Here is a 55,953-nt window from a genome sequence, read left to right as displayed (position 1 = left end):
ACGACGAGCTGGTCGATGGTCTTGCCGTGCACGGTGTTGCCGTGCCCGAGGACCACCAGCTTCTGGGTGGCCGGCAGGTTGACGACCGTGTCGTCGGCCTCCACGCGGACCGTCCCGCAGGTGCCCTGGAGGTCGTAGGTGACGTCGTCGAGGCGCAGCGTCACGTTGTCGTCACACGGAGTGGGGATCCCGCCGACGGCCTGCGCAGGCGAGGAGACGACGGCCACGACGGCGAGCAGGCCGCCCACAGCGGCGCCCGCGAGGGCGCCGGTCAGCCAGACCCGGCCGGGTCGGTCGGTCGTGCAGGGCATGGGGTTTCCTCCCGGTCGCCAGCAACTACATACCCACAGTACGTACTGCGGGTACGGAACCTCAACGCGAGGTGCATCACGCCGGTGGGGCCACGGCGAGACCGTGCGGAGAATGGTCCCGGCCGCTGGTAGGGTCGGGCCCGATCGAACATCCTTTAACGATCCGTCCCGTGAGGCGGAGAAGGAGGTTGGACGCAGGTGACACCTGCCCCCGCACTTCTAGTCCTGGAGGACGGCCGCACCTTCCGCGGCGACTCCTACGGCGCCGAGGGCGAGACCTTCGGCGAAGCGGTCTTCTCCACCGGCATGACCGGCTACCAGGAGACGCTGACCGACCCGAGCTACCACCGCCAGGTCGTCGTCATGACCGCCCCCCACGTCGGCAACACCGGCATGAACGACGAGGACCCCGAGTCCTCGCGGATCTGGGTCAGCGGCTACGTCGTGCGCGATCCCGCCCGGATCCCCTCGAGCTGGCGCTCCCGCCGCAGCCTCGACGACGCGCTGCGTGAGCAGGGGGTCGTCGGCATCAGCGGCGTCGACACCCGCGCCCTCACCCGCCACCTGCGCGAGCGCGGCGCGATGCGCGTCGGCATCTCCACGACCGAGACCGACCCCGAGGCGCTGCTGCTCCGCGTGCGCGAGCAGGACGGGATGGCCGGCGCCAACCTGTCCGAGGCGGTCTCCACCGCCGGGGCCTACGTCGTGCCGGCGGTGGGGGAGAAGCGGTTCACCGTCGCCGCCCTCGACCTCGGCCTCAAGGCCAACACCCCGCGGATGATGGCCGAGCGCGGCATCGAGGTGCACGTGCTCCCGGCCACCGCCTCACTCGAGGACGTGCAGGCCGTCGGTCCCGACGGGCTCTTCTTCTCCAACGGGCCGGGCGACCCGGCGGCCACGACCGGTCAGGTCGAGCTGCTCCGGGGGGCCCTCGAGGCCGGCATCCCCTACTTCGGGATCTGCTTCGGCAACCAGCTCTTCGGTCGCGCGCTCGGCCTCGGCACCTACAAGCTGACCTACGGCCACCGCGGCATCAACCAGCCGGTCATCGACCGCACCACCGGCAAGGTCGAGGTCACCGCCCACAACCACGGCTTCGCCGTCGAGTGGCCGGGCGACACGGCCCTCGACGCGCCGGTCGCCACGCCCTACGGCGAGGCGCGAGTCTCCCACGTCTGCCTCAACGACAACGTCGTGGAGGGCCTGGAGCTGCGTGAGGGCGAGCGGCTGCTGGCCTTCAGCGTCCAGTACCACCCGGAGGCGGCGGCCGGCCCGCACGACGCCGCCTACCTCTTCGACCGCTTCTGCGAGCTCATGGAAGGTGGTCGCTGATGCCGAAGCGCACCGACATCCAGTCCGTCCTCGTCATCGGTTCCGGCCCGATCGTCATCGGCCAGGCCTGCGAGTTCGACTACTCCGGCACCCAGGCCTGCCGGGTGCTGCGCCAGGAGGGCCTGCGGGTCATCCTGGTCAACTCCAACCCGGCGACGATCATGACCGACCCGGAGTTCGCCGACGCGACCTACGTCGAGCCGATCACCCCCGAGTTCGTCGAGCGGGTGATCGCGAAGGAGCGCCCCGACGCGCTGCTCGCCACGCTCGGCGGACAGACCGCCCTCAACACCGCGATGAAGCTCGACGAGCGCGGGGTGCTCGAGAAGTACGGTGTCGAGCTGATCGGTGCGAGCATCGACGCGATCAACCGCGGCGAGAACCGTGAGTCCTTCAAGAAGATCGTCGAGGAGCTCGGCGGCGAGGTCGCCCGCTCCTACATCTGCCACACCATGGACGATCTCATCGCCGGTGCGGAGCACCTCGGCTACCCGACGGTCGTGCGGCCCTCCTTCACGATGGGCGGCTCCGGTTCCGGCATGGCCTACGACGAGGCCGACCTGCGCCGCATCGGCGGCGGCGGTCTCGCGGCGTCCCCGACCAGCGAGGTCCTCCTCGAGGAGTCGATCATCGGCTGGAAGGAGTACGAGCTGGAGGTGATGCGCGACCAGGCCGACAACGTCGTCATCGTCTGCTCCATCGAGAACCTCGACCCGATGGGCGTCCACACCGGTGACTCGATCACCGTCGCGCCGGCCATGACCCTCACCGATCGCGAGTACCAGCACCTCCGCGACCTCTCGATCGGCATCATCCGCTCGGTCGGCGTCGACACCGGCGGCTGCAACATCCAGTTCGCGGTCAACCCCGACGACGGCCGCGTCGTCGTCATCGAGATGAACCCCCGGGTCTCGCGCTCCAGCGCCCTCGCGTCGAAGGCGACCGGCTTCCCGATCGCCAAGATCGCGGCCAAGGTGGCGATCGGCTACACGCTCGACGAGATCCCCAACGACATCACCACGCGACCCGGCGGGCTGACCACCCCGGCCAGCTTCGAGCCGACGCTCGACTACGTCGTGGTCAAGGTGCCGCGGTTCGCCTTCGAGAAGTTCCCCGGCGCCGACCCGGTCCTCACGACCCACATGAAGTCGGTGGGAGAGGCGATGGCGATCGGGCGCAGCTTCACCGAGGCGCTCCAGAAGGCGCTGCGGTCGCTGGAGAGCCCCGACGCGCCGTTCGACTGGAGCCACCGCCACGTCGACCTCGACAAGCCGACGCTGCTGGCCGAGGCCGGCACGCCCCACGACGGTCGGCTGCGCGTCGTCATGGACGCGATCCGCGCCGGGGCGACGCCGCAGGAGGTCCACGACGCCACCGGCATCGACCCGTGGTTCGTCGACCAGCTCTGCCTGGTCAACGAGATCGCCCAGGACGTCATCGAGGCTCCGGAGCTGACCCCCGACCTGCTGCGTCGCGCCAAGCGCCACGGCTTCTCCGACGCCCAGCTCGGTCGGATGCGCAACCTGGCCGAGCCGGTCGTGCGCGGGGTGCGCCACGCGCTCGGCATCCGCCCGGTCTACAAGACGGTCGACACCTGCGCGGCCGAGTTCGCCGCCGCGACGCCCTACCACTACTCCTCCTACGACGAGGAGACGGAGGTCCAGCCGCGCGAGACGCCGGCCGTGGTGATCCTCGGGTCGGGGCCCAACCGGATAGGCCAGGGGATCGAGTTCGACTACTCCTGCGTCCACGCCTCGCTCGCGCTCGGCCAGGCCGACGGCGGCGCCGGCTTCGAGACGATCATGGTCAACTGCAACCCCGAGACGGTCTCGACCGACTACGACACCTCCGACCGGCTCTACTTCGAGCCGCTGACGCTGGAGGACGTGCTCGAGATCGTGCACGCCGAGCAGGCGGCCGGCCCGATCGCCGGCGTCATCTGCCAGCTCGGCGGACAGACGCCGCTCGGCCTGGCGCAGGGCCTGGCCGACGCGGGGGTCCCGATCGTCGGCACGACGCCCGAGGCGATCCACCTCGCCGAGGAGCGAGGCGCCTTCGGCCGGGTCCTGACCGAGGCCGGGCTGCCCGCGCCCAAGCACGGCATGGCCTCCTCCTTCGACGAGGCCCAGGCGATCGCGGCCGAGATCGGCTACCCGGTCCTCGTCCGGCCGTCCTACGTCCTCGGCGGCCGCGGCATGGAGATCGTCTACGACGACGAGGCGCTCGAGGGCTACATCGACCGCGCCACCGCGATCAGCCCCGAGCACCCGGTGCTGGTCGACCGGTTCATCGACGACGCCGTCGAGATCGACGTCGACGCGCTCTACGACGGCCGCGAGCTCTACCTCGGCGGCGTGATGGAGCACATCGAGGAGGCCGGCATCCACTCCGGCGACTCGTCGTGCGCCCTGCCGCCGATCACCCTCGGCGACGCCGAGATCGGCCGGATCCGCGAGGCCACCGAGGCGATCGCCCGCGGCGTCGGCGTACGCGGCCTGATCAACATCCAGTTCGCACTCGGCTCCGACGTGCTCTACGTGCTCGAGGCCAACCCGCGCGCCTCCCGCACCGTGCCGTTCGTCTCGAAGGCCACGGCCGTGCCGCTGGCGAAGGCGGCCGCCCGCGTGATGATGGGCGAGTCGATCGCGTCGCTGCGCGCCGAGGGCGTGCTGGCGGCCGAGGGCGACGGGGGAGACCTGCCGCCCGACTCGCCGATCGCGGTCAAGGAGGCGGTGATGCCCTTCAACCGCTTCAAGACGCCCGACGGCCAGACCGTCGACACCGTGCTGGGGCCGGAGATGCGCTCGACCGGCGAGGTGATGGGCTTCGACGCCGACTTCGGTCGCGCGTTCGCCAAGTCGCAGGCCGCGGCCTACGGCGCGCTACCGACCAGCGGCCGGGTGTTCGCCTCGATGGCCAACCGCGACAAGCGGACGATGATCTTCCCGATCAAGCGGCTGGCCGACCTCGGCTTCGAGATCCTCGCGACCCAGGGCACCGCGGAGGTGCTGCGCCGCAACGGCGTCGACGCCCGGGTGGTGCGCAAGCACTTCGAGGGCACCGGACCCGGCGGGGAGCCGACGACGGTGCAGCTGATCGCCGACGGCGAGATCGACATGGTCGTCAACACCCCGGCCGGCTCCAGCGGCGCCTCGGCCCGTACCGACGGCTACGAGATCCGCACCTCCGCGGTGCTCGCCAACATCCCGTGCATCACGACGGTGCAGGGGCTCGGTGCTGCGGTGCAGGGGATCGAGGCGATGCGGGCCGACGACCTCGAGGTCTGCTCCCTGCAGGAGTGGGCGCAGCACACGGGGCAGCGGTGACGGCCTACGACGCACTGTTCCGCCACGCCTTCACGCGGGTCGAACCCGAGAAGGCGCACCACCTCGGGTTCCGCGCCGTCCGGGCGGCGGCGCCGGTCTCGAGCCGGCTCGCCCTGCCCGGCGGACCGGTCCGCGCGATGGGGCTGGCGTTCCCGAACGTGCTCGGCCTGGCGGCGGGGTTCGACAAGAACGCGGTCGGCGTCGACGGCCTCGCGGGGCTCGGCTTCGGCCACGTCGAGGTCGGCACCGTGACGGGCCGCCCCCAGCCCGGCAACCCGCAGCCACGGCTCTTCCGGCTCCCCGCCGACGGCGCGGTGGTCAACCGCATGGGCTTCAACAACGACGGCGCCGCCGTGGTGTCGCAGAGGCTCGCTGCGTGGCGATCCCGGCGCCACCGCCACACGCCGGTCCTCGGGGTCAACATCGGCAAGACCAAGGTCGTCCCCGAGGACGACCAGGCGGCCGTCGAGGACGACTACCGGCTCAGCACCCGGCTGCTCGCCCCCTACGCCGACTACCTGGTCGTCAACGTCTCCTCGCCGAACACCCCGGGGTTGCGCAGCCTCCAGTCGGTCGAGCGACTCGGCCCGCTGCTCGACGCCGTGCGTGCCGAGGCCGACGCGACGACCGCGCGGCGGGTGCCGCTGCTGGTCAAGATCGCCCCGGACCTCGCCGACGAGGACGTGCTGGCCGTCGCCGACCTCGCGAAGCAGCTCGGGCTCGACGGGATCACCGCGACCAACACCACGATCTCCCGCGAGGGCCTGACCAGCAGTCCGGCGGAGGTCGAGGCGATCGGGGCCGGCGGACTGTCGGGCCGTCCGCTGACCGCTCGGGCGGAGCAGGTCATGCGGCTGCTGCGCGACCGGGTCGGCCCCGACCTGACCCTGGTCGGGGTCGGCGGCATCACGACCGTCGACGACGCCCGCGCCCGGCTCGCGGCCGGCGCCACCCTGCTCCAGGGCTACAGCGCCTTCGTCTACGAGGGACCGCTGTGGCCACGACGGATCCTGCGCGGGGTCGCTTCCGGATGACCGAGGAGCGGGGGCCCCTCCACGTCACCGGCGAGCTGCTGGCGACGAAGCGGATCGGTGCCCACCACCACCTCACCGTCGTCGCCCGCGGCGTCCCCGAGCGGTTCCGCCCGGGCACCTTCGTCGCCGTGTCGACCGGCGCCGAGCGGCTGGCACGCCGCCCGCTGTGGATCCACCGCGTCCGCCCGACCGGCGGCTACGGCGCGACGCTCGAGCTGGTCGTCGAGGAGCGCGGGCCCGGCACCCGCTGGCTGGTCTCGCAGCCGGCCGGCACCCGGCTCGACGTGATCGGCCCGCTGGGTCGGCCGTTCTCGCTGCCGAAGGAGCCGGTGGCCTGCGTCCTCGTCGGCGAGGGCTACGCCGCCGGTCCGCTCTTCCCGCTCGCCGAACGGCTCCGCGAGCGGGGCTGCGCGATCACGATGGTGCTCGTCGCCCCCGACGAGGCCCACCTGCTGTCGGCGCTCGAGGCGCGCCGCTCGGCCCGGGCCGTCACGGTCGTGACCGCCGACGGCTCGGTCGGCCAGCGGGGGAGCGTCGCCGACGTGCTCGACGAGACGCTCGAGCGGGCAGGGGCCGCGGTCGTCTACGCCGCTGGACCCGACGAGGTCCTCCACGCTGCCGCGGCGGCCGCCGAGCGAGCAGGCGCCTGGAGCCAGGTCGCGCTCGAACGCCCCATGGCCTGCGCCACCGGTCTCTGCCACGGCTGCACGGTGCCGGTCGCCGGCGAGGGCGGCCACACCCGGCTCGTGCGATCGTGCACGGAAGGCCCGGTCCTCCGCGGCGACCGCGTCGTGTGGGACGGCGGTGAGGCATGAGCCTGGCACTGGCCAACCCCGTCATGGTGGCGTCCGGGTGCGGCGGCACCGGACGCGAGCTGGCGGCGTACGGCGACCCGGCGGAGCTGGGCGGCTTCGTCACCCGCTCGATCACGCTCGCCCCGCGCGCCGGCGGTCATCAGCCGCGGATCGTCGAGACGCCGTCCGGCCTGGCCCACGCCGTCGACCTCCACAACCCGGGCGTCGACCAGTTCCTCGCCCTCGAGCTGCCGTGGCTGCTCCAGCAGGGCGTGACCACCTTCGTGTCCGTGGTCGGCCGCACGTTGGGGGAGTACGCCGAGATCGCGCGACGGCTGGGCCGCACCCCGGGCATCGCCGGGGTCGAGGTCAACCTGTCGCCGCCCGACGCCGCCGCGAGCAGCGTGTTCGACGCCCGCGAGCCCTTCCACGCCGCGTCGGTCGTCGCCGCGGTCCATCGCGACCTCCCGCGCGGCGTCCCGGTGCTCGCCAAGGTGCGACCCGACCCGGTTCGCGTCGCGGAGACGGCCCGCGCCGTGCTCGAGGCCGGGGCGGACGCGGTCGTCGTCGGGAACGCCCTGCCGGCGGCGATGCCCGACGGCCGCGACGCCGGGCTGAGCGGACCCGCCGTGAGGCCGCTGGCCGTGCGCTGCCTCACCGAGGTGCGGGCCGCGCTCCCCGACGCGACCGTCGTGGCGTGCGGCGGACTCGCGACCGTCGACGACGTCACCACGGTGCTCGAGCTCGGCGCCACCGCCGTCCAGATCGGCACCGCACTGCTGCACGACCCCACGACCGCCCACCGGCTCGTCGGCGCCCTGGCCGCCCCGGTGGCAGGAGAGGATGAGGCATGACCGCCACGAGTCCCGTCAGCTTCGGCGCGCGCGTCCAGGCGGCGATGGCCGACCGCGGCCAGTTCTGCGTCGGCATCGACCCCCACGGCGCGCTGCTCCGCGACTGGGGCCTCACCGATGACGCGGCCGGGCTCGAGACCTTCGCGATGACCGTCGTGGAGGCCGTCGCCCCCCACTGCTCGGTGGTCAAGCCGCAGTCGGCGTTCTACGAGCGCCACGGCAGCCGCGGGGTCGCCGTGCTCGAGCGGGTGATCGCCGAGTCGCGTGCGGCCGGGGCCCAGGTGCTGCTCGACGTCAAGCGTGGCGACATCGGCTCCACCTCCCAGGCCTACGCCGACGCCTACCTCGACCCGGCCTCGCCGCTCGCGGCGGACGCGATCACCGCCAGCCCCTTCCTCGGGTTCGGCTCGCTCGACCCGATGGTCGACACCGCCCGGCGCCACGGCGCCGGCGTGTTCGTGCTGGCCCTCACCTCCAACAAGGAGGGGCCAGAGGTCCAGCACGCCACCACCGACGACGGCGCCAGCGTCGCCGGCCTCGTCCTCGACCGGCTGCGCGGCCTCAACGCGGGCGCCGACCCGCTCGGCTCCTTCGGTGCCGTCGTCGGTGCGACGATCGCCGACCCCGCCGAGGACCTCGCCATCCACGGCCCGCTCCTCGCGCCCGGCTACGGCGAGCAGGGCGGCGGCCCGGCCGACATCGCCCGGATCTTCGGCGGATCGGCGCGCCACGTGCTGGCCAGCTCGAGCCGTGCCGTGCTGCGTCTGGGCCCCGACCGGGCCGCCATGACCGACGCTGTCCGGCGTGCCAACGACGAGCTCGCCGAGGCCCTCGCGTGAGGCGTCCTGCGGGTAGCGCTCTCGTGCTCCTGCTCGCGCTCGCCGGGTGCAGCAACAGCCCCGAGGACGTGCGCGCCGACTACTGCTCGAGCGTCCGGGACCAGCAGGAGCGGCTCAGCGGCATCCTCGCCGAGGAGCGGCCCGATGCCCTGTTGCGGGCGCTGCCCGTCTTCCGTGAGCTCTCCGGCCAGGCGCCGCGCGACGTGGCCGACGACTGGACGCTGCTCATCGAGGCGCTCGAGGGCCTCGACGAGGCGCTGGTCGAGGCCGACGTCGACCCCGGTGACTACGACGCGGGCGACCCGCCGGCCTCCGTCACCGGGGCCCAGCAGCGGTCGATCGCCGAGGCGGCCGACGCGCTCACGCGACCGGAGGTCGTGGCGGCGTACGACGGGGTGAAGCAGCAGGCGGTCGACGTCTGCAACACACCGTTGTTCCGGTGAGGGGACGGCTGGGCGGGCGCCTGCATTGCAGCAGGTCAGCGCGGGTGACTAGATTGCGTCCCTGAACGTCCCGCACCCCCAGCGCCGGCCGAGAAGGAACGACAAGACCCGTGGCACTGCCTCCACTCACTCCCGAACAGCGTGCAGCCGCACTCGAGAAGGCGGCCGCCTCCCGGCGGGAGCGGGCCGAGGTGAAGAACCGGCTGAAGCACGCGGGCGCCTCGATCGCCGACGTGCTCCACGAGGGGGAGACCAACGAGGTCATCGGCAAGATGCGGGTGCTCGACCTGCTCCAGGCGATGCCCGGTCTCGGCAAGGTGCGCGCGCGCCAGGTCATGGAGCGGCTCGGCATCGCCGAGAGCCGCCGCGTCCGCGGACTCGGCGCCAAGCAGGTCGCCGCGCTCGAGCGCGAGTTCGGCACCGCCTCGGATGCCTGACGCGGCTGCCCGCCGGTCGCGCCTCGTCGTCCTCGCCGGACCCACCGCGGTCGGCAAGGGCACGGTGGCGGCCGACATCCGCGAACGACACCCCGAGGTCTGGATCTCCGTCTCGGCCACCACCCGGCCGCCGCGTCCCGGGGAGGTCGACGGCGTCCACTACTGGTTCGTCTCCGATGCGGACTTCGACCGGATGATCGGCGCGGGCGAGCTGCTCGAGTGGGCCGTGGTCCACAAGGCGGCGCGCTACGGCACGCCGCGCCGCGCGGTCGACACCATGCTCGACGACGGTCGCCCTGCGCTCCTCGAGATCGACCTCCAGGGGGCGCGGCAGGTCCGCGAGACGATGCCCGAGGCGCTGTTCGTCTTCCTCAAGCCGCCCTCGTGGGAGGAGCTCGTCCGCCGCCTCACCGGCCGCGGCACCGAGTCGGCCGAGGAGCAGGCCCGTCGCCTCGAGACGGCGCTCGACGAGCTCGCCGCCGAGGAGGAGTTCGACGTGACCATCGTCAACCACGAAGTTCACGCCGCCGCGGAGGAGTTGGTAGCCTTGATGACTGACCAGGTCAGCGGCCCCGAGGAGTCCACCGACTCCTGACCGGCTCGGCCGCGACCACCCACCACCACCCAGCGAGGCCTCCCGCGTGTCTGCACCGAACATCGCCGCCGAGGGCGTGACCAACCCGCCCATCGACGAGCTGCTCACCAAGACCGACAGCAAGTACCAGCTGGTCCTCTACAGCGCCAAGCGCGCGCGGCAGATCAACGCCTACTACTCCCAGCTCGGCGAGGGTCTGCTCGAGTACGTCGGCCCGCTCGTCGACACCCACGTGCAGGAGAAGCCGCTCTCCATCGCGCTGCGCGAGATCAACGAGGACCTGCTCACCTGCGAGGACGTCGACCCGGCCGAGCTGGCCGCGGAGGAGGAGGCCCGCAAGGCCGCCCTCGAGGTCGACACCCCCGGCGAGTGACCTGCTAGGACCACGAGCACCCCGATGAGCAGCCCGCGCGTCGTCCTCGGCGTCGCCGGCGGCATCGCGGCCTACAAGGCCTGCGAGCTGCTGCGGGCGCTCACGGAGTCCGGGCACGACGTCACGGTCGTGCCCACCGAGGCGGCGCTGAACTTCGTCGGCGCCGCCACCTGGTCGGCCCTCTCGGGCAAGCCGGTGCACACCGGGGTCTGGGACGACGTCCACGAGGTGCCCCACGTCCGCCTGGGCCAGTCGGCCGACCTGGTCGTCGTCGCCCCGGCGACCGCCGACCTGCTGGCCCGCGCCGCCCACGGCCGCGCCGACGACCTGCTGACCAGCACCCTCCTCACCGCGCGTTGCCCGGTCGTGATGGCCCCGGCCATGCACACCGAGATGTGGGAGCACCCGGCGACGGTCGCCAACGTCGCCACGCTCCGCGAGCGGGGCGTCCTCGTCCTCGAGCCCGCCGAGGGACGCCTCACCGGCGTCGACACCGGGAAGGGTCGCCTGCCCGAGCCGGTCGAGATCTTCGAGGCCTGCCGCCAGGTGCTCGCCCGCGGCAGCGACGTCGACGACCTCCGGGGCCGTCATGTCGTCGTGTCGGCGGGCGGCACCCGCGAGCCGCTCGACCCGGTGCGCTTCCTCGGCAACCGTTCCTCGGGCCTGCAGGGCTACGCCCTGGCGCGGGCCGCGGTCGCCCGGGGTGCCGAGGTCACGCTCGTGAGCGCCAACGTCACGCTGCCCGACCCGGCCGGCGTCAAGGTCGTGCGGGTCGGCACGACCTCCGAGCTGCGCGACGCCGTCGTCTCCGCCGCCGCGGCCGCCGACGCGGTCGTGATGGCCGCCGCGCCCGCCGACTTCCGGCCGGTCGACGTCAGCGACTCCAAGATCAAGAAGGCCGACGACGGCACGGCCCCCACGATCGACCTGGTCCAGAACCCCGACGTCCTCGCCGAGATCTCCCGCGAACGCGGCCGCGCCGACTCGGTGGTGGTGGGGTTCGCCGCCGAGACGGGTGACGACGCCGGCTCGGTGCTCGACCACGCGCGCGCCAAGCTCGCGCGCAAGGGCTGCGACCTGCTCGTGGTCAACGACGTGAGCGGGGGTGCCGTGTTCGGCAGCCCCGACAACCAGGCCGTCGTCCTCGGGTCCGACGGGAGCGCCACCGAGGTCCCGCGCGGCACCAAGGCCGACCTCGCCCACGTGATCTGGGACCACGTGGCGGCACGTCTGAACCGCTGAACGGCCGGGGGCTAGGGTTGGCGCGAATCCTCCCGGGACAGAGAGTGAGCTGCACGTGCCTGGACGCCTCTTCACGTCGGAGTCGGTGACCGAGGGTCACCCCGACAAGATCGCCGACCGGATCAGCGACACGGTCCTCGACTACCTCATGGAGCACGACCCCGACCGGGCCAACCTCCGCACGGCGGTCGAGACCCTGTTGACGACCGGCCTGGTGGTCGTCGCGGGCGAGGTCCGCACCAACGCCTACGCCCCGGTCGCCGAGCTCGTGCGCCAGGCGATCCTCGAGATCGGCTACGACTCCTCCGAGAAGGGCTTCGACGGCGCGAGCTGCGGCGTCCAGGTCGCGATCGGCGGCCAGAGCGTGGACATCGCCGCGGGTGTCGACGACGGCCACGAGGCGCGGATCGGCTCCTCCGAGGACGAGCTCGACAAGCGGGGCGCGGGCGACCAGGGACTGATGTTCGGCTACGCCTCCGACGACACCCCCGAGCTGATGCCGCTGCCGATCATGATCGCCCAGCGCCTCTCCCAGCGGCTGACGGAGGTCCGCAAGGACGGCACGCTCGCCTACCTGCGGCCCGACGGCAAGACCCAGGTCACGATCGAGTACGACGCCGAGGACCGTCCCGTCCGGATCGACACCGTGGTGCTCTCGACCCAGCACGCGGAGGAGATCGACCACGCGACGCTCGAGGGTGACATCAAGAAGCACGTGATCGACGCCGTCCTCGACGGCTTCGACCTCCCGAACGAGGGCTACCGGCTGCTGGTCAACCCGACCGGCAAGTTCGTGGTCGGCGGGCCGATGGGCGACGCAGGCGTGACCGGCCGCAAGATCATCGTCGACACCTACGGCGGCATGGCCCGCCACGGCGGCGGCGCCTTCTCGGGCAAGGACCCGTCGAAGGTCGATCGTTCCGCGGCCTACGCGATGCGCTGGGTGGCCAAGAACGTGGTGGCGTCCGGTCTCGCGCGCCGCTGCGAGGCCCAGGTCGCCTACGCCATCGGCAAGGCCGCGCCCGTCGGCGTGTTCATCCAGACCTTCGGCACCGGCGTGATCCCCGACGAGGACATCCAGCAGGCCGTCCTGAAGTGCTTCGACCTGCGTCCCGCCGCGATCATCCGCGACCTCGACCTGCTCCGGCCGATCTACGCCGCGACCTCGGCCTACGGCCACTTCGGCCGCGAGCTCCCGGAGTTCACCTGGGAGCGCACCGACCGCGCCGCCGACCTGAAGGCCGCCGCCGGGCTCTGACGCGCCGGCCGGCACCGTCGGCGACCGCTGGTAGACACACCCCATGCCTGCTGCCGACCCCGAGCCCGAGATGCTGCCCGGCCTGCGGGCCTCGGTGGCCGACTCGCGGGCGAAGGCCGCGGCGACGCGGGCCCGCAAGCGGGCCGAGGTGCAACCGGCGGCCACCGACCCGGTGGCCCGCGTGCTGGTCGACCTCCCGCTGGCCCACCTCGACCGGCCCTTCGACTACCTCGTCCCCGAGCCCCATGCCGACACGGCGGTGCCCGGCGCTCGCGTGAAGGTCCGGTTCGCGGGCCAGGACGTCGACGGCTTCGTGGTCGAGCGTGCGGGGGCCTCCGACCACGAGGGCCGGCTCGCCCCGTTGCGACGGGTCGTCAGTCCCGAGCCCGTGCTCAGCGTCGAGGTCGCGCGCGTGGCCGCCGCGGTCGCTGAGCGCTACGCCGGGAGCCGCGCCGACGTGCTGCGGCTGGCCGTGCCGCCGCGCCACGCGACGACCGAGGCGAAGCCGAGCCCGGAGCCCGACGAGCCGCCCGGGCCCGACGCCGGCGCGGCGGCCGAGGCCTGGGCCGGTCACGACCACGCCGACGCGTTCCTGTCCCACCTGGCGGCCGGGGGCTCGCCGCGAGCCGTCTGGACGGTGGCCCCCGCCACCGACTGGCCGCGCGCCCTCGCCCACGCCGCGGCCCACACCCGGGCGAGCGGGCGCGGCGCGTTGCTCGTCGTCCCCGACCGGCGCGACCTCAGGCGGGTCGACGCTGCGCTCACCGCGGTGATGGGGGAAGGCCACCACGTCACGTTGGCGGCCGACGCCGGGCCGGCGGCCCGCTACCGCGACTTCCTCGCGGTGTCCCGCGGCAGTCGGCGGGTGGTCCTCGGCACCCGCGCCGCTGCCTTCGCCCCCGTCCACGACCTCGGGCTGGTCGCGCTCTGGGACGACGGCGACGACCTGCTCGCCGAGCCCCGCGCTCCCTACCCCCACGCCCGCGAGGTGCTGCTCCTCCGGGCCGAGCAGGCAGGCGCCGCGGCGCTGCTGGGCGCCCACGGCCGCTCGGTGGAGGCGCTCGGGCTGGTCCGCACGGGGTGGGCCCGCGAGATCGCGCCGCCCCGCGAGGTGCTCCGCGACCGGGTGGCGGTCCAGGTGGTCGACCCTGCCGTCCGTGACCACGGGGCGCGCGTGCCACGAGCGGCCCACGACGCCGTGCGAGCCGCCCTCGCCGGCGACCCGCCCGGCCCCGTGCTCGTCCAGACGCCCCGCAGCGGCTACGCCCCGGGCCTCGCCTGCGAGCGATGCCGGACACCCGCCCGCTGCGAGCGGTGCTCGGGCCCGCTCCAGCTCTCCGGCCCGACCGAGCCCCCCGCGTGCCGCTGGTGCGGGGACGCGGCGCCCGGGTGGGCGTGCGGCGAGTGCGGTCACCGTGGTCTGCGCGCCCCGGTGGTGGGGGAGTCGCGCACCGCCGAGGAGCTCGGCCGGTCCTTCCCCGGCGTGCCGGTGCTGGCCTCGGCCGGCGACCACGTGCGCGACGGCGTGGGACCGGCGCCGGCGATCGTGGTGGCCACCCCCGGCGCCGAACCGGTGGCCGACGGCGGCTACGCCGCCGTGCTCCTCCTCGACACCTGGCAGCCGCTCGCCCGGTCCGACCTGCGCGCGGGGGAGGAGGCCCTGCGTCGTTGGTTGGGCGCCGCCGCCCTGGTCCGGCCCGGTGGCCGGGTCGTGGCGGTGGGCCAGCCGGAGCAGCCCGCGCTCCAGGCCCTGGTGCGCTGGGACCCCGCCGGCTTCGCCGAGCGGGAGGCCCACGAGCGTGCAGCGGCCCACCTGCCCCCGGCGTCGCGGATCGCCACCGTCTCCGGCCCTGCCGGAGCCGTCGACGACGTGCTCACGCTGCTCGACCTCCCGGAGGGGGCCGAGGTGCTCGGCCCGGTGCCCCACGAGGAGGGTGTGCGCGTCGTCCTCCGGGTGCCTCGCGCCGCCGGTGCGCGGCTCAGCCGCGCCCTCGGCGAGCTCCAGCGAGTGCGTTCGGCCCGCAAGCTCGACCCGGTCCGGGTCCAGGTCGACCCGCCGACTCTCTAGACTCGCCTGCCGTGGCGATCCAACCCATCCGTCTCTTCGGCGACCCGGTCCTGAGGCAGCGCGCGTCCGAGGTGACCGATTTCGACCGTGAGCTGCGCAGGCTCGTGGCCGACCTCACCGACACCATGGTCGCGGCGCCCGGCGCGGGCCTCGCCGCACCCCAGATCGGGGTCGGTCTCCGGGTCTTCACCTGGCACGTCGACGGCGAGCTCGGCCACCTGGTCAACCCGACGCTCGAGCTCTCCGAGGAGCAGCAGGACGGCGCCGAGGGCTGCCTGTCGATCCCGGAGCTGACCTTCGAGTGCCTGCGCGCCCTCTCGGTGGTCGCCAACGGCTTCGACATGTACGGCGAGCCGGTGACCATCCACGGCAGCGACCTGCTGGCCCGTGCGATCCAGCACGAGACCGACCACCTCGACGGCGTGCTGTTCGTCGACCGGCTCGACACCGACACCCGCAAGCAGGCGATGAAGGCGATCCGCGACTCGGAGTGGTTCGGGCTGGAGCGGCCGACGGTCAAGGTCAGCCCCCACCCGATGAACGGGTTCCAGATCTGATGCGGGTCGTCTTCGCCGGGACCCCCGAGGTCGCGCTGCCCGCCCTCGACGCGATCGCCACCAGCGACCACGAGCTCGTCGGTGTCGTCACGCGTCCTGACGCACCGGCCGGCCGGGGCCGGCGCCTGGTGGCGAGCCCGGTCGCGCTGCGCGGCGAGGAGCTCGGTGTCCCGGTGCTCAAGCCCGACCACCCGCGCGACCCGGACTTCCAGGCGGCGTTGCGCGACCTCGCACCCGACTGCTGCCCCGTGGTCGCCTACGGCGCGCTGCTGCCCCCGTCTGCCCTCGACATCCCGGGCCACGGGTGGGTCAACCTCCACTTCTCCGTCCTCCCGGCCTGGCGCGGTGCCGCGCCCGTCCAGCACGCCCTCTGGGCCGGTGACGAGGTGACGGGGGCGACGACCTTCCGGATCGTCCGCGAGCTCGACGCGGGTCCCGTGTTCGGCGTGATGACCGAGCGCATCCGTGACACCGACACGGCCGGCGACCTGCTGGGCCGGCTCGCCGAGGGCGGCGCCGGGCTGCTGGTCGCCACCCTCGACGGTCTCGCCGACGGCAGCCTCGAGGCGCGCGCGCAGCAGGCCGAGGGAGTCTCACTGGCGCCGAAGATCACGGTCGAGGACGCCGAGATCGACTGGCGGGAGCCCGCCGCGGCCGTCGACCGGCGGGTGCGTGCCTGCACCCCGGGACCCGGCGCGTGGTCGACCCTCGACGGTCAGCGGCTCAAGGTCGGGCCGGTCGTCCCCGACCCGGGCCACGAGCGGCTCGAGCCGGGCGTGCTGGCCGTCTCGAAGAACGCCGTCCACGTCGGCACCGCCACCGCACCCGTCCGCCTCGGCCGGGTCAAGGCGTTCGGCAAGAAGGAGATGCCGGCGGCCGACTGGGCGCGCGGCGTACGCCTCGCGGAGGGGACCCGGCTGGGCTGAGGCCCCTGACCGGGTGAGGTGACCCGGCTCACAGGTCGGCTAGGGTGACCGAGGTTTCGTTGAACCTTGGTCTACTCGGGAGGACCCACCCATGGCCATGCTGAGCGTGCTCGACCGCGAGCACACCGTCGCCCCCACCAGCTACAACCGGTGGCTGATCCCACCGGCGGCGCTCGCGATCCACCTGTGCATCGGGCAGGTCTACGCGACGAGCGTCTACAAGAACTCGATGGTCGAGCACTTCGACACCTCGCTGACGGCGATCGGCATCGTGTTCTCGGTCGCGATCGTGATGCTCGGTCTCGCGGCGGCGGTGCTCGGCACCTGGGTCGACCGGGTCGGACCACGACGGGCGATGTTCACCGCGGCGTGCTTCTGGGCCGCCGGGTTCATGGTGGGCGCGCTCGGCATCGCCACCTCCCAGCTGTGGCTGCTCTACCTCGGCTACGGCGTGCTGGGTGGCATCGGGCTCGGCATCGGTTACATCTCCCCGGTCTCGACCCTCATCAAGTGGTTCCCCGACCGGCCGGGCCTGGCCACCGGCATGGCCATCATGGGCTTCGGTGGCGGCGCGATGGTCGCCTCGCCGGCCTCCCGCCAGCTGATGAGCTTTTTCGACTCCGGCTACGACCCGTCCGACCCGGCCTCGCTGGCCGACGGCACCGCGCTGACGGGGCTCTTCGTCTGCCTCGGCGTCCTCTACTTCCTGATCATGATGATCGGCGTCGCCAACATCCGGGTCCCCGCGCCGGGCTGGAAGCCCGAGGGCTTCGACCCCAGCACGGCCGACAGGAAGCCGATGACGACCGACAAGGACGTCGCGGCCGACCAGGCGATCCGTACGCCGCAGTTCTGGCTGCTGTGGGTCGTGCTGTTCTGCAACGTCACCGCCGGCATCGGCATCCTCGAGCAGGCCGCCGGGATGATCCAGGACTTCTTCCGCGACAGCAGCGGCACGTCGACGGTGACCGTGGCGGCCGCGGGCGGCTTCGTGGGCCTGCTGTCGCTGTTCAACATGGCCGGTCGGTTCGTCTGGTCGAGCACGTCGGACTACATCGGGCGCAAGCCGACCTACATGATCTACCTCGGCGTCGGGATCGTGCTCTACGTCCTGCTCGCCCTCACCGGCTCGACCGCCACGGCGGTCTTCGTGCTGCTGGCCGCGATCATCATCTCCTTCTACGGCGGTGGCTTCGCCACGGTGCCGGCCTACCTCCGCGACCTGTTCGGGGTCTTCCAGGTCGGGGCGATCCACGGTCGGCTGCTGACCGCCTGGTCGGCCGCGGGTGTCGCGGGTCCGCTCATCATCAACGGCTTCCTCGACCGCGCGGGCGGTGTGGGTGAGCTGACCGCCGAGGCCTACCGGCCCGCCCTGTTCACGATGGCCGGCGTGCTGGCGGTCGGGTTCGTCGCCAACCTGCTCATCCGCCCGGTCGACCCGCGCCACCACGCCGACACCAGCGAGGTGGAGGCACGCACCAAGGCCGACGCCGCCGGCGCCCGCACCGCCGAGGACCACGCGCCGTCGACGACCGGGGTCCGGCTCGTGCTCTCGTGGGGAGTCGTCTCGGTGCTGCTGGTCTACGGCGTCTTCGAGACCCTCACCACCGCGCTGAAGCTCTTCTGAAGGGATCGATAGCCTCCTCCGCATGCCGGACCCCGCCCGACTCGCGGCCTACGACGTGCTGCGCGCGGTGCGCACGGAGGACGCCTACGCCAACCTCGTGCTGCCGCAGCAGCTGCGCGCCCACGCTCTGTCCGGCCGCGACGCCGCGTTCGCGACCGAGCTCGCGTCCGGCACGCTGCGGCGCCGGGCGACGTGGGACGCCGTCATCGACGCCTGCCTGACCGGCAAGGTCCAGCCCCGGGTGCGCGACGTGGTGCGGCTCGGCGTCCACCAGCTGCTGGCCATGCGGGTCGGCGACCACGCCGCCGTGTCGACGAGCGTCGACCTCGCCCGGGCCCGGACCGGCCCGCGGTCGGGCGGACTGGTCAACGCCGTCCTGAGGAAGGTCTCCACCCGCGACCTCGACGGCTGGCTCGACGAGGTCGCCCCGGACCCCGCGACCGATCCCGTGGGGCACCTGGCCGTGGTGCACAGCCACCCCCGGTGGGTCGTCGAGGAGCTCGCCCGCGCGCTCGGAGACGAGCGGGCCGAGGAGCTGCCGGTGCTGCTGGCGGCCGACAACGACGCACCCGCGGTCGTCCTGGTGGCGCGGCCGGGCCTGGCGACCCGCGACGAGCTCCCCGGCGAGCCGACCTCGTTCTCGCCCTACGGCGTCCGGCTGGCCGGCGGCGACCCGGGTGCGGTGCCCGCGGTGGCCGAGGGCCGCGCGGGCGTGCAGGACGAGGGATCCCAGCTGGTCGCGCTCGCCGTGGCGGGGGCCTCCGTCGAGGGCCGGGACGAGCGGTGGCTCGACCTCTGCGCGGGCCCCGGCGGGAAGGCCGCGCTGCTCGGGGCGCTCGCCCACGAGCGAGGCGCCACCCTGACCGCCAACGAGCCGCAGCCCCACCGCGCCGACCTGGTGCGGCGCTCGCTCCGCGTGGTCCCGGGCGCCCCCGAGGTGACCTCCTACGACGGGCGGGAGGGGCCGTGGGCTCCGGCGACCTTCGACCGGGTGCTGGTCGACGCGCCCTGCTCCGGGCTGGGGGCGCTGCGCCGCCGGCCCGAGGCACGCTGGCGCAAGCAGCCCACGGACCTCGACGAGCTCGTGCCGCTCCAGCGGGCACTCCTCACCCGGGCGCTCGAGCTGGTGCGGCCCGGCGGCGTCGTCGTCTACGCCACCTGCTCGCCGGTGCTCGCGGAGACCGTCGAGGTGGTCGAGGGCGTGCTCGAGGGGCGCGACGACGTCCGGCGGGGCGAGACGCGGCAGCTCTGGCCGCACGAGCACGGCACCGACGCCATGAGCTGGTCCGTGCTGACCCGGTGGTGACCAGAAGTGGTGACGATTCCGTCATGCCTCTGGATTTCCCCAAGGTCGCCGACGTTGAATGGGCCTGCGGCACCGGATCGGGCCGCAGGGGGAGGAGGACCGTGAACCGGCTCATGGGCAACCGCATCCTGGGGCGCGCCGCGCCCGCGCTCGCGCTGGCCCTCGGGCTCGTGCTGCCGGGGTGGGGATCGACCGCCCAGGCCGATGCGATCGTCGTCGTCCCCGGCACCGCCTTCCCGGGCTCCTCCACCTATCTCGCCCACTTCGGCTGCGAGAGCCTCTTCCACGTCGGACCGTCCCGGCCCTCCGTCGAGGTGGTGCTCGACGACGGCGCGCCGCTCGGACGGCGGGCCCTGGCGCTCCAGGACTCCGACGTCGGCGGGGCGACCGGCCCCGTGAGTCGTGTCGAGTCGATCGCGACCTCCCGCCAGGGGCTCTCGGTCCGGACCCCCGACGGCTCTGCCGGGGTCGCCTGGGTCTGGTACGCGACGGCCACCCTCGAGCAGGGCGAGGTGTGGGTCGGCCGTGCCGACCTCACGGCCGCCCCCGGCGGCTGGCGCACGGTCGAGCCCGGCGACTCGACCTACGCCTGGAGCCGTGTCGACTCCGAGAGCGGCGTCGTGCTCGAGGACGCGGGGGAGGCCACGGCCCCCGACTTCGCAGCGCTCCACGGTGACGGGCCGGGCTACCTCCTCGCGGGCCTCGGGTGCGACGGCAGTCGACAGTTCCTCGACGACGTCCGCGTCGGCGCGCCGGGCTCGGTCACCACCTACGACCTCGAGGGCTCCGACGTGACCACGACGATCACGGTGTCGGACACGGAGGTCCGGCGTGGGGGCGAGGTCACGATCTCCGGCACGACCCTGGACGCCCGGGGTGTCGTCGACGCCCCCCTCGTGCTGCAGGCCCGACGCGCGGGGGAGTCCGGGTTCCACGACGTCAGCGACCCGGTGTCCCCGGGGAGCGACGGCACCGTGAGCGCCCGGGTCACCCCGACGGTGGACACCGACTACCGGTGGTGGTTCGCCGAGCGACCCTGGGCCGACGCGCACGCCTCACCGGAGGTCACCATCGCGGTCCTCACCCCGGCGCCGAGCGGCGGACCCACCTCGTCCCCGGACCCGGCGCAGCCCCCGTCCGCACCCGTCCCGCCGAGCGCGCCGACGGCGACGTCCGCCCCGGCCCCCGACAGCTCGGCCGCCGCGACACCGCCGCCGGCGGAGGTCACCAGTCCCACGGACGAACCGAGCTCCCCGCCGACGGCGGAGTCCACGCCGACGGAGCCCACGACGACGGAGCCCACGACGACGGAGCCGACCTCGACGCCCTGACGTCGACTAGGTTGGCGTCATGGCGTCGCCGTTCACCGAGGTCGAGGTGGACGACCGCGTCATCAAGGTCACCAACCCCGACCGGGTCTACTTCCCCGAGTCCGGTGCGACCAAGCTCGACCTGGTCTACTACTACCTCGCGGTGGGCGACGGGATCGTGAACGCCCTCTTCGAGCGTCCGTGCATGCTCCACCGGTTCCCGAAGGGCCTCGCCGGCGACAAGGTCCACCAGAAGCGGCTCCCGGCCGGTGCCCCGCCCTGGGTGGAGACCGTGCGCCTGCACTTCCCGCGCTGGAACCGCACCGCCGACGAGCTCTGCGTGACCGAGCTGGGAGCGGTCGTGTGGGCGGTGCAGATGTCGACGGTCGAGTTCCACCCCTGGAACAGCCGTCGCGAGGACCCGGAGTCCCCCGACGAGTGGCGCATCGACCTCGACCCGGGGCCGCTGTCGGACTTCGCCCAGGTCAAGCGGGTCGCGGGGGTCGTCCACGAGGTGCTCGACGAGCTGGGTGCCGTGGGCTATCCCAAGACCAGCGGCGGCAAGGGCCTCCACGTCTACGTCAGGATCCGTCCCGATCACGGCCACAAGGTCGTACGCCGCGCCGCGCTGGCCTTCGCGCGCGAGGTCGAGCGGCGTGCTCCCGACGACGTGACGACGACCTGGTGGCGCAAGGACCGCGACCCCCACCACCTCTTCGTCGACTACAACCAGAACGCCCGCGACCACACGATCGCGGCGGCCTACTCCGTGCGCGGCGTCCCCGACGCCCGGGTCAGCACCCCGGTCCGCTGGGACGAGGTCGACGACTGCGACCCCCGCGACTTCACGATCTCCACCGTGCCCCGTCGCTTCGCCGAGCTGGGAGACCTCCACGCAGGCATCGACCGCGACGTCTTCGACATCGCCCCGCTGATCGAGTGGGCCGACCGTGACGAGGCGGCCGGGGCCGAGCCTCCCGCCGACCCCGAGGAGCAGCCGTGAACCGACCCGTCGACATCGGCGAGAAGCTCTCGTTGTTCTCCGAGCACTGGTCGCCGAAGGTCGTGGCCCGCCTCAACGACTACGAGGTCAAGCTCGTGAAGGTCAAGGGCGAGTTCGTCTGGCACCGCCACGAGGACACCGACGAGCTGTTCCTCGTCGTCGAGGGACGGTTGACGATCCAGCTCCGTGACGGCGACGTGACCCTCGGACCCGGACAGTTGTTCGTCGTACCGCGCGGGGTCGAGCACTGCCCCGTGGCCGACGGCGAGGTATGCGCGATGCTCATCGAGCCGACCGGCGTGGTCAACACCGGTGACACGGGCGGCGACCTGACCGCCGACCACGACACCTCGCTGCTCGACGATCCGGACGACTCCTAGGATCGTCGCCGTGGCCGTCCAGATCACCCCCAGCATCCTCAACGCCGACTTCGCAGCCCTCGGGGCGGAGGTGGGCAGGATCCCCGGTGCCGACTGGGTCCACGTCGACGTCATGGACAACCACTTCGTGCCCAACCTGACCTTCGGCCCCACGATGGTCGAGGCCCTCGCCCGTTCGACCGACGTCCCTCTGGACGCCCACCTGATGATCGAGGACCCCGACCGGGAGGCCCTCACCTACGTCGAGGCCGGGTGCGGATCGGTCACCTTCCACGTGGAGGCCTGCCGCGCGCCGGTCCGGCTCGCGCGCGAGATCCGCGGGCAGGGCGCCCGTGCCTCGATGGCGCTCAAGCCGGCCACGCCGATCGAGCCCTACGAGGACCTGCTCGCCGAGCTCGACATGGTGCTGCTGATGACCGTCGAGCCCGGCTTCGGCGGCCAGAAGTTCCTCGACCTGGTGCTGCCGAAGATCCGGCGCACCCGCGAGCTGATGGACCGGCACGGGGTCGAGACCTGGCTCCAGGTCGACGGAGGCGTCTCGCTCGAGACGATCGGGCGCTGCGCCGAGGCCGGCGCCGACGTGTTCGTCGCGGGCTCGGCGGTCTTCGGCGCGGACGACCCCGACGCGATGGTCGCCTCCCTCCGCGAGGCCGCCATCTCCTGACCTGCGGCTGTGGGCGACCTCACGGCCACCGCGGGCACCGACCGGAGTAGGCTCGACCTCGCAACAGCACCGACACGTCGGTGCTCGCGTGCTCTGGGGGCGGTGAAATTCCGCACCGGCGGTGACCGGACGAGAGTCCGGAAGTCCGCGACCCGGCCGCAGCCAGCGTCCGGTTGACCAGGTGGAACTCCTGGACCGACGGTCAAAGTCCGGATGGAAAGCGCACGCGGCCACGTCCGCACCCGTACGACGGTGTCGACGCCGGCCAGCAGGTCCCCGGACGTCCGTGAGCACCCCGGACCCGGAGGACCCGATGACCGCCACCCTCGCCGAGCAGGCCGCCATGGCGCGCGCCCTCGAGCTCGCGGCGACCCCAGGCGTTCCCCACGGGCCCAACCCCCGGGTCGGGTGCGTGCTGCTCGCCGCCGACGGGCGAGAGGTCGCCGAGGGCTTCCACCGCGGTGCGGGCTCGCCCCACGCCGAGGTCGACGCGCTCCGCAACGCGGGCGGCGACGCGCGCGGCGCGACCGCGGTCGTGACCCTCGAGCCGTGCAACCACACCAGTCCCCGGTCCGGCCCCTGTGCCGAGGCGCTCCTCGCCGCCGGCGTACGCCGGGTGGTGTTCGCCCAGGCCGACACGAACCCGGTCGCGCGTGGCGGCGCTGCCACCCTCGCCGCCGCGGGGGTGGAGATCGAGGGCGGGCTGCTCTCCGACGAGGCCCGCGCGCTCAACCGGGCGTGGACCTTCGCCGTGGAGCACGGCCGGCCCTTCGTGACCTGGAAGTTCGCGACCACCCTCGACGGTCGCAGCGCGGCCGCCGACGGGACCAGCCGGTGGGTCTCCAGCCCCGCCGCCCGGCGCGACACCCACCGGCTCCGCTCGGAGTGCGACGTGATGATGGTGGGGACCGGCACCGTCGTGGTCGACGACCCCGTGCTGACCGTCCGCGACGAGCTCGACCAGCCGCTGCCGCGCCAACCGCTGCGCGTCGTCGTGGGGGAGAGGGAGCTCCCGGCCGACCGCAGGGTGCTCGACGACGCGGCCGAGACGCTGCACCTCCGGACTCGCGATCCCCACGAGGTGCTCGCGCGCCTGGCGGAACGCGACCGCCAGCACGTGTTCCTCGAGGGAGGTCCCACCCTCGCCGCTGCCTTCCTGGGCGCCGACCTCGTCGACGAGGTCGTCGCCTACGTCGCGCCGATGCTGCTGGGCGACGGACTGTCCGCCGTCGGCTCACTCGGCGTCGACACCATCGCCGCGGCCCACCACCTCCACGTCGACGACGTCACGGTGCTGCGGGGCCACTCCCTCGAAGCGGCCGAGGACACCAACGTCCGACTCACCATGACCCCGAGGAGGGCGTGATGTTCACCGGCATCGTCGAGGAGCTCGGCACCGTCGCGGCGGTCGTCGACCAGGGTGACGCCGTGCGGCTCACCGTCCGGGCCGCGACCGTGCTCGAGGACACCCGCCTCGGCGACTCGATCGCCGTCAACGGGTGCTGCCTCACCGTCACGACGCTCGACGTCGACTGCTTCACGGCCGACGTCATGCAGGAGACGCTCGACAAGACCTCGCTGCGGGGCGTGGCGCCCGGCGACCGGGTCAACCTCGAGCGGGCGGCCACCCTGCAGACCCGCCTCGGTGGGCACCTCGTCCAGGGCCACGTCGACGACACGGCGGAGATCCTCGATCGTGCCCCCAGCGAGCACTGGGAGGTCGTGACGATCTCGCTGCCCGAGGCCCTCGCCCCGTTCCTGGTCGACAAGGGTTCGATCACCGTGGACGGCGTCAGCCTCACGGTCGTCGAGGCCGGTCACGACCGCTTCACCGTCAGCCTCATCCCCGAGACCCTCACCCGTACGACGCTCGGATCCCGGGCGCCGGGGGAGCGGGTCAACCTCGAGGTCGACGTCATCGCCAAGCACGTCCTCAAGTACACCGAGAACCTCGTTCGCCACCTGACCGGAGGAACCCCATGATCGACTGGCTGCTCCACGGCACCATCCCCGTCGCCGGAGGTGAGCTGCTCGTCCGGGAGGTGATCGGCAACCTCTTCGGGCTCGCCAGCGCCCTGTTCGGCATGAAGCGCCTGGTCTGGGCGTGGCCGGTGGGCATCGTCGGCAACGCGCTGCTCTTCACCGTCTTCGTGACCGGGGAGCTCAGCGGCGCCTCGACCGACCCGCTCTGGGGCCAGGCCGGCCGCCAGGTGTTCTTCATCGCCGTCAGCGTCTACGGCTGGTGGCGCTGGCAGCAGGCGCGCAGCGCCGGAGGTGCGGCGGACGGCGGTGCCATCACGCCGCGGTGGGCCACCGCCCGCGAGCGGGTCCAGCTGGTCGTGCTGGCGGTCGTCGGCTACGCCGCGGCCTACCTGCTCCTGCTGCAGATCGGCTCGTGGGGCCCGACCACCGAGGCCTGGATCCTGGCCGGCTCGATGCTGGCCACCTACGGGATGGCCCGCGGCTGGGTGGAGTTCTGGCTGGTCTGGATCCTGGTCGACGTCGTGGGCGTGACCACGCTGGTGCAGGCCGGCTTCTACCCGACGGCCGGCATGTACGTGTTCTACGGCGGCTTCTGCGTCGTCGGCCTCGTGGCGTGGTGGCGTGCGGAGCGCCAGGCGCGGGGCGAGGGGGAGCCGCGCGAGTCCGAGCGGGTGACGGCGTGAGCGTGCGCCTGGACTCCGTCGAGCGGGCGATCGCCGACATCGCGGCCGGCAGGGCCGTCGTGGTCGTCGATGACGAGGACCGCGAGAACGAGGGCGACATCATCTTCGCGGCCTCGAAGGCAACGCCGGAGCTGATGGCGTTCACGATCCGCCACTCCAGTGGCGTGATCTGCGTGCCGATGCCGGCCGACATGCTCGACCGCCTCGAGATCCCGCTGATGACGCCCCACAACAAGGACAGGCTGCGCACGGCCTACACGATCTCGGTGGACGCCCGCGACGGTGTCTCGACCGGCATCTCGGCCGCCGACCGGGCCCACACGGCGCGGGTGCTGGCCGACTCCGCGACGGAGCCGTGGGAGATCACCCGGCCCGGTCACGTCTTCCCCCTGCGCTACCGCGACGGCGGGGTGCTCGTGCGCCGCGGCCACACCGAGGCGGCGGTCGACCTCGCACGCCTGGCCGGGCTGACCCCGGCGGGCGTCCTGGTCGAGGTGGTGAACGACGACGGGACCATGAAGCGCGCGCCGGAGCTGCGCGAGTTCGCCGACGAGCACGGGCTGGCGATGATCTCGATCGAGGACCTCGTCCGGCACCGGCACCGGACCGAGATGCTCGTCGAGCGCGTCGCCGAGACCCGGCTGCCCACTCGGTCGGGAGACTTCCGCGCCTTCGGCTACCGCAGCCGCGTCGACGAGGGCGAGCACCTCGCCCTGGTCCACGGCGACCTCGAGGCGGCGCGGGCCTCCGGCGAGCCGGTGCTCGTCCGCGTCCACTCCGAGTGCCTCACCGGCGACGTCTTCGGCAGCCACCGCTGCGACTGCGGCCCCCAGCTCGAGGAGGCCCTCGACCGGGTCGTCGCCGAGGGCACCGGCATCGTGATCTACCTGCGGGGCCACGAGGGCCGCGGCATCGGCCTGGTCGCCAAGCTCCAGGCCTACGCCCTCCAGGACGGCGGGCGGGACACGGTCGACGCCAACCTCGACCTGGGGCTCCCCGCCGACGCCCGCCACTACGGTGCGGCGACCCAGATCCTGCGCGACCTGGGCGTCGGCTCGGTCCGGCTCCTGACCAACAACCCGGACAAGACCTCGAGCCTCGAGGACTACGGTGTGGCCGTGGCCGAGCGGGTTCCCCTGACCCCGCGTGCCAACGACCACAACCTGGCCTACCTGCTGACCAAGCGCGACCGCATGGGCCACGACCTGCCCGACCTGGCCGACCACCTCATCCCCGACCTGGAGGAGACCCCGTGAGCGGTGCCGGAGCCCCCGCCCAGAAGCCCACCGACTGCCACGAGCTGCGCGTCGCCGTGGTGGCCGCGAGCTGGCACGAGACCGTGATGGCCGGCCTGCTCGACGGTGCGGCCCGTGCGTGCCGTGACTACCGCGTCGAGGAGCCGCACGTCGTCCGGGTGCCGGGCACCTTCGAGCTGCCCGTCGTCGCCGCCGCCCTCGCGGGGCAGGGGTACGACGCGATCGTGGCGCTCGGCGTCGTGATCCGCGGCGGCACGCCCCACTTCGACTACGTCTGCACCGCGGCCACCGACGGGCTCACCCGGGTCGCGATCGACCACCAGACCGCCCTGGGCTTCGGCGTCCTGACCTGCGACACCGAGGAGCAGGCGCTCGACCGGGCCGGCCTCTCGACGTCCCACGAGGACAAGGGCTACGAGGCGGCGTCCGCCGCCCTGACCACCGCACAGACCCTGCGTCAGCTCAAGCGCGGCTACGTCTAGGCTTTCTCCGTGTGAAGACGTTCGACGAGCTCTGGTCCGAGCTGAGCGAGAAGGCCGCCACCCGGCCCGAGGGCTCGGGCACCGTGCGACAGCTCGACGCCGGTGTCCATGCGATCGGCAAGAAGCTGGTCGAGGAGGCGGCCGAGTCCTGGATGGCCGCCGAGCACGAGGGCCGCGAGCGGGCTGCCGAGGAGCTGAGCCAGCTGCTCTACCACGCCCAGGTGCTCATGCTCGCCTGCGACCTGACCCTCGACGACGTCTACGCGCACCTCTGAAGGACCTCCCATGACCACCCAGACGAACGGCGACCGGCTGCTCCGCGTCGCCGTGCCCAACAAGGGCGCGCTGTCCCAGGCCGCCTCCGAGATCCTGCGCGAGTCCGGCTACCGCCAGCGCCACGACGCCAAGGAGCTGCGGCTCCTCGACGCCGAGAACGGGGTGGAGTTCTTCTACCTCCGCCCGCGCGACATCGCCCTCTACGTCGGTGAGGGCACCCTCGACGTCGGCATCACCGGTCGTGACCTGCTCCTCGACTCGGGAGCGAAGGCCGAGGAGGTCATGGACCTCGGGTTCGGGAGCAGCCGCTTCCGGTTCGCCGGTCCCGCCGGACGCTTCAGCGACCTCGCCGAGCTCGCCGGCCAGCGGATCGCGACGTCCTACGTCGGCATCGTGGAGGCCTTCCTCGAGCAGCGCGGCATCGACGCGACCGTCACCCGGCTCGACGGGGCCGTCGAGTCCAGCATCCAGCTCGGCGTGGCCGACGTGATCGCCGACGTGGTCGAGACCGGCAGCACCCTGCGCGCCGCCGGCCTCGAGACCTTCGGTGACACGATCCTCGAGTCCCAGGCGGTGCTGATCACCCGCGGGGCCGAGGTGCCGTCCGAGTTCGAGATCTTCCGGCGCCGGCTCGAGGGCGTCCTCGTGGCCCGTGCCTACGTGATGATGGACTACGACATCCCTGCCGCCCACGTCTCCGACGCGGTGGCGCTCACCCCGGGCATCGAGAGCCCGACCGTCTCGCCGCTCCACCGGGAAGGCTGGGTGGCGGTGCGCGCGATGGTGCCGCGCACCGGGGCCCAGCGGTTGATGGACGAGCTGTGGGAGATCGGCGCGCGCGGCATCCTGCTCACGGACATCCATGCCTGCCGCCTCTGAGCCGGGGCTGCCGCGCACCTGGCGGCCGCTGGGCGTGCGTGTGGCCGGCATCGTCTTCGGCGGCCTGCTGGTCGTGGTGTGCGCGGCGGCGTGGTTCTCCTTCGACGCCGAGACGCGGGCGAGGTTCACCGTCTTCCAGCGCGGCACGATCGTGTTCCTCGGCCTGCTCTTCTTCTCGGTCGGCTACGCCATGGCCCGCTCCCGCGTCGTGGCGGCCGCCGACCGGCTCGTCGTGGTCAACGGCTACCGGCGCCACGACTACGAGTGGGCCGAGGTGGTCGCGGTCCACATGCCGCCCGGAGCGCCGTGGGCCGTGCTCGACCTCGCCGACGGCACCAGTCAGCCCGCCATGGGCATCCAGGGCTCCGACGGCGGCCGCGCCCGCGCGGCCGTGGTCGAGCTCCGGACCCTGATCGACCGCTAGGACAGGTCGAGGACCAGGTCGGCGATCTCGCGCGTCCGGTGCCGCTCGAAGTGCTCGGCCTCGGCAGCCGCCCACGCGTCCCAGTAGGGCGCGAAGTCGTCGCCGTCGCGTGCGAGAGCCCGCGCCCGCCTGACGTCGTGCGCCGCCTCGACCCAGACGATCGCGGTGGCCTGCCGCGCGGCGACCGGGGCGGCCGACCCGACGCCCTCGAGGACGAGCAGCGGCGACGGCGCCACGGCCACCTCCTCCGCCCAGTCCCCGGCCTGCCAGTCCCAGCGGCGGTGCCGTCCGGTCTCGCCCCGGGCCAGTGGTGCGACCAGGGTGGCGAGCTGGGCGTGGACCGCCCCGAGGCCGTCCCACCCGGCATAGAGGTCGTCCATGTGGACCACCCGGCACGGCCGCAGCCGGTGGATCGCGGCCGCGAACGTCGTCTTGCCCGATCCGGCGGGACCGTCGATGCACACCAGTCGTCCGGGCCCGAGCGTCGCGCGACGCGCGTCCACCAGGGCGAGCACCCGACGTGCGTCCTCCGTCGTGGGCATGGACCCAACCCTAGACACGCAGCGTGTCGAAGCGCCCCGCAGGCGCCGCGGATGGGGCAGGCTGTCTCCGGGTCCGGTGTACCGGACCCTGACATCCGACATCTCAGGAACCGTTCACAGGGGGAACCATGCACGTCCGTACCCGTCTCGCGGCCGCCGTCGCCGCGATCGCCGTTAGCGTCCCGCTGGCCGCCGTCGGCACCGCCCAGGCCGAGCCGGCGACGCCGGAGGTCAAGCGCGAGATCTCGATCAGGGGCATCGAGCCGCGCACCAACGTCTTCTTCGCCAAGGGCAAGGTCACGCCGAGCTACGAGAACCGTTACGCGACCATGCAGCGCAAGCTCAAGAGCGCGAACTCGTGGGACAACTGGAAGAAGTTCAAGACCAACGGCAAGAGCCGCTACCGCAAGGAGATCAAGGCCCTCAACCGGGTCGGGACGATCTGCTACCGGGTGAAGATCGGGGCCAGCGGTCGCTTCGAGACGTCCTACTCCGGCCGGGTCTGCATCAAGACCAGTCGCGGCTGACGCTCGCTCAGAAGGCCAGGCCGAGTCCGCGGTAGGTCTCGACGCGGTCGACGAACGCGCTGCCCGAGAGCAGCCGGACGTCGGTGCCGTGCTCGAAGAGCTCGCCGGACTTCGCGTGCCGGAACCACACCAGGTCACCGGTGCGCAGCCGCGAGGCACCCGGTCCGGTCAGCGGGGTCTGCACCTCGCCGGCGCCCTCGAGCCCGGTGAGGTGCAGGCCCTCCGGCAGCCACGGGGTCGGCAGCCGGTCGCGACCGGCGGCGCCCGAGGCGACCAGCCCGCCGCCGTGGACCGTCGCGAGGTCCGCCGAGGGGCGGCGTACGACGGGCACCGCGAAGAAGGCGGCCGGCCGGGGCTCGAACGACTGGTAGTGGTCGAAGAGCGTCGGGACCAGCAGTCCCGATCCCGCCGCGACCTCGGTCACGACCGGGTCGGCCGCGGTCGCCTCGACCGAGCCGCTCCCTCCCGCGTTCCAGAGCTCGAGGTCGACCAGCGGGGCCAGGGCGTCGGCGACCTCGCGACGTCGCGCCTCGAGCTGGCCGATCGAGGCCTGCTTGAGCCCGCGCACGACCAGCGATCGTGCGCGCTGGCGCGGCACGTCGTCGGGGAGACCCGCGACCTGCCCCTCGTAGGTCATGACTCCCACCAGCCGGAAGCCGCGGCGCTCGACGACCCGTCGGGCGAGCGAGACCACCTCGGCGGTGTCGTGGAGCGGTGAACGCTTCGGTCCGACGTGGCGCCCACCGACGTGGAGGCCCGCGTCCACGTCGATCGCGATCCGGACCGGGACGGCGAGGGAGCGGCGCACGGAGTCGACGACGTCGAGGTGGTCGGCGTGGTCGACCATGAGGGTGATCGCGGCGGCCGCTGCCGGTGAGGCGACCAGCCGTGCGAGGGCGTCGCGGTCGACGCTCGGGTAGGCGACCAGGAGGTCGTCCGTGACCCCCTGCTCGTGCAGCCAGAGCGCCTCGCGGAGGGTGTAGGAGAGCACCCCGCGGAACCCGTCGTGGGCGAGGGCACGACGGATCAGCGCCGGCACCCGCACCGACTTGGACGCGAGCCGGACCGGCGTGTGCCCGGCTCGCCGGACGAGGTCGTCGGCGTTGGCGTCGAAGGCGTCGAGGTCGACGACGAGCAGGGGGGTGGCGAGGTCCTCGCCGGCGTCGCGGGCGTCGGCGACAGCGGTCGCCAGACGACGCCCGAGCTCGCGCCGGGCGACGGGGGAGGGCCCCATCAGGTGATCCCGTGGCGCTTCAGGATGTCCTCGACGTCGCCGAGGTCGTCGTCGCCGAGCGCGGGCTCACCCTTGCCCTGGGACGAGGCAGGCAGCCCACGCTTCGGGCGGTCGTCGGAGGTCACGCCCCGGGCGCGTGAGCGCAACGCGGACGAGGTGCCGAGGAGGACCACGGACAGCCCGGCCAGCACGATGCCCGCCCAGACGAGGGGGCTCAGCACGAGCCCGGTGGCCCAGCTGGAGACGGCGCCGCCGATGCGGGTGAACATCTCCATCGTCCCGGTGAGCCACGCCGCGGGCGGGAGCAGCGTGAGACCGGCTCCCCGCAGGCCGGACGCCACGCCCCGGTGCCGGAAGGCATACCAGGTCCAGGCCGCACCGAGTGCGGTGAGCGCGGCCGTCAGTGCGGCCCAGGTGACCTCGTCCACGCCCCCAGCGTTCCACACGACCGGGGACGTGGACGTGAGGCTCAGGCCGATCGGCGCTCCCGGCGTGGCTCCGACGCCGGCTGCGGGCCGTCCCAGAGCCCTCGGCGCCGCAGCAGCGGCATCACGCCCTCGGCGAAGGAGTAGGCCTCCTCCACGTGCGGGTAGCCGGAGAGGATCAGCTCGTCGATCCCGAGGTGGTGGTACTCCTCGATGCGCTCGGCCACCTCCTCGTGACTGCCGACCAGGGCGGTTCCGGCGCCACCGCGCACGAGTCCCACGCCCGACCAGAGGTTCGGCGCCACCTCCAGCTCCCGGGCGGAGGAGTACGACGTACGGCCGCCGCGCAACGCGGTCATCCGCTGCTGACCGGTCGACTCGCTGGCCGACAGCGCCCGCTGGGCTGCCGCCACCGTCGCCGGGTCGAGCGTGTCGAGGAGCCACTGGGCGTGCTGCCAGGCGTCCTCGGAGGTGTCCCGTGAGAGCGTGTGGATCCGCAGTCCGAAGCGGAGCGTCCGGCCCTGCGCCGCCGCCAGCCCACGCATCCACGCGATCTTCTCCCGGACCAGCGCGGGCGGCTCGCCCCAGGTCAGGTAGACGTCCGCGTGCTTGGCCGCGACCGGTCCCGCGGGCCCGGAGGACCCGCCGAAGTAGACGTCCGGCGGCGTGATCCCGCCGCTGACCAGCGCCCCGGCCGCACGGAAGTAGTCGCCCTCGAAGTCGAAGGGTGCGTCCTGCCACGTGCCACGCACGACCGACAGGAACTCCTCGGTGCGGGCGTAGCGCACGTCCTTGGGGTCGGTGTCACCGAACCGCGCCTGCTCGGTCGGTTCGCCACCGGTCACCACGTTCAGCATCAGCCGGCCACCGCTGATGCGCTGGTAGGTCGCGGCCATCTGGGCGGCCAGCACCGGGTTGACGACCCCGGGCCGGAAGGCGACGAGGAACTTCAGCCGGGAGGTCTCGCGGATGAGGGCCGCGGTCGTGAGCCATGCGTCCTCGCAGAAGGTCCCGGTCGGAGTGAGCACGCCCTCGAAGCCGAGCTGCTCGGCGGTGCGGGCCACCTGCGCGAGGTAGTCGATGCTGGGCTCGCGGAAGCCGTCGGGCCCCCGGAAGGTCTCCCGGACGTCACGGACGTCGGTGGGCACCCCTTGTCCCGCGCCGACGAGCGACCGGCTGTCGCCCGAGGTGGGAAGGAACCAGTGCAGCCTGAGCTGTCGCTGTCGGTCACTCACCGGTCGCCACCTCGTTGAACTGGTCGGTGAAGAAGTCCGAGACGTCGAACTTCGCGGGGAACAGGCCGTTGTCGGCGAACGCGTCGGCCATCTCCTGCTCGGAGTCGACGACCTTCCCGTCGATCGGGACGACCTCCACGTCGCGCTTCTTCACCGCGGCGAGGGTGATCTCCTGCGAGAGGCCGGTCTCCTCCGCCCAGACCTCGGCCCACGCCTCCTGGTGGGTCCGCGACCAGACCTGGGCGCGTGCGATCCGCGCGAGGTAGTCCTCGAGCGCTGCCGTCGTGGCGGGGTCCTCCAGCGCCGCGTCGGACGCGACCTGGAACGTGTAGCCGTTGACGACGTCCTTGCCGGTGACGAGCACCTCCGCGTCGGCGTCGTGCTCCGCCTGCGAGGTGTAGGGCTCCCAGAGGGCCCACGCGTCGAGGTGGCCGCCCGAGAAGGCAGCGAGGGCGTCGGCGGGCTGCAGGTTCTGGATGTCGACGTCGTCGTAGGACACGCCGGCCTCGTCGAGCTGGGCGAGCAGGTGGTAGTTCGCCGAGGACCCCTCGGCGACGGCGACCTTCTTGCCCTCGAGGTCCTCGACGCCGTCGATGTCGCTGCCCTTCGGCACCACGATCGCGTCGCCGGTCCCGCCGTACGTCGCGCCCTGGACGACCTGGAACTCGCCCTTCGCGGCGGCGGCGAACAGCGGCGGCGTGTTGCCGACGCCGCCGACGTGGACGGAGCCTGAGTTCATGGCCTCCAGCAGCGGCGGCCCGGAGGTGAACTCCTGCCACTGGATCTCGTAGGGCACGTCGTTGAGCTCGCCGGCCGCTGCGAGGAGGGCCTTCGAGCCGCCCTTCTGGTCACCGACCACGAGCGTGACCTGCTCGAGGTCGACCGAGCCGTCGTCGGAGACGGCCGCCTCGTTCCCGGTGGCTGCGCCGCCGCAGCCCGTGAGGGTCAGGGCTCCGGCTGCGAGGACGGCGACGAGCCGGCGGTGGAGGGAGGGGAGGGGGTTCATGCTGCTCCTTGCTGGTGGTGGGGCTGGCGGTTCGGGTTCGGGGGGAGGGGCTGCACCCCGAGGGCGCGGAGGATCTCGGCGCGCGCGCCCGCGATCTCGGGGCGCGACGGGGCCCGGTCGGTGCGTGGCAGGTCGCCCACGTCCCAGGTGTGCGTGATCCGGCCCTGGTCCATCAGCACGATCCGGTCGGCCAGCGCGAGCGCCTCGTCGACGTCGTGGGTGACCAGGAGGATCGCCATCGAGTGGCGGCGCCACAGCTCGATGACCAGCTGGTGCATCTCGAGGCGGGTCAGCGCGTCGAGCGCGCTGAAGGGCTCGTCGAGCAGCAGCAGGGCCGGGTTGCTGACGAGTGCACGCGCGAGCGAGACCCGCTGTGCCTGCCCGCCGGACAGGCGGAGCGGCCAGCTCTCCCACTTCTCGGCCAGGCCGACCTCGGCGAGGGTGGCCTCCGCGAGCCGTCGCCGGTCGCGCCGTTCCTCGGCCGAGCCGGTGCTGAGCAGCGCGAGCTCGACGTTCTCGCGCACGCTGCGCCAGGGCAGCAGCCGCGGCTCCTGGAAGGCGACCGACGTGCGGCCGCCCACCTCGACCTCGTCGGCGGGTACGGGATCGAGGCGCGCGAGGCTGCGCAGGAGCGTCGACTTGCCGCAGCCGCTGCGGCCGAGCAGGACGACGAGCTCGCCGGCCTCGACGACGAGGTCGACGTCGCGCAGCACCTGCACGTCGCCGAAGGAGCGGTGGTGGCCGCGCACGCGCGCGGCGGGCGGGGGTGGGGTCAGGCTCGCCATGCGAGGGCCCTCCTCTCGAGATAGCGGACGACGGCGTCGGTGGTGAGGCCCAGCAGGCTGTAGACGGCCAGCCCGACGACGATGACGTCGGTCTGGAGGAAGTCCTTGGCGTGGAGGATCACGTAGCCGAGGCCGGCCGACGCGCTGATGGTCTCGGCGACGATGAGCGACAACCACGCGATGCCGAGGCTCTGGCGGAGGCCGACGAGGGTCTGGGGGAGCGCGCCCGGGATGACGACGTGCCGGATCTTCTGGGCCCACGAGAGGTGCATCGAGGTCGCGGCCTCGAGCACCAAGCGGTCGATGCCACGGATGCCGGCGACCGTGTTGAGGTAGAGCGGGAACGTCGCCCCCATCGCGATCAGCGCGATCTTGGGGGTCTCGCCGATCCCGAACCAGATGATGAACAGCGACACCAGGCCGAAGTGGGGCAGCGTGCGCAGCATCTGCATCGGTGGGTCGATCGCGTCCTCGCCGATCCGGCTGAGGCCGGCGACGACGGCGAGCACGAGACCGACGGAGGCGCCGATCGCGAAGCCGAGACCGACGCGCTGGACGGAGACCAGGGTGGCTGCTCCCAGCGTGCCGTCCTGCACGAGGCGCAGGAAGGTGGTGCCGATCTGCTGGGGTGATGCGAGCGTGCGCTCGTCCAGGGGGCCGGTGCTGCTGGCGAGCTGCCACAGCACCACGAGGACGACGGGGGAGACCCATCGCCTCCAGAAGGCGGGTCGTGGCCCGGGTCGTCGTCGGAGGCGTGGAGCGGTCGACGCGCCCGGGGTCGTGGTCGGGGAGGGGACTGTCGTGGACATGGCGCCCATGTCTACGGACTTAATACGATTAAATCAACTCAAACACTCGACTTTGAATGTGCGGGTTCTCACGCCGCCCCCGCTGGTGCCCGCACCACGGCGCTCGGGGACCATGGACGCCGTGACCACCGACCCCGAGCGCCAGATCCCCGATCCCGGCTTCGCGGGTGACGACGGCGCCCCCGACCCGGCGCTGCGGGCGGCCCTGGCGGCCCACGCCTCCGGCGAGGGCACGTACGCCGCCGCGCTGGCCGTGCTGCTCGGCAGTCGTGTCGTCGTCCCGGTCGTGGCGGTGGCCGGCGAGGTCGAGGTGGACGAGGCGGGACTCGCTCACGACAAGACCAGCGACATGGCCGCGGTGCTGATCGCCCGGCCCGACGGCCGGCGCGGCCTGCTCGCCTTCAGCGGTCTCGACGCGCTCGCCGCCTGGGACCCGGCCGCTCGGCCGGTCCCGGTGACGTCGCGGACAGCCGCGCGAGCTGCCGTCCAGGAGGGTGCCGTCGCCCTGCTGCTCGACCTGAAGGGGCCCCACCGGCTCGTCGTGGAGGGCGAGGACCTCCGTGCGCTGGCGGCGGGCTGGGAGCTGGCCAGCGTCGAGGGCCGCAGCGCCTGGATTCGCCCCGCCGGGGAATGAGCCGCTAAGGTTCTGCGTTGACCGATCAGTCCGCCACACCTGTGACGGGCAGATCCACAAGCGGGGACCAGCAGCATCACGTCTCCCACCCGCAGCGACCGCCACAGGTCGTCGGGTCCGGTCCCGGCACGAACCCGCCGCCGTCATGGGGCAGGGGACTGGCCGGTGGCACGTGCCGAGGTCGTGACAGCGACCGGGGCGACGTGGCGCGACTGGCTTCCGCTTGTGAACAGCGGAGGCCTTTTTTGTTGCCCGGCGCGAGCACGATGCCGGACGCGGGGAAGGACCTCCGACCGCGAGACACACTGGAGGACACATCAGCACCGAGCTGCGCATCAACGAGCGGATCCGGGTACCCGAGGTCCGGCTCGTGGGACCCAACGGTGAGACCGTGGGGATCGTCCCGACCGACCAGGCCCTCAAGCTGGCCCAGGAGGCCGACCTCGACCTCGTCGAGGTGGCGCCGATGGCCCGCCCGCCGGTCTGCAAGCTCATGGACTACGGGAAGTTCAAGTACGAGAACGCCCAGAAGGCCCGTGAGGCGCGTCGGAACCAGACGAACGTCATCATCAAGGAGATGAAGCTCCGGCCGAAGATCGACCAGCACGACTACGAGACCAAGAAGGGTCACGTCGTGCGGTTCCTCAAGGCCGGCGACAAGGTCAAGATCACGATCATGTTCCGTGGTCGCGAGCAGCACCGGCCCGAGCTGGGCTTCCGGCTGCTCCAGCGGCTGGCCGAGGACGTCGACGAGCTGGGCTTCGTCGAGTCCTCCCCCAAGCAGGACGGCCGCAACATGGTCATGGTCCTGGGGCCCCACCGCAAGAAGGCCGAGGCCAAGGCGGAGGCCAAGGCGGCCAAGGAGAACAAGGCCGCCGAGCGTGCGGCGAGCGAGGCCGAGGAGGCCGAGTTCCGCGCCGCCCACCGTCCCGGTGGCAAGAAGGAGCGGGGCCGCTCCGAGAACCTCGACCCCGAGATCGACGCCTGAGCAACCCTGAGCCTCGACGTAGATCCAGGCCGAACGTCAAGTAGGAAGAGACACACCATGCCGAAGAACAAGACGCACTCCGGTGCCAGCAAGCGCTTCCGGGTGACCGGGTCCGGCAAGATCCTTCGCGAGAAGGCCGGCAAGCGCCACAACCTGGAGAAGAAGCCCTCCAAGGTCACCCGACGCATGACCGGCACGACCGAGCTCGCCAAGGCCGACGTCAGCCGCGCCAAGAAGATGCTGGGTCGCTGACCCAACCCCACCCCCTGTCGGTGGTCTGGGTAGATCCTGAGCGGACGCCTGGAGACCAGCGGCCCCATACGTGAGCAGCACGTGAGCAACAAGGAGTAAAGAGATGGCACGCGTCAAGCGCGCAGTGAACGCCCACAAGAAGCGTCGGACCACCCTCGAGCGGGCCTCGGGCTACCGCGGCCAGCGGTCGCGGCTCTACCGCAAGGCCAAGGAGCAGGTCACCCACTCGCTGGTCTACAGCTACAACGACCGCCGCAAGAACAAGGGCAACTTCCGCCGCCTGTGGATCCAGCGCATCAATGCCGCTGCCCGCGCCCAGGGCATGACCTACAACCGGTTCATCCAGGGCCTCGGCCTCGCCGGCATCGAGGTCGACCGCAAGATCCTGGCCGACCTCGCCGTCAACGACATCGCCGCGTTCAACGCGCTCGTCGAGCAGGCCAAGGCGGCCCTGCCCGAGGACGTCAACGCTCCGAAGGCCTCCTGAGGCTTGACCCCACAGCAGCCCCTGGCCGCGAGCAACGCTCGGGTCAAGGACGCACGACGGCTCAGCCGCCGCTCGGCACGCGCCGAGCGGCGGCTGTTCCTCGCTGACGGCCCGAAGGCCGTCGAGGGCGCCCTGGCGGTGCCCGACTGCGTCGTGGAGGTCTTCGCGACGCCGGCTGCTCGCGAGCACCACGCCGGACTGCTCGGCGGTGCACCCGTGACGCTCGTCGACGACCGCGCGATCGCCGCGCTCTCCGACTCCGTCAGCCCAGCCGGCCTGGTCGCGGTGTGCCGGTTCCTCGACCTCCCGACGGCCGAGGCGTTGACCGACGCCGACCTGGCGGTGCTGTGTGCCGACGTCCGTGATCCCGGCAACGCCGGCACGGTCGTGCGGACCGCAGACGCGGCCGGCGCTGCCGCCGTCGTCCTGGCGGGCGACTCGGTCGACGCCTACAACCCAAAGACGGTGCGGGCGAGCGTCGGCAGCCTGTTCCACCTGCCCGTGGCGGTCGAGCGCGACGTCGGCGCCGCCGTGCGCGCCGCTCAGGACGCAGGGCTGGTCGTCCTCGCGGCGGACGGCGGGGGTGAGGTCGACCTGTTCGCGGCCGACGACCTGCTGCGCGGTCCGGTCGCCTGGCTCTTCGGCAACGAGGCGTGGGGTCTGCCCGACGACGTGGCTGCCCTGGCCGACCACCGGGTGCGGATCCCGATCGCCGGCGCGGCGGAGAGCCTCAACCTCGCCACCGCCGCGGCGGTCTGCCTCTACGCCACCGCCCGCGCTCGTCGTTAGGGTCGGGGCGTGGACCCCACTCCGAGCGCCCAGCAGCTCGCCGACGGGCTGCCCGACGGGGTGGTCGTCGCTGCGGCCGACGCGACGGTCGTGCTCGTGTCCGCCGTCGCCGGCCGGATGCTGGGCGTGGACCCGGTCGGGGCGGTCGGGCGGCCGCTCGACGAGGTGCTCCGGCTCACCGACAACGAGGGTCGCGACTGGTGCGCCGAGAACCAGCCGTTCGGCGGGCTCGCCACCCGCACGGGGGTCCCCGAGCAGTCGTGGCTGCTGCCCAACGGCACCGAGGTGCTGACGACGGCCAGCATCGCCCGCCCGTCGCGTGGCGCGCCGGTCGAGCAGGTCGCCGTGGTCGTCCGTAGTGGTCGCGGCCGCGCCCGGCTCGACCGTGAGCGGTCCGACCTGGTCGCCACCGTCGCCCACGAGCTGCGCTCGCCCCTCACCGGCGTCAAGGGGTTCGTCCAGGCGATGCTCAACCGCTGGGACCGGCTCTCGGACGAGCAGAAGAAGCTGATGCTCACCACGGTCCACGCCGACTCCGACCGGCTCTCGCGGCTGATCGCCGAGCTGCTCGACGTCGCGCGCATCGACACCGGCCGGCTCTCGCTGCAGCCGCGTCCGAGCGACGCCGCGGTGCTGGTCGGACGCGTCGTCGACTCCGTGTCGGCCGGCAGCGCCCGGCCCGTCGCCCTCGACGCACCCGACGGGTTGCCGCGCGTGCTCGCCGACCCGGACAAGTTCACCCAGGTCGTCACCAACGTCGTCGAGAACGCGATGCGTCACGGCGCCGGCGACGTGACGGTGTCGTTGTCGTCCCTGCCTGACGGGGCCGACCACCCGGGAGTCCGGATCGTGGTCGAGGACGAGGGCGACGGGATCCCCCTGGAGATGCGGCGCCGCGTCTTCACGAAGTTCTGGACCGGAGGTGCGCGCGGGGGATCCGGTCTCGGCCTCTACCTCGTGCAGGGGCTGACCCGCGCCCACGGTGGCTCGGTGGTCCTCGGCGATGCCGACGACGGAGGTGCACGGGTCACGATCGAGTGGCCCGCGGCCGACGTCCCCGACGTCACTCCCGTGTGACGGGTGGCGCGTCCCGCCGCCCGGCGTACAGCACGCCCTCCCGCGACTTCACCGTCGCCACCAGCACGAAGCTCATCGACACCAGCAGTGCCCAGGAGCCCACCTTGGACGTGTGCACCGCCTCCCAGACGTCGACCTGACCGGGATACTTCCAGGCGTCGAGGAACGTCGCCGCGTTCTCGGCCAGCCAGAGGAACAGGCCGATCAGCAGGAACGACACGGACAACGGCATCCGGTGGCGCTCGGGACCCACGGTGAAGTGGACCCGGCAGCGCCAGAGCACGGCGACCATCGCGACGGCCAGCAGCAGCCGGACGTCGGGCAGGTAGTGGTGGGTGAAGAAGTTGGCGTAGATCGCGACGGCGACCGCCGTCGTCGCGACCGGCGGGTAGTGGGAGACCCGTAGGTCGAAGTTGCGCCACGCCTGGCAGATGTAGGAGCCGACGGCGGCGTACATGAAGCCGGAGAACAGCGGTACGCCGCCGACCCGGAGCACGCCGTCGCCGGGGTAGGACCACGACCCCTGCGCGACCTTGAAGACCTCCAGAGTGAGCCCGAGCAGGTGGAAGCCGCAGATGACCAGGACCTCGCGCCAGGTCTCCAGGCCGAGTGCCCAGAAGCCGAGCGTGAGGCCGACGCACCACAGCAGCAGGAAGTCGTAGTCCGCGATCGGCAGCGGCACCAGCCAGGCGATCGCCAGCCCGGCGAACACCCCGGCGGCGAACACGCAGGAGCGCGCCTCGAGCCACGCGAACCGCACCAGCTGCCCCCACCACACCCGGCGGAGCGTAGCCACGGGACAAACCGGTTCGTCGCAGCGGCACGGCACTTCCTAGACTCGGGGCCATGTCCGGACCCAACACCGACTACGACCCCGTGGAGGTCACCGCCTTGAAGCCCGAGGAGGTCGAGGCCGCGCGCGACGCGGCGCTGGCCGCGATCGCAGCAGCCGGTGACCTCGAGGAGCTCAAGCAGGTCCGGCTCGACCATGCCGGCGACCGGTCGCCGCTCGCCCTCGCCAACCGCGAGATCGGGGCGCTCCCGCCGCAGGCGCGCAAGGAGGCCGGCCAGCGGGTCGGCCAGGCCCGTGGCGCGGTCAACCAGGCGCTCGCCTCACGCACCGAGGTGCTGCAGGCCGAGCACGAGGAGCGGATGCTCGTCGAGGAGACCGTCGACGTCACCCTGCCGGTCGACCGACGCGCGCGGGGGAGCCGCCACCCGCTGACCACCGGAGCCGAGCGGATCGAGGACATCTTCGTGGCGATGGGGTGGGAGGTCGCCGAGGGTCCTGTCGTCGAGGCGGAGTGGCTGAACTTCGACGCGCTCAACCTCGGCGCCGACCACCCGGCGCGCACCATGCAGGACACCTTCTGGACCGAGCCGGCCGACCACCACCTCGTGCTGCGCACCCACACCTCACCCGTGCAGGCACGCACGATGCTGACGCAGGCGCCGCCGATCTACGTCGTGTGCCCGGGCCGGGTGTTCCGCACCGACGAGTACGACGCGACCCACAGCCCGATGTTCCACCAGGTCGAGGGTCTCGTCGTCGACGAGGGCATCACGATGGCCCACCTGAAGGGGTCGCTCGACCACTTCGCCGGCCGCATGTTCGGCGAGGGCATCGCCACGCGCTTCCGGCCGTCCTACTTCCCGTTCACCGAGCCGTCGGCCGAGGTCGACCTGCGCTGCTTCGTCTGCCGAGGAAGTGGGACCAGCGTCGACGGCCTCGACTCGTGCCGCACGTGCCGCGGCGAGGGCTGGATCGAGTGGGGCGGCTGCGGCGTGGTGAACCCGCGCGTCCTCACGGCGTGCGGCATCGACAGCGAGCGCTACACCGCCTTCGCCTTCGGCATGGGCATCGACCGCACCCTCATGTTCGCGACGGGTGCCGCCGACCTGCGTGACTTCTTCGAGGGCGACGTCCGCTTCTCGTCCTCCTTCGGAACGGAGATCTGAACCCGTGCGTGCCCCCGTGTCCTGGATCCGCGACCACGTCGACCTGCCCGACGACCTCGACGTCGAGACGCTGGCCGACGCGCTGACCGACCTCGGCCTCAAGCTCGAGGCGCTCGAGCGGCCCGGCGACCAGATCTCCGGTCCGCTCGTCGTCGGTCGCGTCCTCACGATGGACCCCGAGCCCCAGAAGAACGGCAAGACGATCAACTGGTGCACGGTGGACGTCGCGGACGCCAACGGGTCCGGCGAGCCGCAGGGCATCGTGTGCGGTGCCCACAACTTCGCGCCGGGGGACCTGGTCGTCGTCGTCCTCCCGGGCGGGGTGCTGCCGGGGAACTTCGAGATCTCGGCGCGCAAGACCTACGGCCACGTCTCGGCCGGCATGATCTGCTCCGCTCGCGAGCTGGGCCTCGGCGAGGACCACGACGGCATCATCGTGCTGCCGGCCGACGCGGGTCGGCCCGGCGAGGACGCCCGGCCCGTCCTCGGGCTCGACGACACCGTCATCGAGTTCGAGATCAACCCCGACCGGGCCTACGCGCTGTCGCTGCGCGGCGTCGCCCGCGAGGCCGCACTCGCGTTCGACGCGCCCTTCCACGACCCGGTGGAGCGCGAGACGCCCCCGGCCGACGACGCCGGTCACCCGGTCGTCGTCGACGACGCCGAGGGGTGCCCGGTGTTCGTCGCCCGCACCGTCTCCGGCTTCGACCCCTCCGCGCCCACCCCCGACTGGCTGGCGCGTCGCATCACCCAGGCGGGCATGCGGCCGATCTCCTTGGCCGTCGACGTGACGAACTACGTGATGCTCGAGACCGGGCGACCGATCCACGGCTACGACGCCGACAAGGTGCAGGGCGCGATCGGCGTACGCCGTGCCCGCGAGGGTGAGCGCCTGACGACGCTCGACGGCACCGACCGTGCACTGTCGGTGGAGGACCTCGTCGTCACCGACGACTCCGGCATCATCGGGCTCGGCGGCGTCATGGGCGGTGAGGACACCGAGATGTCCGCGACCACCACCCGGGTGCTGGTCGAGGCGGCCCACTGGGACGCGACCTCGATGTTCCGGACCGGACGGCGCCACAAGATCACCTCCGAGGCCGGCAAGCGCAACGAGCGCGGGGTCGACCCGACGATCTGCGAGGCGGCTGCCGACCGGGTCGTCGAGCTCCTGACGACCCACGGCGGGGGCACGGTGGAGCCCGGGGTCACGGTGGTCGGCACCCCGCCCGCGCCCACGACCGTCACCATGCCCGTCGACCTGCCGGCCCGGATCACGGGCATGGACATCGACGAGGCCACCACGGTGCGCCACCTCGAGGCCGTCGGGTGCGAGGTCGCGGTGGAGGGCACGAGCCTGACCGCGACGGTCCCGCCGTGGCGGCCCGACGTCACCGACCCCTACGACCTCGTCGAGGAGGTCGCGCGGATCGTGGGCTACTCCCACGTGCCGTCGGTGCTCCCGCCTGCTCCGTCGGGCCGCGGGCTGACGCCGCGGCAGAAGATGCGCCGCCGCGTCGGCCGGACGCTCGCGGGCGCCGGCTTCGTCGAGGTGGTCAGCTTCCCGTTCGTGGGGGCCCGGGATCTCGACGCGCTCGGGCTGCCGGGCGACGACGAGCGTCGCCACGTCCTGTCGCTGGCCAACCCGCTGTCCGCGGAGGAGCCGTCGATGACGACGACCGTCCTTCCGGGGCTCCTCAAGGCCGTCGCCCGCAACACCGGACGCGGCGCCCACGACCTCGCGCTGTTCGAGCTGGCCACGGTGACCCTGCCCCATACGGGCGAGGGCACGACGATCCTGCCCGTCGACCACCGTCCGAGCGACGGCGAGCTCGACGACCTCGTGAAGGCCGTGCCGGACCAGCCGCTCCACCTCGGGGTGGTCGCGACGGGCGAGAGCAGTCCCGCCGGCTGGTGGGGCCAGGGTCGGACGGTCGACTGGACCGACGCCCTCGCCGCGGTCCGCGAGGTGGCCGACGCCCTGGGCGTCGAGGTCGCCGTGCGTCCGGCCTCCCGGGCGCCCTGGCACCCGGGCCGCTGCGCCGAGGTGGTCGCGGGCGAGAGCGTCGTCGGCTGGGCCGGCGAGCTCCACCCGCGGGTGTGCACGGCCTACGGCGTCCCGGCCCGCACGGTCGCCGCCGAGGTCGACCTCGACGTCCTGCTCGCGCTGGCGCCGGAGTCGGTCGTCGCTCCGCGCTTCTCCCACTACCCGGTCGCCAAGGAGGACGTCGCGCTCGTGGTCGACGCGGCGATGCCTGCGGCCGACGTGGAGTCGGCGTTGCGTGACGGTGCCGGCGCGCTGCTGGAGTCGATCCACCTCTTCGACGTCTACACCGGTCAGCAGGCGGGTGAGGGGAAGAAGTCCCTCGCCTACGCCCTGCGGTTCCGCGCGCCCGACCGCACGCTCGCCGAGGGTGAGGCCGCGGCGGCCCGCGACGCGGCGGTGGCGATGGCGGTCGAGCGCTGCGGCGCCGTGCAGCGCGCCTGACGGCCGGTCACCGCAGCCGGCGACCCCGCAGCGTGGTGCCGTCGGTGTAGGCGACCATCCGGTTGAAGACGGCGTTGGCGGTCGTGAGCGACGCGGGGGCGGGCGACGGCATCTCCTCCAGCACGGAGAGCGCCCGCCGTCCCGTCTCCGAGCCGAGGGCGGCCGCGGCCTGCGCGGAGACGACCGCGGCGTCCCGGACGATCTTGCCGTCGACGCTCCACAGCGCCTCGAAGTGGCGCTCGGGATCGGCGACGGCCTCCTGACCGGGGAGCTCCCACGCGACGAGGGCGGCGGCGAGCGTGGGGGAGTCGTGGACGACGATCCACTCCCGGAGCAGCGGCGAGTCCGGGGGGAGTGCGACCTTGGCGGGCGCGCCGACGTCGTCGTGGGTCTCGAAGTCCGCCATGGCCAGGCTGCACCGGGCCGTCCTGGCGAGCTCCTCCCACCGACGCTGCGACTGCCCGAAGTAGCGGCCGCGCTGGAAGGTGCCCACGAGCACCCCGCGCGAGGCCGAGGCGGTGGCCTCGTCCTCGATGGCCCACGACAGCGCCAGCAGCGTCCGCTTGGTCAGGGTGTACGACGCCAGTGCCGGGTGCCGTTGGGCGAGGGCGGCGTAGACCGAGCCGGTGGACGTGACGTCCTCCGCGCGCTGTGCTGACTCGATCGCCTGCTCGAGCCGCATGCCGCGCTCACGCTCGTGCAGCACGCGTTGCACCGCCCGCACGTGCGCGCCGGTGTAGCGACGATGCCCGCTGGGCAGGCGGATCGGCTCGGGGAAGCCGAAGCGGGTCTCCCACATGCGCAGCTGCTGCGGGGTCAGCCCGGTGTGGCTGGCGAGCTCGCCGATGGTGAGCAGGGTGTCGTCGTCCGGGGTGGTCATCGAGTCGGACTCTGCCACCAGGCCTTGTGCGGTGGAGACGGGTGTGGACATACTCGCAGCATACTTCAACAACCTGTTGAAGAACCTGTGGAGATTGAGGAGTTCGAGATGAGCGAGAGCACGAGCCGGGCCGGTGACGTCGTCGACTGGAGCGACCTGGGTCGCGAGATGTGGTCGTTCCTCACCGGTCGACGCGCCGCGATCAACTACCAGTTCGTCGACATGGCGGTGGAGGTGCCGCGCGACACCGGCCCACAGGCGCCGCGGGCGACGTGGAAGATCGACGGCACGCTCCGTATCTCCAGCGAGGACGACACGACCCGCGGCGCGGCGTGAGCCGGCTGCGCACCCGGGTCGAGGCCGACGTCTGCTTCGCGGTCGACACGCCCGACCACGCGCGGGTCACGGGCTCGTTGACCGGCAGCGGGAGCCGCTTGGAGCTGCGGGTGTCCGACCCGGCCGCCTTCGCCGGTGGCGCGGACGCGGCCGGGGTCCGGCGGCTCGCCGACGAGCTCGCCGACCTCGGCCTGGTCATCCGGGTCTGTGACGGCGACGGCGTGCCGCTCGTCGCCCTCGGTGACGTCCGCACTCCCTGGTGGCAGCGACCGATGACGCGCAGCCCTCACCTCCGGGTCGCCGGCCTCCACGGGCTGGGTGCCGCCGCGCGCGGGCGGCTGCGCCGCGACGGCGCCCGGCTGCCCGGCTCCGGCCTCCTCCCGCCGACCACGCCCTACCCCGTGGCGCCGACCTTCCTGCGGCGCCCGGTCCGCCGCGTCACCACCACCCACGACCCCGCGCGCGGCGGGGGCCCGCGACTCGTCGAGGTGCCCGTCGACGGCGTCACGCGCACGGACCATCCGGTCCACTGGCTCCAGCGCGACACCACGACGATCGGGAGCGACCCGTCGTGCGACCTGGTGCTGCCGGGACTGGCGCCCCTCCACGCCGAGGTGCGCCACGACGAGCGCGACGAGTTCGTGCTGGTGGCCCACCACGCCGATGTCCGCGTGCACGGGGAGCGGGTCACCACCAAGGTGCTGCGCACCGCCTCGCGGGTCGACCTCGGCCCGCGCACTCTCACGTTCGTCCGCGAGGAGTACGCCGACCACGGTCGCCCCTTCGGTGGCAGGATCGGCGGTGAGCTCGGGGTCCAGCGGCGGCAGCCGCCGCGACCGGCCGTCGGGGGCGACTGACCCGACTGGCGAATATCATTCGCTGACATGTATGGTCATGCAGCATGACGTTCAGCGTTGCAGTGGCCGGTGCCAGTGGCTACGCCGGGGGTGAGGTGCTCCGGCTCCTCCTCGGCCACCCGGAGGCGGAGATCGGGGCGCTGACGGGCGGCTCGAACGCCGGTGAGCGGCTGGGGGTGCTGCAGCCCCACCTCGTGCCGCTGGCCGATCGGGTGCTCCTCGAGACCACCCCGGAGACCCTCGGGGATCACGACGTCGTGGTCCTGGGCCTGCCGCACGGCCAGTCGGGTCCGCTCGCCGCAGCGCTCGGCGACGACACCGTGGTCATCGACTGCGGCGCCGACTACCGGCTCGAGGACGCGGCGCTGTGGGAGAAGTTCTACGGCGGCGAGCACGCCGGCTCGTGGCCCTACGGCCTGCCCGAGCTCCCGGGGCAGCGCGAGCAGCTGCGCGGGGCCCGCCGGGTCGCCGTCCCCGGCTGCTATCCGACCGTCTCGACGCTCACGATCGCCCCGGCCCTGGCGGCCGGTCTCGTGGAGCCGGAGGTGAGCGTGGTCGCGGCCTCGGGCACCAGCGGTGCCGGGAAGGCCGCGAAGCCGCACCTCCTCGGCAGCGAGGTCATGGGCAACGCCAGCGCCTACGGGGTGGGCGGTGTCCACCGCCACACGCCCGAGATCATCCAGAACCTGGGCCGGGTCAGCGACGCCGGCGTCCGGGTGAGCTTCACCCCCACCCTCGTGCCGATGTCCCGCGGCATCCTCGCCACCGTGTCGGCACCCCTGGCCGAGGGCACGACCGCCGCGGCCGCCCGTGAGGCCTACGCCACGGCCTACGGTGATGAACCGTTCGTCCACCTGCTGCCCGAGGGGCAGTGGCCGCAGACGCAGTCGGTCCTCGGCTCCAACGCCGTCCACCTCCAGGTCACCGTCGACGAGGCGGCCGGCCGGCTGGTCGCCGTCGGGGTGGTCGACAACCTGGCCAAGGGCACGGGGGGCGCCGCGGTCCAGTGCCTCAACCTCGCGCTCGGGCTCGAGGAGACGACCGGCCTCACCACCGTGGGGCTCGCGCCGTGAGCGGCGCCCACGTGGGCCTGGTCCGCCACGACGAGTCGCTCGCGGTGGTCCGGCTGGGTGCTGGCAGCGAGGTGCCGGACTGGGCGACCTCCTCGACGCTGCTCTCGGTGACGGCCACGGCCGAGGAGACCTCGGTGGTGTGCGCGGCCGCCGCCGTGCCGCCTCGCGCCACCAGCGAGGGCCCGTTCACGGCGTTCCGGGTCGCCGGCACCCTCGACTTCGCCCTCACGGGGGTGCTCAGCGGGCTGCTCGCCCCCCTTGCCGACGCCGGCGTCTCCGTCTTCACGATCTCGACCTACGACACCGACTGGGTGCTGGTCCCGGTGGCGCGCGCCGACGAGGCCGCCGCCCTGTGGACCGACGCAGGCCACCCTGTCACGACCGCCGTCCAGGAGGACCCCGCATGACCACCACCCACCCCCGGGGGTTCCGGGCCGCCGGCGTCGCCGCCGGCCTGAAGTCCACCGGTGCCAAGGACGTCGCGCTCGTCGTGAACGACGGTCCCCGACACGACAGCGCCAGCGTCTTCACGGCCAACCGCTGCAAGGCCAACCCGGTGCTCTGGAGCGAGCAGGTCGTCCAGGACGGTGTCGTGCGCGCCGTGGTCCTGAACTCCGGCGGCGCCAACTGCTACACCGGCCCCGACGGGTTCCAGACGACCCACGCCGTCGCCGAGCGGGTCGCCGACCACGTCGGCATCGGCGCCGGTGACGTCGTGGTCTGCTCGACCGGCCTGATCGGCCTCGCCAACGACCGCAACCAGGTCCTCGCCGGCGTCGACGAGGCCCACGCCGCCCTCGACCCCGACGGCGGCCCCGACGCGGCCGAGGCCATCATGACCACCGACTCGGTCAGCAAGCAGGTCGTCGTCGACGGCGCCGGCTGGAGCGTCGGGGGCATGGCCAAGGGCGCGGGCATGCTGGCCCCCCAGCTGGCGACGATGCTCGTCGTCCTGACCACGGACGCGGTGGTCGACGCCCCCGACCTCGATCGCGCGCTGCGCGCCGCGACACGGGTCAGCTTCGACCGCCTCGACTCCGACGGCTGCATGTCGACCAACGACACCGTCACGGTGATGGCCAGCGGGGCCAGCGGCATCACGCCGAGCCTCGACGACCTCACCGATGCGCTCACCCGCGCGTGCACCGACCTCGCGATGCAGCTGCTGGCCGACGCCGAGGGCGCCGACCACGAGATCGCGATCACCACCCTGGGGGCGGCCTCCGAGGACGACGCCGTCGCCGTGGGCCGCAGCGTCGCCCGCAGCAACCTCTTCAAGGCCGCCGTCTTCGGCAACGACCCCAACTGGGGTCGTGTGCTCGCCTCGATCGGCACCACCGACGCCGTCTTCGACCCCGCCGACCTCGACGTCGCCATCAACGGCGTCTGGGTCTGCCGGGAGTCGACCCCGGCCGCCGACCCCGCCGGTGTCGACCTCACGGGCCGGGAGGTCACGGTGACCATCGACCTCAAGTCCGGTGACGCCCGCGCCACCGTCTGGACCAACGACCTCACCCACGCCTACGTCCACGAGAACAGCGCCTACTCCTCATGAGCGAACTGAACGAGATGACCGACAAGCACGAGAAGGCCTCCGCGAAGGCCCGCGTCCTCGCGGGCGCGCTGCCCTGGCTGAAGCGCTACCACGGCAAGACCGTCGTGGTGAAGTACGGCGGTAACGCGATGACCGACGACACCCTCAAGCGGGCTTTTGCCGAGGACATCGCCTTCCTCCGGTTCGCCGGCTTCAAGCCCGTCGTCGTCCACGGGGGCGGACCCCAGATCTCCAGCATGCTCGACAAGCTCGGGATCGAGTCGGAGTTCCGCGGTGGCCTGCGGGTGACGACCCCCGAGGCGATGGACGTCGTCCGGATGGTGCTCGTGGGCCAGGTCCAGCGCGAGCTGGTCGGGTTGATCAACGACCACGGGCCGCTGGCCGTCGGGCTGTCCGGCGAGGACGCCGGCCTGTTCACCGCCAAGCCCACCAACACGATCGTCGACGGCGAGGAGGTCGACCTCGGCCTCGTCGGCGAGGTCGCCTCGGTCCGACCGGAGGCGGTGCAGGACCTCGTCGAGGCCGGACGGATCCCGGTGATCTCGAGCGTCGCTCCCGACGCCGAGGGCCGCGTCCACAACGTCAATGCCGATACCGCGGCCGCCGCCCTCGCGATCGCCCTGGGTGCCGAGAAGCTGCTGGTGCTCACCGACGTCGAGGGGCTCTACCGCGACTGGCCGGACAGCGACGACGTCATCCAGGAGATCAGTCCCGAGTCGCTGGCCGAGCTGATGCCCTCGCTGGCGAGCGGGATGGTGCCGAAGATGCAGGCGTGCCTGAACGCCGTCACCGGTGGTGTCGCGAAGGCGACGGTGGTCGACGGCCGAGAGCCCCACTCGGTGCTTCTCGAGCTGTTCACCGACGAGGGCATCGGCACCCAGGTGCTGCCGGGCGTGACGACCAAGCTGCGGAAGGCGATGGCATGACCTACCTCGACCGCTATCCCGAGGCCCTGATGAACACCTTCGGGCCGCCCCGCCTCGCGCTCGTGCGGGGCGAGGGCGCCCATGTGTGGGACGAGTCGGGACGCGAGTACGTCGATCTCTTCGGCGGCATCGCGGTCAACGCCCTCGGCCACGCGCACCCGGCCCTGGTCGAGGCGGTGACGACCCAGCTGCGGACGCTGGGCCACGTCTCCAACTTCTTCGCCACCGGCCCCCAGGTCGAGCTGGCCGAGCGGCTGCTCGCCCTGGCGGGTGGACGCGACGGCCGGGTGTTCTTCTCCAACTCCGGCACCGAGGCCAACGAGGCGGCGTTCAAGCTCACGCGGCAGACCGGACGCACCCACGTGGTCGCCGCCGAGGGCGCGTTCCACGGCCGCACGATGGGCGCGCTCGCACTGACCCACAAGGCCGCCTACCGCGAGCCGTTCGAGCCGCTGCCCGGCCACGTCACCTGGGTTCCCTACGGAGACGCCGAGGCGCTCGCCGCCGCAGTCACCGACGAGACGGCGGCGGTCGTGCTCGAGCCGATCCAGGGGGAGGCCGGCGTGGTGGTGCCGCCCGACGGCTACCTCGCGGCCGCCCGCACGATCACCCGAGACCGCGGCGCCCTGCTGTGGGTCGACGAGGTCCAGAGCGGCATCGGCCGGACGGGGGAGTGGTTCGCCCACGACAGCGAACTCGCACCCGACGTGATCACGCTGGCCAAGGGGCTCGGCGGTGGCATCCCCGTCGGGGCGACGGTCGCCCTGGGCGAGGCGGCCTCGCTGCTCGGACCCGGCAACCACGGCACCACCTTCGGCGGCAACCCGGTCGCGTGTGCCGCCGCGCTGGCGGTGCTCGACACCATCGAGAAGGAGGGCCTGCTCGACGCCGTCGTCGCCCGCGGCGCCCGGCTCTCCGAGGTGCTGCTCGCGGCCGACGAGGTCACGGACGTGTCCGGGCGGGGCCTCCTGCTCGCAGCCCAGCTCGCCGACGAGACCGCAGCCGCGGTCGTCCAGCGCGGCCAGGAGCGGGGCTGGCTGCTGAACAACACCGGTCCCGACCGGCTCCGCTTCGCCCCGCCGCTGACGATCACCGAGGCGGACGTCGCGGCCTTCGCCACGGCCTGGCCGGGCATCGTGGCCGATCCCGGAGACGCCTGATGACGCGCCACTTCCTCGCCGACGACGACCTCTCGCCCGCCGAGCAGGCCGAGGTGCTCGCGCTCGCCGCCGCGGTCAAGGAGTCGCCCTTCGACCACCGGCCGCTGGCCGGCCCCCGGACCGTGGCGATGATCTTCGACAAGCCGACGCTGCGCACCCAGTCCTCGTTCGCGGCCGGCATCGCCGAGCTCGGCGGCTATCCGATGCTCGTCGACGGCACCCTCGCCGGCATCGGGGTGCGTGAGTCCGTCGCCGACGTGGCGCGGGTGCTGGGCCGGCAGGCGTCCGCCGTCGTCTGGCGGACCTTCGGCCAGGACCGCATCGAGCAGATGGCGGACCACGCCGGCGTGCCGGTCGTCAACGCCCTGACCGACGACTTCCACCCCTGCCAGCTGCTCGCCGACCTGCTGACCGTGCAGGAGCACCGCGGGTCGCTCGCTGGCCAGCAGGTCGCGTTCGTCGGCGACGGCGCCTGCAACATGGGCAACTCCTGGCTGCTCGCCGGCGCGACCGCCGGGATGCACGTGACCGTCGCCGGCCCCGAGGGCTACGTCCCCGACCCGGCGATGGTCGAGCGCGCTGCCGCGATCGCCGCCACGACCGGGGGATCGGTCGCCGTGGGCCACGACCCGGTCGCGGCCGTCGAGGGTGCCGACGTCGTCGTCACCGACACCTGGATCTCGATGGGCAAGGAGGAGGAGGCCGCGCGGCGTCTCGAGGCCTTCGCCCCCTGGTCGGTCACCACCGAGCTCTTCGGGCGGGCCGCGGACGACGCGATCCTCCTGCACTGCCTGCCGGCCTACCGCGGCAAGGAGGTCGACGCCGAGGTCATCGACGGACCGCGCAGCGTGGTCTGGGACGAGGCCGAGAACCGGCGCCACGTCCAGAAGGCCGTGCTCGCCTGGCTCCTGGGAGGCGCGACGCCGTGACCGATGCAGCCCTCCGTCCGACGACCAAGAACGCCCGGCACCAGCGGATCGTCGAGCTCGTCTCCCACCACGAGGTCAGGTCCCAGACCGAGCTCGCCGAGCTGCTGGCGGCCAGCGGCCTCCACGTCACCCAGGCCACCCTGAGCCGCGACCTCGTCGAGCTCGATGCCGTCAAGGTGCGGGGTCACTCCGGCGCCCTCGTCTACGCCCTGCCCGGTGAGGGCGGCGACCGTCGGCCCACGGCGCCCGGGGAGAGCGGCGTGATGACCACGCGCCTGGCCCGGCTGTGCAGCGAGCTCCTCGTCAGCGCCGAGGCCAACCAGAACCTCGTCGTCCTCCGGACGCCGCCGGGCGCCGCGCAGTATCTCGCCAGTGCCTTCGACAAGGCCGAGCTGCCCGACGTGCTGGGCACGATCGCCGGCGACGACACCGTGCTCGTCATCGGCCGCGAACCCGGTGGTGGCGACGCGCTTGCCCGACGATTCGTGGCGCTCGCGGGCGCCCACCCCTCCGCCTGAACCACCTCTCCGACCCCCGATCTGCACCGAAGGAACCACCTGTGAGCAAGGTCCTGACCTCCCTGCCCTCCGGCGAGCGCGTCGGCATCGCGTTCTCCGGCGGCCTCGACACCTCCGTCGCCGTCGCCTGGATGCGCGACAAGGGCGCCGTCCCCTGCACCTACACCGCCGACATCGGCCAGTACGACGAGCCCGACATCTCGGGCGTGCCCGACCGTGCGCTGCTCTACGGCGCGGAGATCGCCCGCGCCGTCGACTGCCGCCGACAGCTGGTCGAGGAGGGCCTGGCCGCGATCGCCTGCGGCGCCTTCCACATCCGCTCCGGCGGTCGTGCCTACTTCAACACCACCCCGCTCGGTCGCGCGGTGACCGGCACGATGCTGGTGCGCGCCATGCACGAGGACGGCGTCGACATCTGGGGCGACGGCTCGACCTTCAAGGGCAACGACATCGAGCGGTTCTACCGCTACGGCCTGATGGCCAACCCCGAGCTGCGCATCTACAAGCCGTGGCTGGACCCCGACTTCGTCTCCGAGCTCGGTGGCCGCTCGGAGATGAGTGAGTGGCTGACCGAGCACGGCCTGCCCTACCGCGACTCCGCCGAGAAGGCCTACTCCACCGACGCCAACATCTGGGGCGCGACCCACGAGGCGAAGACCCTCGAGCACCTCGACGTCTCGCTCGAGACCGTCGAGCCGATCATGGGCGTGAAGTTCTGGGACCCGGCCGTCGAGATCGAGACCGAGGACGTGACGATCGAGTTCCACGAGGGACGTCCGGTCGCGATCAACGGCACCACCTACGACGACCCGGTCGCGCTGGTCTACGAGGCCAACGCGATCGGCGGTCGGCACGGCCTCGGCATGAGCGACCAGATCGAGAACCGGATCATCGAGGCGAAGTCGCGCGGCATCTACGAGGCGCCCGGCATGGCGCTGCTCTGGGCGGCCTACGAGCGGCTGATCAACGCCGTGCACAACGAGGACACCATCGCGCAGTACCACGCGGACGGCCGCCGCCTCGGCCGGCTGCTCTACGAGGGCCGCTGGCTCGACCCGCAGGCGCTGATGCTCCGCGAGGCGATCCAGCGGTGGATCGCCTCCCTGGTCACGGGGGAGGTGACGCTGCGGCTTCGCCGGGGCGAGGACTACACCGTGCTCCGCACCGACGGTCCGGCCTTCTCCTACCACCCGGACAAGCTGTCGATGGAACGCACCGAGAACGCCGCGTTCGGCCCGCTCGACCGGATCGGCCAGCTCACGATGCGCAACCTCGACATCGCCGACTCCCGCGCCAAGCTCGAGATGTACGCCGGTCAGCCGCTCGACCAGGGCCAGGTCCTCGTCGAGAACGGCACGCTCTACGGCGCGATCGAGCCCGGCGGCTACGACCGGATCACCCGCAACCCGCAGGCCGAGGGCGACGACAGCGAGGCCGCGCTCGACCACGCGGCGATGGAGTACGGGACCGACTGATGACCGACCAGCCTGTCGACCAGCCTGTCGACCAGCCTGCCGACCAGCACGGCACCAACGAGGGCAAGCTCTGGGGCGGCCGCTTCGCGGGCGGGCCGTCCCCGGAGCTCGAGGCGCTGTCCCGCTCGACCCACTTCGACTGGCGGCTCGCGCTCTACGACATCGCCGGCTCCCACGCCCATGCCAGGGCCCTCGCGACCGCCGGCTACCTGACGGCGGAGGACGAGGCGGAGATCCACCGGGGTCTGGACGTGCTCGCGCGCCGCTGGTCCGAGGGCGCCCTCCACCCGGCCGCGTCCGACGAGGACGTCCACGGCGCGCTCGAGCGGCTGCTGCTCGAGGAGGTGGGTCCCGAGGTCGGTGGCCGGCTGCGCGCGGGGCGCAGCCGCAACGACCAGATCGCGACGCTGTTCCGGTCGTTCCTGCTCGACCACTCCGGCGTGGTCCAGGGCCTGCTGCTCGACCTGGTCGACGCGATCGCGGCGCAGGCCCGCGCCCACCTCGACGTGATCATGCCCGGCCGCACCCACCTCCAGCACGCGCAGCCGGTGCTGCTGTCCCACCACCTGCTCGCCCACGCCTGGCCGCTGCTGCGCGACGTGCAGCGCCTCGAGGACTGGCGGCGGCGTACGTCGGCCGAGTCTCCCTACGGCGGGGGAGCGCTGGCCGGCAACAGCCTCGGTCTCGACCCGGAGCTGGTGGCGACGGAGCTCGGGTTCGCGGGCCCGGCCGTGAACTCCATCGACGGCACCGCGTCGCGCGACTTCGTCTCCGAGCTCGCCTTCGTGTGTGCCCAGGTCGGTGTGGACGTGAGCCGGCTGGCGGAGGAGCTGATCCTGTGGTCGACCCGGGAGTTCGACTTCGTCGAGCTCCACGACTCGTGGTCGACGGGGTCGAGCATCATGCCCCAGAAGAAGAACCCCGACATCGCCGAGCTCGCCCGCGGGAAGGCCGGCCGCCTCGTCGGCAACCTGACCGGGGTCCTCACCACGTTGAAGGCACTCCCGCTCGCCTACAACCGTGATCTCCAGGAGGACAAGGAGCCGGTCTTCGACTCCGTCGACACCCTCGAGGTGCTGCTGCCGGCGATGACCGGCATGGTCGCGACACTCCGCTTCAACACGGCGCGGATGGCTGAGCTCGCTCCCCAGGGATTCTCCCTCGCGACCGACGTCGCGGAGTGGCTGGTCCGGGAAGGGGTGCCGTTCCGGGTCGCCCACGAGGTCGCGGGTGCGTGTGTTCGCCGCTGCGAGGAGCTCGGCGTCGAGCTCGCGGACCTCACCGACGACCAGCTCGCCGACATCGCGCCCCACCTCACGCCCGCGGTCCACGACGTCCTCACCGTCGAGGGATCGGTCGCGTCGCGCGACGGGCGCGGCGGGACCGCTCCGGACCGGGTACGGGAGCAGCTGCACCTCCTCCAGTCGACCGCGGCCGCCCTCCGTGGCGACGCCGGCTGACCTGACCGTCCTGGAGGGGCCGGCCGACCGGGTCGCGCCCCTCCTGCTCGGTGCGGTGCTGCGGCACGACGGCGTCGCCGTGCGGCTGACGGAGGTCGAGGCCTACGGGGGTGCCGACGACGCGGGGTCCCACGCGTTCCGCGGGCGGACGCCGCGCAGCTCGGTGATGTTCGGACCCCCGGGCCGGCTCTACGTCTACTTCACCTACGGCATGCACCACTGCGCCAACGTGGTCACCGGGCCCGAGGGGTCGGCGTCCGCCGTGCTGCTCCGCGCCGGCGACGTCGTCGAGGGCCTCGACCTGGCCCGGTCGCGCCGCCCGGGCGCGTCGGACCGCGACCTCGCCCGGGGTCCCGCGCGGCTGTGCCGCGCGCTCGCACTGACCCGCGAGCACGACGGTGTCGTCCTCGGGGAGGGAACGGTCGAGCTGGTGCCGGGACCTCGTCCGCGGGTCTGGGAGACCGGTCCGCGCGTGGGCCTGCGGGAGGCTCCCGACCGGCCGTGGCGGTTCTGGCTCCCGGGGGAGCCGAGCGTGAGCGCCTACCGGCCGGCAGCGCGGCGGCCACGCCGGGCCGGGGGGCGCGCGTCGGAGGAGTGACCCCCGATTTGTGGGCCTCCCAGGCCGCTGCTACTGTTCTTCTCGTTGCGCAAGCGACTCCCCGAACCGGGGCCGACAGGTCAAGGTCCGGGGTTCTGCATGTGAGACGCCGAGAGGATGTCGCCCCGAGTTGACGGGGTGGGGCCGGACCGGTAAGTTTCTGCAGGTTGCCCCCAGCGCCCAGCCGAGAGGCTGAGACTGGTGTGCGTCTGATGTTTGAGAACTCAACAGTGTGTTTGATAGTCGATGGAATTAGTTTGTGTGACCTGTCGGCGAGCCGTGGTTTT

General features: G+C 72.9%; 60 protein-coding genes and 1 riboswitch (1 of these 61 only partly in view). Of the genes, 50 read left to right on the top strand and 10 right to left on the bottom strand.

Features of this window, described 5'->3' with window-relative positions:
* A protein-coding gene (locus tag ABD091_RS00315) for a DUF3060 domain-containing protein (protein WP_343915109.1) crosses the window boundary here: on the bottom strand, positions 1 to 311 show its 5' portion. It extends 355 nt beyond the left edge of the window; the window shows 311 of its 666 coding nt (coding positions 1–311); it begins with the start codon at positions 309 to 311; the stop codon falls past the left edge of the window.
* A gap of 198 nt (positions 312 to 509) precedes the next feature.
* On the opposite strand from ABD091_RS00315, the gene carA reads away from it, so the two are divergent.
* The 29 genes from carA (at position 510) to ABD091_RS00170 (ending at position 28,662) form a co-directional block, all read left to right on the top strand.
* On the top strand, positions 510 to 1,643 hold the full coding sequence (gene carA / locus ABD091_RS00310; protein WP_343915108.1) for a glutamine-hydrolyzing carbamoyl-phosphate synthase small subunit: 1,134 nt from the start codon (positions 510 to 512) through the stop codon (positions 1,641 to 1,643).
* Positions 1,643 to 4,969: a carbamoyl-phosphate synthase large subunit gene (gene carB, locus ABD091_RS00305; RefSeq protein WP_343915107.1), complete on the top strand. Its 3,327-nt coding sequence runs from the start codon at positions 1,643 to 1,645 to the stop codon at positions 4,967 to 4,969. Before carA ends, carB begins: the two co-directional genes overlap by 1 nt.
* A complete protein-coding gene (locus tag ABD091_RS00300) occupies positions 4,966 to 6,003 on the top strand; it encodes a quinone-dependent dihydroorotate dehydrogenase (RefSeq protein ID WP_343915106.1) in 1,038 nt (345 codons plus the stop codon). Before carB ends, ABD091_RS00300 begins: the two co-directional genes overlap by 4 nt.
* A complete protein-coding gene (locus ABD091_RS00295) occupies positions 6,000 to 6,818 on the top strand; it encodes an iron-sulfur cluster-binding protein (protein WP_343915105.1) in 819 nt (272 codons plus the stop codon). The genes ABD091_RS00300 and ABD091_RS00295 overlap by 4 nt, the downstream gene beginning before the upstream one ends.
* Complete coding sequence (locus ABD091_RS00290) at positions 6,815 to 7,651, top strand: nitronate monooxygenase (protein ID WP_343915104.1); 837 nt, start codon at positions 6,815 to 6,817, stop codon at positions 7,649 to 7,651. Before ABD091_RS00295 ends, ABD091_RS00290 begins: the two co-directional genes overlap by 4 nt.
* Positions 7,648 to 8,490 (top strand): orotidine-5'-phosphate decarboxylase, encoded by an 843-nt coding sequence (pyrF, locus tag ABD091_RS00285; RefSeq protein WP_343915103.1) that lies wholly within the window; start codon positions 7,648 to 7,650, stop codon positions 8,488 to 8,490. Before ABD091_RS00290 ends, pyrF begins: the two co-directional genes overlap by 4 nt.
* Complete coding sequence (locus tag ABD091_RS00280; RefSeq protein ID WP_343915102.1) at positions 8,487 to 8,933, top strand: hypothetical protein; 447 nt, start codon at positions 8,487 to 8,489, stop codon at positions 8,931 to 8,933. Before pyrF ends, ABD091_RS00280 begins: the two co-directional genes overlap by 4 nt.
* A 110-nt stretch (positions 8,934 to 9,043) precedes the next feature.
* Positions 9,044 to 9,370, top strand: coding sequence for an integration host factor, actinobacterial type (gene mihF / locus ABD091_RS00275; RefSeq protein ID WP_343915101.1), 327 nt, complete (start codon positions 9,044 to 9,046; stop codon positions 9,368 to 9,370).
* Complete coding sequence (gmk, locus tag ABD091_RS00270; protein WP_343915100.1) at positions 9,363 to 9,965, top strand: guanylate kinase; 603 nt, start codon at positions 9,363 to 9,365, stop codon at positions 9,963 to 9,965. The genes mihF and gmk overlap by 8 nt, the downstream gene beginning before the upstream one ends.
* Positions 9,966 to 10,011: 46 nt before the next feature.
* Entirely contained in the window at positions 10,012 to 10,338 is a 327-nt protein-coding gene (rpoZ, locus tag ABD091_RS00265) for a DNA-directed RNA polymerase subunit omega (protein WP_343915099.1), read from the top strand.
* A 24-nt stretch (positions 10,339 to 10,362) separates the two neighbouring features.
* A complete protein-coding gene (gene coaBC, locus ABD091_RS00260; protein ID WP_343915098.1) occupies positions 10,363 to 11,580 on the top strand; it encodes a bifunctional phosphopantothenoylcysteine decarboxylase/phosphopantothenate--cysteine ligase CoaBC in 1,218 nt (405 codons plus the stop codon).
* 55 nt (positions 11,581 to 11,635) lie between these two features.
* Entirely contained in the window at positions 11,636 to 12,838 is a 1,203-nt protein-coding gene (gene metK, locus ABD091_RS00255) for a methionine adenosyltransferase (RefSeq protein WP_343915097.1), read from the top strand.
* 43 nt (positions 12,839 to 12,881) lie between these two features.
* Positions 12,882 to 14,906, top strand: coding sequence for a primosomal protein N' (locus ABD091_RS00250; protein WP_343915096.1), 2,025 nt, complete (start codon positions 12,882 to 12,884; stop codon positions 14,904 to 14,906).
* A gap of 11 nt (positions 14,907 to 14,917) precedes the next feature.
* Complete coding sequence (gene def, locus ABD091_RS00245) at positions 14,918 to 15,463, top strand: peptide deformylase (RefSeq protein WP_343915095.1); 546 nt, start codon at positions 14,918 to 14,920, stop codon at positions 15,461 to 15,463.
* Positions 15,463 to 16,389: a methionyl-tRNA formyltransferase gene (fmt, locus tag ABD091_RS00240; RefSeq protein ID WP_343915094.1), complete on the top strand. Its 927-nt coding sequence runs from the start codon at positions 15,463 to 15,465 to the stop codon at positions 16,387 to 16,389. The genes def and fmt overlap by 1 nt, the downstream gene beginning before the upstream one ends.
* A gap of 91 nt (positions 16,390 to 16,480) precedes the next feature.
* On the top strand, positions 16,481 to 18,016 hold the full coding sequence (locus ABD091_RS00235) for an OFA family MFS transporter (protein WP_343915093.1): 1,536 nt from the start codon (positions 16,481 to 16,483) through the stop codon (positions 18,014 to 18,016).
* Between the two features lie 22 nt (positions 18,017 to 18,038).
* Positions 18,039 to 19,322 carry an RsmB/NOP family class I SAM-dependent RNA methyltransferase gene (locus tag ABD091_RS00230; protein ID WP_343915092.1) on the top strand — a complete coding sequence of 428 codons (1,284 nt, stop codon included), beginning with the start codon at positions 18,039 to 18,041 and terminating at the stop codon, positions 19,320 to 19,322.
* A 101-nt stretch (positions 19,323 to 19,423) separates the two neighbouring features.
* On the top strand, positions 19,424 to 20,653 hold the full coding sequence (locus tag ABD091_RS00225; RefSeq protein WP_343915091.1) for a hypothetical protein: 1,230 nt from the start codon (positions 19,424 to 19,426) through the stop codon (positions 20,651 to 20,653).
* Positions 20,654 to 20,672: 19 nt separating this feature from the next.
* Positions 20,673 to 21,635 (top strand): non-homologous end-joining DNA ligase, encoded by a 963-nt coding sequence (gene ligD / locus ABD091_RS00220; RefSeq protein WP_343915090.1) that lies wholly within the window; start codon positions 20,673 to 20,675, stop codon positions 21,633 to 21,635.
* Positions 21,632 to 22,015, top strand: coding sequence for a cupin domain-containing protein (locus ABD091_RS00215; protein WP_343915089.1), 384 nt, complete (start codon positions 21,632 to 21,634; stop codon positions 22,013 to 22,015). Before ligD ends, ABD091_RS00215 begins: the two co-directional genes overlap by 4 nt.
* A gap of 10 nt (positions 22,016 to 22,025) precedes the next feature.
* Positions 22,026 to 22,679, top strand: coding sequence for a ribulose-phosphate 3-epimerase (gene rpe, locus ABD091_RS00210; RefSeq protein WP_343915088.1), 654 nt, complete (start codon positions 22,026 to 22,028; stop codon positions 22,677 to 22,679).
* An 84-nt stretch (positions 22,680 to 22,763) separates the two neighbouring features.
* A riboswitch (FMN riboswitch) is annotated at positions 22,764 to 22,909 on the top strand.
* Positions 22,910 to 22,992: 83 nt separating this feature from the next.
* Complete coding sequence (gene ribD / locus ABD091_RS00205) at positions 22,993 to 24,045, top strand: bifunctional diaminohydroxyphosphoribosylaminopyrimidine deaminase/5-amino-6-(5-phosphoribosylamino)uracil reductase RibD (protein WP_343920837.1); 1,053 nt, start codon at positions 22,993 to 22,995, stop codon at positions 24,043 to 24,045.
* The gene (locus ABD091_RS00200) at positions 24,045 to 24,662 is read left to right on the top strand and encodes a riboflavin synthase (protein WP_343915087.1); all 618 of its coding nucleotides are present in this window, start codon (positions 24,045 to 24,047) and stop codon (positions 24,660 to 24,662) included. Before ribD ends, ABD091_RS00200 begins: the two co-directional genes overlap by 1 nt.
* Complete coding sequence (gene pnuC / locus ABD091_RS00195) at positions 24,659 to 25,345, top strand: nicotinamide riboside transporter PnuC (protein WP_343915086.1); 687 nt, start codon at positions 24,659 to 24,661, stop codon at positions 25,343 to 25,345. The genes ABD091_RS00200 and pnuC overlap by 4 nt, the downstream gene beginning before the upstream one ends.
* Positions 25,342 to 26,601 (top strand): bifunctional 3,4-dihydroxy-2-butanone-4-phosphate synthase/GTP cyclohydrolase II, encoded by a 1,260-nt coding sequence (locus ABD091_RS00190; RefSeq protein WP_343915085.1) that lies wholly within the window; start codon positions 25,342 to 25,344, stop codon positions 26,599 to 26,601. Before pnuC ends, ABD091_RS00190 begins: the two co-directional genes overlap by 4 nt.
* Positions 26,598 to 27,083, top strand: a complete 486-nt coding sequence (gene ribH, locus ABD091_RS00185) for a 6,7-dimethyl-8-ribityllumazine synthase (protein ID WP_343915084.1) — start codon at positions 26,598 to 26,600, stop codon at positions 27,081 to 27,083. Before ABD091_RS00190 ends, ribH begins: the two co-directional genes overlap by 4 nt.
* 11 nt (positions 27,084 to 27,094) lie before the next feature.
* Positions 27,095 to 27,358, top strand: a complete 264-nt coding sequence (locus ABD091_RS00180; protein WP_343915083.1) for a phosphoribosyl-ATP diphosphatase — start codon at positions 27,095 to 27,097, stop codon at positions 27,356 to 27,358.
* 10 nt (positions 27,359 to 27,368) lie between these two features.
* Complete coding sequence (gene hisG / locus ABD091_RS00175) at positions 27,369 to 28,238, top strand: ATP phosphoribosyltransferase (RefSeq protein ID WP_343915082.1); 870 nt, start codon at positions 27,369 to 27,371, stop codon at positions 28,236 to 28,238.
* Positions 28,222 to 28,662: a PH domain-containing protein gene (locus tag ABD091_RS00170; protein ID WP_343915081.1), complete on the top strand. Its 441-nt coding sequence runs from the start codon at positions 28,222 to 28,224 to the stop codon at positions 28,660 to 28,662. The genes hisG and ABD091_RS00170 overlap by 17 nt, the downstream gene beginning before the upstream one ends.
* On the opposite strand, the gene ABD091_RS00165 is transcribed toward ABD091_RS00170, so the two are convergent.
* Positions 28,659 to 29,204, bottom strand: coding sequence for a nucleoside/nucleotide kinase family protein (locus ABD091_RS00165; RefSeq protein ID WP_343915080.1), 546 nt, complete (start codon positions 29,202 to 29,204; stop codon positions 28,659 to 28,661). The genes ABD091_RS00170 and ABD091_RS00165 overlap by 4 nt on opposite strands.
* 128 nt (positions 29,205 to 29,332) lie before the next feature.
* Here ABD091_RS00165 and ABD091_RS00160 point away from each other — a divergent pair, with 128 nt between their 5' ends.
* On the top strand, positions 29,333 to 29,731 hold the full coding sequence (locus ABD091_RS00160) for a hypothetical protein (RefSeq protein WP_343915079.1): 399 nt from the start codon (positions 29,333 to 29,335) through the stop codon (positions 29,729 to 29,731).
* A 7-nt stretch (positions 29,732 to 29,738) separates the two neighbouring features.
* Here the strand turns inward: ABD091_RS00160 and ABD091_RS00155 are convergent, their stop codons facing one another.
* The 6 genes from ABD091_RS00155 to ABD091_RS00130 are packed head-to-tail and all read right to left on the bottom strand — an operon-like array spanning position 29,739 to position 35,225.
* Positions 29,739 to 30,965 (bottom strand): amino acid deaminase/aldolase, encoded by a 1,227-nt coding sequence (locus ABD091_RS00155; protein ID WP_343915078.1) that lies wholly within the window; start codon positions 30,963 to 30,965, stop codon positions 29,739 to 29,741.
* On the bottom strand, positions 30,965 to 31,393 hold the full coding sequence (locus ABD091_RS00150; protein WP_343915077.1) for a hypothetical protein: 429 nt from the start codon (positions 31,391 to 31,393) through the stop codon (positions 30,965 to 30,967). Before ABD091_RS00150 ends, ABD091_RS00155 begins: the two co-directional genes overlap by 1 nt.
* A 41-nt stretch (positions 31,394 to 31,434) precedes the next feature.
* Positions 31,435 to 32,625: an LLM class flavin-dependent oxidoreductase gene (locus ABD091_RS00145; RefSeq protein ID WP_343915076.1), complete on the bottom strand. Its 1,191-nt coding sequence runs from the start codon at positions 32,623 to 32,625 to the stop codon at positions 31,435 to 31,437.
* Positions 32,618 to 33,631, bottom strand: a complete 1,014-nt coding sequence (locus ABD091_RS00140) for an ABC transporter substrate-binding protein (RefSeq protein WP_343915075.1) — start codon at positions 33,629 to 33,631, stop codon at positions 32,618 to 32,620. Before ABD091_RS00140 ends, ABD091_RS00145 begins: the two co-directional genes overlap by 8 nt.
* Positions 33,628 to 34,416: an ABC transporter ATP-binding protein gene (locus ABD091_RS00135; RefSeq protein ID WP_343915074.1), complete on the bottom strand. Its 789-nt coding sequence runs from the start codon at positions 34,414 to 34,416 to the stop codon at positions 33,628 to 33,630. Before ABD091_RS00135 ends, ABD091_RS00140 begins: the two co-directional genes overlap by 4 nt.
* Entirely contained in the window at positions 34,404 to 35,225 is an 822-nt protein-coding gene (locus tag ABD091_RS00130) for an ABC transporter permease (RefSeq protein WP_343915073.1), read from the bottom strand. Before ABD091_RS00130 ends, ABD091_RS00135 begins: the two co-directional genes overlap by 13 nt.
* 121 nt (positions 35,226 to 35,346) lie before the next feature.
* On the opposite strand from ABD091_RS00130, the gene ABD091_RS00125 reads away from it, so the two are divergent.
* The 6 genes from ABD091_RS00125 (at position 35,347) to ABD091_RS00100 (ending at position 39,452) form a co-directional block, all read left to right on the top strand.
* Positions 35,347 to 35,859, top strand: coding sequence for an SseB family protein (locus tag ABD091_RS00125; RefSeq protein ID WP_379189188.1), 513 nt, complete (start codon positions 35,347 to 35,349; stop codon positions 35,857 to 35,859).
* Positions 35,860 to 36,175: 316 nt separating this feature from the next.
* Entirely contained in the window at positions 36,176 to 36,847 is a 672-nt protein-coding gene (gene infC, locus ABD091_RS00120; protein WP_343920835.1) for a translation initiation factor IF-3, read from the top strand.
* A gap of 57 nt (positions 36,848 to 36,904) precedes the next feature.
* Positions 36,905 to 37,099 (top strand): 50S ribosomal protein L35, encoded by a 195-nt coding sequence (rpmI, locus tag ABD091_RS00115; protein WP_343915071.1) that lies wholly within the window; start codon positions 36,905 to 36,907, stop codon positions 37,097 to 37,099.
* Between the two features lie 103 nt (positions 37,100 to 37,202).
* The gene (rplT, locus tag ABD091_RS00110) at positions 37,203 to 37,586 is read left to right on the top strand and encodes a 50S ribosomal protein L20 (protein WP_343915070.1); all 384 of its coding nucleotides are present in this window, start codon (positions 37,203 to 37,205) and stop codon (positions 37,584 to 37,586) included.
* 3 nt (positions 37,587 to 37,589) lie between these two features.
* Positions 37,590 to 38,375, top strand: coding sequence for a TrmH family RNA methyltransferase (locus tag ABD091_RS00105; protein ID WP_343915069.1), 786 nt, complete (start codon positions 37,590 to 37,592; stop codon positions 38,373 to 38,375).
* Between the two features lie 9 nt (positions 38,376 to 38,384).
* Positions 38,385 to 39,452, top strand: coding sequence for a sensor histidine kinase (locus ABD091_RS00100; protein WP_343915068.1), 1,068 nt, complete (start codon positions 38,385 to 38,387; stop codon positions 39,450 to 39,452).
* Here the strand turns inward: ABD091_RS00100 and ABD091_RS00095 are convergent.
* A complete protein-coding gene (locus ABD091_RS00095) occupies positions 39,439 to 40,230 on the bottom strand; it encodes a DUF817 domain-containing protein (protein WP_343915067.1) in 792 nt (263 codons plus the stop codon). The two genes, ABD091_RS00100 and ABD091_RS00095, sit on opposite strands and share 14 nt — an antisense overlap.
* Before the next feature lie 68 nt (positions 40,231 to 40,298).
* Between ABD091_RS00095 and pheS the strand changes: the two genes are divergently transcribed.
* Positions 40,299 to 41,411 carry a phenylalanine--tRNA ligase subunit alpha gene (gene pheS, locus ABD091_RS00090; RefSeq protein ID WP_343915066.1) on the top strand — a complete coding sequence of 371 codons (1,113 nt, stop codon included), beginning with the start codon at positions 40,299 to 40,301 and terminating at the stop codon, positions 41,409 to 41,411.
* 4 nt (positions 41,412 to 41,415) lie between these two features.
* On the top strand, positions 41,416 to 43,899 hold the full coding sequence (gene pheT, locus ABD091_RS00085) for a phenylalanine--tRNA ligase subunit beta (RefSeq protein WP_343915065.1): 2,484 nt from the start codon (positions 41,416 to 41,418) through the stop codon (positions 43,897 to 43,899).
* A gap of 7 nt (positions 43,900 to 43,906) precedes the next feature.
* Here the strand turns inward: pheT and ABD091_RS00080 are convergent, their stop codons facing one another.
* The gene (locus ABD091_RS00080; RefSeq protein WP_343915064.1) at positions 43,907 to 44,779 is read right to left on the bottom strand and encodes a DICT sensory domain-containing protein; all 873 of its coding nucleotides are present in this window, start codon (positions 44,777 to 44,779) and stop codon (positions 43,907 to 43,909) included.
* 108 nt (positions 44,780 to 44,887) lie between these two features.
* On the opposite strand from ABD091_RS00080, the gene ABD091_RS00075 reads away from it, so the two are divergent.
* Genes ABD091_RS00075 through ABD091_RS00020 form a run of 12 tightly spaced genes read left to right on the top strand, consistent with a single transcriptional unit; the run spans position 44,888 to position 55,666 of the window.
* On the top strand, positions 44,888 to 45,115 hold the full coding sequence (locus ABD091_RS00075; RefSeq protein ID WP_343915063.1) for a hypothetical protein: 228 nt from the start codon (positions 44,888 to 44,890) through the stop codon (positions 45,113 to 45,115).
* Positions 45,112 to 45,972: an FHA domain-containing protein gene (locus ABD091_RS00070; protein WP_343915062.1), complete on the top strand. Its 861-nt coding sequence runs from the start codon at positions 45,112 to 45,114 to the stop codon at positions 45,970 to 45,972. Before ABD091_RS00075 ends, ABD091_RS00070 begins: the two co-directional genes overlap by 4 nt.
* A 44-nt stretch (positions 45,973 to 46,016) precedes the next feature.
* Positions 46,017 to 47,045, top strand: a complete 1,029-nt coding sequence (gene argC, locus ABD091_RS00065) for an N-acetyl-gamma-glutamyl-phosphate reductase (protein WP_343915061.1) — start codon at positions 46,017 to 46,019, stop codon at positions 47,043 to 47,045.
* Positions 47,042 to 47,452 (top strand): ACT domain-containing protein, encoded by a 411-nt coding sequence (locus ABD091_RS00060; protein ID WP_343915060.1) that lies wholly within the window; start codon positions 47,042 to 47,044, stop codon positions 47,450 to 47,452. Before argC ends, ABD091_RS00060 begins: the two co-directional genes overlap by 4 nt.
* On the top strand, positions 47,449 to 48,600 hold the full coding sequence (gene argJ, locus ABD091_RS00055; RefSeq protein WP_343915059.1) for a bifunctional glutamate N-acetyltransferase/amino-acid acetyltransferase ArgJ: 1,152 nt from the start codon (positions 47,449 to 47,451) through the stop codon (positions 48,598 to 48,600). The genes ABD091_RS00060 and argJ overlap by 4 nt, the downstream gene beginning before the upstream one ends.
* Entirely contained in the window at positions 48,597 to 49,526 is a 930-nt protein-coding gene (gene argB, locus ABD091_RS00050; protein WP_343915058.1) for an acetylglutamate kinase, read from the top strand. Before argJ ends, argB begins: the two co-directional genes overlap by 4 nt.
* Positions 49,523 to 50,686, top strand: a complete 1,164-nt coding sequence (locus ABD091_RS00045) for an acetylornithine transaminase (protein ID WP_343915057.1) — start codon at positions 49,523 to 49,525, stop codon at positions 50,684 to 50,686. The genes argB and ABD091_RS00045 overlap by 4 nt, the downstream gene beginning before the upstream one ends.
* Positions 50,686 to 51,615 (top strand): ornithine carbamoyltransferase, encoded by a 930-nt coding sequence (argF, locus tag ABD091_RS00040; protein WP_343915056.1) that lies wholly within the window; start codon positions 50,686 to 50,688, stop codon positions 51,613 to 51,615. Before ABD091_RS00045 ends, argF begins: the two co-directional genes overlap by 1 nt.
* On the top strand, positions 51,612 to 52,133 hold the full coding sequence (locus ABD091_RS00035) for an arginine repressor (protein ID WP_343915055.1): 522 nt from the start codon (positions 51,612 to 51,614) through the stop codon (positions 52,131 to 52,133). The genes argF and ABD091_RS00035 overlap by 4 nt, the downstream gene beginning before the upstream one ends.
* A 41-nt stretch (positions 52,134 to 52,174) precedes the next feature.
* A complete protein-coding gene (gene argG, locus ABD091_RS00030; RefSeq protein WP_343915054.1) occupies positions 52,175 to 53,608 on the top strand; it encodes an argininosuccinate synthase in 1,434 nt (477 codons plus the stop codon).
* On the top strand, positions 53,608 to 55,068 hold the full coding sequence (argH, locus tag ABD091_RS00025) for an argininosuccinate lyase (RefSeq protein WP_343915052.1): 1,461 nt from the start codon (positions 53,608 to 53,610) through the stop codon (positions 55,066 to 55,068). Before argG ends, argH begins: the two co-directional genes overlap by 1 nt.
* Positions 55,052 to 55,666 carry a DNA-3-methyladenine glycosylase gene (locus ABD091_RS00020; RefSeq protein WP_343915051.1) on the top strand — a complete coding sequence of 205 codons (615 nt, stop codon included), beginning with the start codon at positions 55,052 to 55,054 and terminating at the stop codon, positions 55,664 to 55,666. Before argH ends, ABD091_RS00020 begins: the two co-directional genes overlap by 17 nt.
* Positions 55,667 to 55,953 lie beyond the last annotated feature (287 nt).

It is taken from the genome of Nocardioides aestuarii (assembly GCF_039527245.1).
GTDB lineage: Bacteria > Actinomycetota > Actinomycetes > Propionibacteriales > Nocardioidaceae > Nocardioides > Nocardioides aestuarii.
This window is presented reverse-complemented; position numbering and strand designations above follow the sequence as displayed.

Coding starts and splice junctions, on each gene's coding strand:
- carB (WP_343915107.1), top strand. CDS start 1,643: ATGCCGAAGCGCACCGACATCCAGTCCGTCCTCGTCATCGGTTCCGGC.
- ABD091_RS00295 (WP_343915105.1), top strand. CDS start 6,000: ATGACCGAGGAGCGGGGGCCCCTCCACGTCACCGGCGAGCTGCTGGCG.
- ABD091_RS00290 (WP_343915104.1), top strand. CDS start 6,815: ATGAGCCTGGCACTGGCCAACCCCGTCATGGTGGCGTCCGGGTGCGGC.
- pyrF (WP_343915103.1), top strand. CDS start 7,648: ATGACCGCCACGAGTCCCGTCAGCTTCGGCGCGCGCGTCCAGGCGGCG.
- gmk (WP_343915100.1), top strand. CDS start 9,363: ATGCCTGACGCGGCTGCCCGCCGGTCGCGCCTCGTCGTCCTCGCCGGA.
- coaBC (WP_343915098.1), top strand. CDS start 10,363: ATGAGCAGCCCGCGCGTCGTCCTCGGCGTCGCCGGCGGCATCGCGGCC.
- ABD091_RS00250 (WP_343915096.1), top strand. CDS start 12,882: ATGCCTGCTGCCGACCCCGAGCCCGAGATGCTGCCCGGCCTGCGGGCC.
- fmt (WP_343915094.1), top strand. CDS start 15,463: ATGCGGGTCGTCTTCGCCGGGACCCCCGAGGTCGCGCTGCCCGCCCTC.
- ABD091_RS00235 (WP_343915093.1), top strand. CDS start 16,481: ATGGCCATGCTGAGCGTGCTCGACCGCGAGCACACCGTCGCCCCCACC.
- ABD091_RS00230 (WP_343915092.1), top strand. CDS start 18,039: ATGCCGGACCCCGCCCGACTCGCGGCCTACGACGTGCTGCGCGCGGTG.
- ligD (WP_343915090.1), top strand. CDS start 20,673: ATGGCGTCGCCGTTCACCGAGGTCGAGGTGGACGACCGCGTCATCAAG.
- ribD (WP_343920837.1), top strand. CDS start 22,993: ATGACCGCCACCCTCGCCGAGCAGGCCGCCATGGCGCGCGCCCTCGAG.
- ABD091_RS00200 (WP_343915087.1), top strand. CDS start 24,045: ATGTTCACCGGCATCGTCGAGGAGCTCGGCACCGTCGCGGCGGTCGTC.
- pnuC (WP_343915086.1), top strand. CDS start 24,659: ATGATCGACTGGCTGCTCCACGGCACCATCCCCGTCGCCGGAGGTGAG.
- hisG (WP_343915082.1), top strand. CDS start 27,369: ATGACCACCCAGACGAACGGCGACCGGCTGCTCCGCGTCGCCGTGCCC.
- ABD091_RS00170 (WP_343915081.1), top strand. CDS start 28,222: ATGCCTGCCGCCTCTGAGCCGGGGCTGCCGCGCACCTGGCGGCCGCTG.
- ABD091_RS00165 (WP_343915080.1), bottom strand. CDS start 29,204: ATGCCCACGACGGAGGACGCACGTCGGGTGCTCGCCCTGGTGGACGCG.
- ABD091_RS00160 (WP_343915079.1), top strand. CDS start 29,333: ATGCACGTCCGTACCCGTCTCGCGGCCGCCGTCGCCGCGATCGCCGTT.
- ABD091_RS00155 (WP_343915078.1), bottom strand. CDS start 30,965: ATGGGGCCCTCCCCCGTCGCCCGGCGCGAGCTCGGGCGTCGTCTGGCG.
- ABD091_RS00140 (WP_343915075.1), bottom strand. CDS start 33,631: ATGAACCCCCTCCCCTCCCTCCACCGCCGGCTCGTCGCCGTCCTCGCA.
- ABD091_RS00135 (WP_343915074.1), bottom strand. CDS start 34,416: ATGGCGAGCCTGACCCCACCCCCGCCCGCCGCGCGCGTGCGCGGCCAC.
- ABD091_RS00130 (WP_343915073.1), bottom strand. CDS start 35,225: ATGTCCACGACAGTCCCCTCCCCGACCACGACCCCGGGCGCGTCGACC.
- rpmI (WP_343915071.1), top strand. CDS start 36,905: ATGCCGAAGAACAAGACGCACTCCGGTGCCAGCAAGCGCTTCCGGGTG.
- rplT (WP_343915070.1), top strand. CDS start 37,203: ATGGCACGCGTCAAGCGCGCAGTGAACGCCCACAAGAAGCGTCGGACC.
- pheS (WP_343915066.1), top strand. CDS start 40,299: ATGTCCGGACCCAACACCGACTACGACCCCGTGGAGGTCACCGCCTTG.
- ABD091_RS00080 (WP_343915064.1), bottom strand. CDS start 44,779: ATGACCACCCCGGACGACGACACCCTGCTCACCATCGGCGAGCTCGCC.
- ABD091_RS00075 (WP_343915063.1), top strand. CDS start 44,888: ATGAGCGAGAGCACGAGCCGGGCCGGTGACGTCGTCGACTGGAGCGAC.
- argC (WP_343915061.1), top strand. CDS start 46,017: ATGACGTTCAGCGTTGCAGTGGCCGGTGCCAGTGGCTACGCCGGGGGT.
- argJ (WP_343915059.1), top strand. CDS start 47,449: ATGACCACCACCCACCCCCGGGGGTTCCGGGCCGCCGGCGTCGCCGCC.
- argB (WP_343915058.1), top strand. CDS start 48,597: ATGAGCGAACTGAACGAGATGACCGACAAGCACGAGAAGGCCTCCGCG.
- ABD091_RS00045 (WP_343915057.1), top strand. CDS start 49,523: ATGACCTACCTCGACCGCTATCCCGAGGCCCTGATGAACACCTTCGGG.
- argF (WP_343915056.1), top strand. CDS start 50,686: ATGACGCGCCACTTCCTCGCCGACGACGACCTCTCGCCCGCCGAGCAG.
- argH (WP_343915052.1), top strand. CDS start 53,608: ATGACCGACCAGCCTGTCGACCAGCCTGTCGACCAGCCTGCCGACCAG.